The organism is Paraburkholderia kirstenboschensis, from assembly GCF_904848585.1.
Lineage (GTDB): Bacteria > Pseudomonadota > Gammaproteobacteria > Burkholderiales > Burkholderiaceae > Paraburkholderia > Paraburkholderia kirstenboschensis.
Map to the genome: position 1 here is coordinate 57,189 of NZ_CAJHCR010000022.1, position 57,228 is coordinate 114,416.

At 63.4% G+C, this 57,228-nt stretch carries 52 protein-coding genes; 34 read left to right on the forward strand and 18 right to left on the reverse strand.

The genetic code is table 11. The annotated features are described in order from the left end of the window. Positions 1 to 367 precede the first annotated feature (367 nt). The 4 genes from JMY24_RS33540 to JMY24_RS33555 all read left to right on the forward strand — a co-directional run bounded on the left by JMY24_RS33540 (position 368) and on the right by JMY24_RS33555 (position 6,328). Entirely contained in the window at positions 368 to 3,370 is a 3,003-nt protein-coding gene (locus JMY24_RS33540; RefSeq protein WP_128595855.1) for a ribonucleoside-diphosphate reductase subunit alpha, read from the forward strand. A gap of 638 nt (positions 3,371 to 4,008) precedes the next feature. Beyond that, positions 4,009 to 5,241, forward strand: a complete 1,233-nt coding sequence (locus JMY24_RS33545) for a ribonucleotide-diphosphate reductase subunit beta (RefSeq protein ID WP_128589270.1) — start codon at positions 4,009 to 4,011, stop codon at positions 5,239 to 5,241. 85 nt (positions 5,242 to 5,326) lie between these two features. After that, entirely contained in the window at positions 5,327 to 5,653 is a 327-nt protein-coding gene (locus tag JMY24_RS33550) for a hypothetical protein (protein WP_020071258.1), read from the forward strand. Positions 5,654 to 5,683: 30 nt separating this feature from the next. Then, complete coding sequence (locus JMY24_RS33555) at positions 5,684 to 6,328, forward strand: histone H1-like DNA-binding protein (protein ID WP_128595854.1); 645 nt, start codon at positions 5,684 to 5,686, stop codon at positions 6,326 to 6,328. 305 nt (positions 6,329 to 6,633) lie between these two features. Here the strand turns inward: JMY24_RS33555 and JMY24_RS33560 are convergent, their stop codons facing one another. The 10 genes from JMY24_RS33560 to JMY24_RS33605 form a co-directional block, all read right to left on the reverse strand. After that, positions 6,634 to 7,110: an outer membrane lipoprotein gene (locus tag JMY24_RS33560; protein ID WP_128595853.1), complete on the reverse strand. Its 477-nt coding sequence runs from the start codon at positions 7,108 to 7,110 to the stop codon at positions 6,634 to 6,636. A 24-nt stretch (positions 7,111 to 7,134) separates the two neighbouring features. After that, complete coding sequence (locus JMY24_RS33565; protein ID WP_128589276.1) at positions 7,135 to 8,073, reverse strand: carbohydrate kinase family protein; 939 nt, start codon at positions 8,071 to 8,073, stop codon at positions 7,135 to 7,137. Between the two features lie 97 nt (positions 8,074 to 8,170). Then, positions 8,171 to 8,671: a thiol peroxidase gene (gene tpx, locus JMY24_RS33570; RefSeq protein ID WP_128595852.1), complete on the reverse strand. Its 501-nt coding sequence runs from the start codon at positions 8,669 to 8,671 to the stop codon at positions 8,171 to 8,173. Positions 8,672 to 8,744: 73 nt separating this feature from the next. Continuing rightward, positions 8,745 to 10,043 carry a DUF3426 domain-containing protein gene (locus JMY24_RS33575; RefSeq protein ID WP_201703682.1) on the reverse strand — a complete coding sequence of 433 codons (1,299 nt, stop codon included), beginning with the start codon at positions 10,041 to 10,043 and terminating at the stop codon, positions 8,745 to 8,747. Between the two features lie 48 nt (positions 10,044 to 10,091). Next, positions 10,092 to 10,994 carry a 50S ribosomal protein L11 methyltransferase gene (gene prmA, locus JMY24_RS33580; protein ID WP_201703684.1) on the reverse strand — a complete coding sequence of 301 codons (903 nt, stop codon included), beginning with the start codon at positions 10,992 to 10,994 and terminating at the stop codon, positions 10,092 to 10,094. Positions 10,995 to 10,997: 3 nt separating this feature from the next. After that, positions 10,998 to 12,365 (reverse strand): acetyl-CoA carboxylase biotin carboxylase subunit, encoded by a 1,368-nt coding sequence (gene accC / locus JMY24_RS33585; RefSeq protein WP_020071265.1) that lies wholly within the window; start codon positions 12,363 to 12,365, stop codon positions 10,998 to 11,000. A 130-nt stretch (positions 12,366 to 12,495) separates the two neighbouring features. Continuing rightward, the gene (accB, locus tag JMY24_RS33590) at positions 12,496 to 12,969 is read right to left on the reverse strand and encodes an acetyl-CoA carboxylase biotin carboxyl carrier protein (RefSeq protein WP_201703686.1); all 474 of its coding nucleotides are present in this window, start codon (positions 12,967 to 12,969) and stop codon (positions 12,496 to 12,498) included. Positions 12,970 to 13,041: 72 nt separating this feature from the next. Continuing rightward, positions 13,042 to 13,497, reverse strand: coding sequence for a type II 3-dehydroquinate dehydratase (gene aroQ, locus JMY24_RS33595; RefSeq protein ID WP_006051861.1), 456 nt, complete (start codon positions 13,495 to 13,497; stop codon positions 13,042 to 13,044). A gap of 194 nt (positions 13,498 to 13,691) precedes the next feature. Further along, on the reverse strand, positions 13,692 to 14,249 hold the full coding sequence (locus JMY24_RS33600) for a TlpA family protein disulfide reductase (protein WP_128595848.1): 558 nt from the start codon (positions 14,247 to 14,249) through the stop codon (positions 13,692 to 13,694). Between the two features lie 9 nt (positions 14,250 to 14,258). Next, positions 14,259 to 14,912 carry a UDP-N-acetylmuramate--alanine ligase gene (locus JMY24_RS33605; RefSeq protein WP_128595847.1) on the reverse strand — a complete coding sequence of 218 codons (654 nt, stop codon included), beginning with the start codon at positions 14,910 to 14,912 and terminating at the stop codon, positions 14,259 to 14,261. Positions 14,913 to 15,188: 276 nt separating this feature from the next. Between JMY24_RS33605 and mpl the strand changes: the two genes are divergently transcribed. The 16 genes from mpl (at position 15,189) to pyrF (ending at position 33,951) form a co-directional block, all read left to right on the forward strand. After that, a complete protein-coding gene (gene mpl / locus JMY24_RS33610; protein WP_020071270.1) occupies positions 15,189 to 16,583 on the forward strand; it encodes a UDP-N-acetylmuramate:L-alanyl-gamma-D-glutamyl-meso-diaminopimelate ligase in 1,395 nt (464 codons plus the stop codon). Further along, a complete protein-coding gene (locus tag JMY24_RS33615; RefSeq protein ID WP_128595846.1) occupies positions 16,580 to 17,182 on the forward strand; it encodes a YqiA/YcfP family alpha/beta fold hydrolase in 603 nt (200 codons plus the stop codon). Before mpl ends, JMY24_RS33615 begins: the two co-directional genes overlap by 4 nt. 309 nt (positions 17,183 to 17,491) lie before the next feature. Beyond that, on the forward strand, positions 17,492 to 19,630 hold the full coding sequence (locus JMY24_RS33620; protein WP_201703688.1) for a ribonuclease catalytic domain-containing protein: 2,139 nt from the start codon (positions 17,492 to 17,494) through the stop codon (positions 19,628 to 19,630). Next, positions 19,627 to 20,490, forward strand: coding sequence for a shikimate dehydrogenase (aroE, locus tag JMY24_RS33625; RefSeq protein ID WP_201703690.1), 864 nt, complete (start codon positions 19,627 to 19,629; stop codon positions 20,488 to 20,490). Before JMY24_RS33620 ends, aroE begins: the two co-directional genes overlap by 4 nt. Before the next feature lie 45 nt (positions 20,491 to 20,535). Next, positions 20,536 to 21,258, forward strand: a complete 723-nt coding sequence (mtgA, locus tag JMY24_RS33630; RefSeq protein WP_128595845.1) for a monofunctional biosynthetic peptidoglycan transglycosylase — start codon at positions 20,536 to 20,538, stop codon at positions 21,256 to 21,258. Positions 21,259 to 22,441: 1,183 nt separating this feature from the next. Then, positions 22,442 to 23,419 (forward strand): IclR family transcriptional regulator, encoded by a 978-nt coding sequence (locus tag JMY24_RS33635; protein ID WP_128592566.1) that lies wholly within the window; start codon positions 22,442 to 22,444, stop codon positions 23,417 to 23,419. After that, the gene (locus tag JMY24_RS33640) at positions 23,416 to 24,492 is read left to right on the forward strand and encodes a 2-dehydro-3-deoxygalactonokinase (RefSeq protein WP_201703692.1); all 1,077 of its coding nucleotides are present in this window, start codon (positions 23,416 to 23,418) and stop codon (positions 24,490 to 24,492) included. Before JMY24_RS33635 ends, JMY24_RS33640 begins: the two co-directional genes overlap by 4 nt. Before the next feature lie 36 nt (positions 24,493 to 24,528). Then, complete coding sequence (locus JMY24_RS33645; protein WP_128595844.1) at positions 24,529 to 25,209, forward strand: 2-dehydro-3-deoxy-6-phosphogalactonate aldolase; 681 nt, start codon at positions 24,529 to 24,531, stop codon at positions 25,207 to 25,209. Beyond that, positions 25,206 to 25,982, forward strand: a complete 777-nt coding sequence (locus JMY24_RS33650; protein WP_027779672.1) for an SDR family oxidoreductase — start codon at positions 25,206 to 25,208, stop codon at positions 25,980 to 25,982. The genes JMY24_RS33645 and JMY24_RS33650 overlap by 4 nt, the downstream gene beginning before the upstream one ends. Before the next feature lie 175 nt (positions 25,983 to 26,157). Further along, positions 26,158 to 27,156, forward strand: coding sequence for an arabinose ABC transporter substrate-binding protein (locus tag JMY24_RS33655; RefSeq protein WP_128588189.1), 999 nt, complete (start codon positions 26,158 to 26,160; stop codon positions 27,154 to 27,156). Between the two features lie 153 nt (positions 27,157 to 27,309). Continuing rightward, entirely contained in the window at positions 27,310 to 28,848 is a 1,539-nt protein-coding gene (araG, locus tag JMY24_RS33660; RefSeq protein ID WP_128588191.1) for an L-arabinose ABC transporter ATP-binding protein AraG, read from the forward strand. 53 nt (positions 28,849 to 28,901) lie between these two features. Next, the gene (gene araH / locus JMY24_RS33665) at positions 28,902 to 29,918 is read left to right on the forward strand and encodes an L-arabinose ABC transporter permease AraH (protein WP_128595843.1); all 1,017 of its coding nucleotides are present in this window, start codon (positions 28,902 to 28,904) and stop codon (positions 29,916 to 29,918) included. 38 nt (positions 29,919 to 29,956) lie between these two features. Next, entirely contained in the window at positions 29,957 to 30,757 is an 801-nt protein-coding gene (locus JMY24_RS33670; protein WP_128595842.1) for an SDR family NAD(P)-dependent oxidoreductase, read from the forward strand. Further along, positions 30,754 to 31,677: an SMP-30/gluconolactonase/LRE family protein gene (locus tag JMY24_RS33675; RefSeq protein WP_128595841.1), complete on the forward strand. Its 924-nt coding sequence runs from the start codon at positions 30,754 to 30,756 to the stop codon at positions 31,675 to 31,677. Before JMY24_RS33670 ends, JMY24_RS33675 begins: the two co-directional genes overlap by 4 nt. 220 nt (positions 31,678 to 31,897) lie before the next feature. Then, positions 31,898 to 32,968 (forward strand): aldose 1-epimerase, encoded by a 1,071-nt coding sequence (locus JMY24_RS33680; RefSeq protein ID WP_128595840.1) that lies wholly within the window; start codon positions 31,898 to 31,900, stop codon positions 32,966 to 32,968. A 167-nt stretch (positions 32,969 to 33,135) separates the two neighbouring features. After that, positions 33,136 to 33,951: an orotidine-5'-phosphate decarboxylase gene (gene pyrF / locus JMY24_RS33685; RefSeq protein ID WP_128595839.1), complete on the forward strand. Its 816-nt coding sequence runs from the start codon at positions 33,136 to 33,138 to the stop codon at positions 33,949 to 33,951. A gap of 30 nt (positions 33,952 to 33,981) precedes the next feature. On the opposite strand, the gene JMY24_RS33690 is transcribed toward pyrF, so the two are convergent. Genes JMY24_RS33690 through thiL form a run of 4 tightly spaced genes read right to left on the reverse strand, consistent with a single transcriptional unit; the run spans position 33,982 to position 36,592 of the window. Then, positions 33,982 to 34,494, reverse strand: coding sequence for a cupin domain-containing protein (locus JMY24_RS33690; protein WP_128595838.1), 513 nt, complete (start codon positions 34,492 to 34,494; stop codon positions 33,982 to 33,984). 23 nt (positions 34,495 to 34,517) lie between these two features. Further along, the gene (locus tag JMY24_RS33695; RefSeq protein WP_128588202.1) at positions 34,518 to 35,018 is read right to left on the reverse strand and encodes a CinA family protein; all 501 of its coding nucleotides are present in this window, start codon (positions 35,016 to 35,018) and stop codon (positions 34,518 to 34,520) included. A gap of 28 nt (positions 35,019 to 35,046) precedes the next feature. Then, on the reverse strand, positions 35,047 to 35,604 hold the full coding sequence (locus tag JMY24_RS33700) for a phosphatidylglycerophosphatase A family protein (protein ID WP_201703694.1): 558 nt from the start codon (positions 35,602 to 35,604) through the stop codon (positions 35,047 to 35,049). Continuing rightward, entirely contained in the window at positions 35,594 to 36,592 is a 999-nt protein-coding gene (gene thiL, locus JMY24_RS33705; RefSeq protein ID WP_201703696.1) for a thiamine-phosphate kinase, read from the reverse strand. The genes JMY24_RS33700 and thiL overlap by 11 nt, the downstream gene beginning before the upstream one ends. A 96-nt stretch (positions 36,593 to 36,688) precedes the next feature. Here thiL and JMY24_RS33710 point away from each other — a divergent pair, with 96 nt between their 5' ends. The 3 genes from JMY24_RS33710 to JMY24_RS33720 all read left to right on the forward strand — a co-directional run bounded on the left by JMY24_RS33710 (position 36,689) and on the right by JMY24_RS33720 (position 40,445). Beyond that, a complete protein-coding gene (locus JMY24_RS33710; protein ID WP_201703698.1) occupies positions 36,689 to 39,028 on the forward strand; it encodes an NADP-dependent malic enzyme in 2,340 nt (779 codons plus the stop codon). 423 nt (positions 39,029 to 39,451) lie between these two features. After that, on the forward strand, positions 39,452 to 39,868 hold the full coding sequence (locus JMY24_RS33715; protein WP_128589227.1) for a ribonuclease: 417 nt from the start codon (positions 39,452 to 39,454) through the stop codon (positions 39,866 to 39,868). Between the two features lie 7 nt (positions 39,869 to 39,875). Beyond that, a complete protein-coding gene (locus JMY24_RS33720) occupies positions 39,876 to 40,445 on the forward strand; it encodes a barstar family protein (protein ID WP_020071292.1) in 570 nt (189 codons plus the stop codon). A 134-nt stretch (positions 40,446 to 40,579) separates the two neighbouring features. On the opposite strand, the gene JMY24_RS33725 is transcribed toward JMY24_RS33720, so the two are convergent. The 3 genes from JMY24_RS33725 to speE form a co-directional block, all read right to left on the reverse strand. Further along, a complete protein-coding gene (locus JMY24_RS33725; RefSeq protein ID WP_128589225.1) occupies positions 40,580 to 41,320 on the reverse strand; it encodes a 16S rRNA (uracil(1498)-N(3))-methyltransferase in 741 nt (246 codons plus the stop codon). Positions 41,321 to 41,339: 19 nt separating this feature from the next. Further along, positions 41,340 to 41,753, reverse strand: coding sequence for a VOC family protein (locus JMY24_RS33730; protein ID WP_128595837.1), 414 nt, complete (start codon positions 41,751 to 41,753; stop codon positions 41,340 to 41,342). Between the two features lie 110 nt (positions 41,754 to 41,863). After that, positions 41,864 to 42,745 carry a polyamine aminopropyltransferase gene (gene speE / locus JMY24_RS33735; protein ID WP_128595836.1) on the reverse strand — a complete coding sequence of 294 codons (882 nt, stop codon included), beginning with the start codon at positions 42,743 to 42,745 and terminating at the stop codon, positions 41,864 to 41,866. Between the two features lie 314 nt (positions 42,746 to 43,059). On the opposite strand from speE, the gene tkt reads away from it, so the two are divergent. Both tkt and gap read left to right on the forward strand, forming a co-directional pair. Then, on the forward strand, positions 43,060 to 45,081 hold the full coding sequence (gene tkt / locus JMY24_RS33740; RefSeq protein WP_128595835.1) for a transketolase: 2,022 nt from the start codon (positions 43,060 to 43,062) through the stop codon (positions 45,079 to 45,081). A 107-nt stretch (positions 45,082 to 45,188) separates the two neighbouring features. Beyond that, positions 45,189 to 46,199 (forward strand): type I glyceraldehyde-3-phosphate dehydrogenase, encoded by a 1,011-nt coding sequence (gene gap, locus JMY24_RS33745; RefSeq protein WP_006051892.1) that lies wholly within the window; start codon positions 45,189 to 45,191, stop codon positions 46,197 to 46,199. A gap of 371 nt (positions 46,200 to 46,570) precedes the next feature. On the opposite strand, the gene fur is transcribed toward gap, so the two are convergent. Beyond that, positions 46,571 to 46,999: a ferric iron uptake transcriptional regulator gene (gene fur / locus JMY24_RS33750; protein ID WP_012434340.1), complete on the reverse strand. Its 429-nt coding sequence runs from the start codon at positions 46,997 to 46,999 to the stop codon at positions 46,571 to 46,573. A gap of 158 nt (positions 47,000 to 47,157) precedes the next feature. Between fur and JMY24_RS33755 the strand changes: the two genes are divergently transcribed. From JMY24_RS33755 to JMY24_RS33795, 9 genes are all read left to right on the forward strand, one after another. Continuing rightward, positions 47,158 to 47,982, forward strand: a complete 825-nt coding sequence (locus JMY24_RS33755) for an outer membrane protein assembly factor BamE (protein ID WP_201703709.1) — start codon at positions 47,158 to 47,160, stop codon at positions 47,980 to 47,982. A 190-nt stretch (positions 47,983 to 48,172) separates the two neighbouring features. Then, positions 48,173 to 48,970, forward strand: coding sequence for a 4-hydroxy-tetrahydrodipicolinate reductase (gene dapB, locus JMY24_RS33760; RefSeq protein ID WP_128595834.1), 798 nt, complete (start codon positions 48,173 to 48,175; stop codon positions 48,968 to 48,970). Between the two features lie 57 nt (positions 48,971 to 49,027). Continuing rightward, the gene (locus JMY24_RS33765; RefSeq protein ID WP_201703700.1) at positions 49,028 to 49,738 is read left to right on the forward strand and encodes a MotA/TolQ/ExbB proton channel family protein; all 711 of its coding nucleotides are present in this window, start codon (positions 49,028 to 49,030) and stop codon (positions 49,736 to 49,738) included. Between the two features lie 74 nt (positions 49,739 to 49,812). Further along, positions 49,813 to 50,244 (forward strand): ExbD/TolR family protein, encoded by a 432-nt coding sequence (locus JMY24_RS33770; protein ID WP_128590328.1) that lies wholly within the window; start codon positions 49,813 to 49,815, stop codon positions 50,242 to 50,244. A gap of 147 nt (positions 50,245 to 50,391) precedes the next feature. Then, entirely contained in the window at positions 50,392 to 52,983 is a 2,592-nt protein-coding gene (gene leuS / locus JMY24_RS33775) for a leucine--tRNA ligase (protein WP_128595831.1), read from the forward strand. 91 nt (positions 52,984 to 53,074) lie between these two features. After that, entirely contained in the window at positions 53,075 to 53,629 is a 555-nt protein-coding gene (locus tag JMY24_RS33780; protein WP_128590323.1) for an LPS-assembly lipoprotein LptE, read from the forward strand. Positions 53,630 to 53,665: 36 nt separating this feature from the next. Beyond that, a complete protein-coding gene (gene holA / locus JMY24_RS33785; RefSeq protein ID WP_201703702.1) occupies positions 53,666 to 54,784 on the forward strand; it encodes a DNA polymerase III subunit delta in 1,119 nt (372 codons plus the stop codon). Positions 54,785 to 55,059: 275 nt separating this feature from the next. Further along, a complete protein-coding gene (locus tag JMY24_RS33790) occupies positions 55,060 to 56,331 on the forward strand; it encodes a glutamate-5-semialdehyde dehydrogenase (protein WP_201703703.1) in 1,272 nt (423 codons plus the stop codon). 209 nt (positions 56,332 to 56,540) lie between these two features. Next, positions 56,541 to 56,957: a CopD family protein gene (locus JMY24_RS33795; protein WP_128586328.1), complete on the forward strand. Its 417-nt coding sequence runs from the start codon at positions 56,541 to 56,543 to the stop codon at positions 56,955 to 56,957. Positions 56,958 to 57,228: the final 271 nt, after the last annotated feature.

Here is a 57,228-nt window from a genome sequence, read left to right on the forward strand (position 1 = left end):
AGATATTGTGTGTCCTGTGTATAACTGTGTGAATAACCGAGTGCATAACTAAGTGCACAAGTCGCGGCGCCCCGCTCTCCGAGCACGGCGCCGCAAGCATTCCAGGCAGCGAAAAATAATTCCTGCAGCGCAGCCGGACCTGACCAGCCGGCGGCAATCATAAGCATCAGGAAAGGGGCTGAGAGTGATCGCGACATATACGACGAAGACCGTTTTCAATTCGAATCAGGCTTCATCGCAGTCGCATCCCGCCAGCCGCCCAGGCCGGTCTTTTTCCTGCACCTCCTCGCTTGCGCACGCGGCGGCGCAGCGTTCGTTTTAATCCGCGGCACTCGCCGCAACATTTCCAGGACCAGGAGCTTTGCACATGCAAACCACCGACAACGTGACGACCCGGTATGAGGGATCACCGACTGGCCAGGCCTTCGGCCAGGCACAAGGCACTCAAGCGCTCGCGCCGCAAGCGACGTACGCCGACTACAAGGTGATCCGTCGTAATGGCAGCGTGGTGTCGTTCGAACCGTCGAAGATCGCCATCGCCGTGACGAAGGCATTCCTCGCCGTCAACGGTGGTCAAGGCGCGGCGTCGGCGCGTGTGCGTGAGCTGGTCGAGCAACTGACGCAGAACGTGGTGCGCGCGCTGCTGCGCAGCCGTCCGAACGGCGGCACGTTCCATATCGAAGACATTCAGGATCAGGTCGAACTCGCGCTGATGCGCGGCGGCGAGCACAACGTCGCACGTGCCTACGTGCTGTATCGCGAGAAGCGCACGCAGGCGCGCGCTCATGACGATCACGCTGCCGCCGGCACGCCGGGCCTCACGGTCACGGACAACGGCGTGACGCATCCGCTCGACCTCGCTGCACTGCGCGGCATTATCGAGTCCGCTTGCGCGAACCTGGGTGACGCGGTGAGCGCGGAGCCGATCGTCGCGGAAACGGTGAAGAATCTGTACGACGGCGTGCCGATGAGCCAGGTCTACGACTCGGCGATTCTGGCTGCCCGTACGATGATCGAAAAAGATCCGGCCTACAGCCAGGTCACCGCTCGCATCCTGCTGCACACCATCCGCCGCGAGATCCTCGAAGAAGAAGTCACGCAAGCCGAAATGGGCGAGCGTTATGCCGAATACTTCCCGCAGTTCATCAAGCGCGGCGTGCAAGCCGAGCTGCTCGACGACAAGCTGCTGCAGTTCGACTTGAAGCGCCTGGGTGCCGCGCTCGACAACAACCGCGACCTGCAATTCGGCTACCTCGGTCTGCAGACGCTGTATGACCGTTACTTCCTGCACCACGACGGCGTGCGTATCGAAATGCCCCAGGCATTCTTTATGCGTGTCGCAATGGGCCTGTCGCTGAACGAGATCGACCGCGAAGCGCGCGCGATCGAGTTTTACAACGTGCTGTCGAGCTTCGACTTCATGTCGTCCACGCCGACGCTGTTCAACTCGGGCACGCGCCGCTCGCAACTGTCGTCGTGCTATCTCACCACAGTCGACGACGACCTGGACGGCATCTACGAAGCGCTGAAGGAAAACGCGCTGCTCTCGAAGTTTGCCGGCGGTCTCGGCAACGACTGGACGCGTGTGCGTGCGCTCGGCTCGCACATCAAGGGCACCAATGGCAAGTCGCAAGGCGTCGTGCCGTTCCTGAAGGTCGTCAACGACACGGCAGTCGCCGTGAACCAGGGCGGCAAGCGCAAGGGCGCGGTGTGCGCGTACCTCGAAACGTGGCACCTGGATATTGAAGAATTCCTCGAGCTGCGCAAGAACACCGGCGACGACCGTCGTCGCACGCACGACATGAACACGGCGAACTGGATTCCCGACCTGTTCATGAAGCGCGTGATGGAAGGCGGCGACTGGACGCTGTTCTCGCCGTCCACCTGCCCGGATCTGCACGACAAGTTCGGCGCCGAGTTCGAAGCGGCTTACACGGCTTACGAAGACAAGGTCGCGCGCGGCGAGATCAAGCTGTTCAAGAAGGTGCCCGCGGCGCAACTGTGGCGCAAGATGCTCGGCATGCTGTTCGAAACCGGCCACCCGTGGATCACGTTCAAGGACCCGTGCAATGTGCGCTCGCCGCAACAGCACGTCGGCGTCGTCCACTCGTCGAACCTGTGCACGGAAATCACGCTGAACACGAGCGACTCAGAGATCGCGGTCTGCAACCTGGGCTCCGTGAACCTCGTCGCGCATCTGAAGGAACAGGCCGACGGCACGCTCGTGCTCGACCACGACAAGCTCAAGCGCACGGTCAGCGTCGCGATGCGCATGCTCGACAACGTGATCGACATCAACTATTACGCAGTCGCCAAGGCGCGTAACTCGAACCTGAAGCACCGTCCGGTCGGCATGGGCATCATGGGCTTCCAGGACTGCCTGCATCTGCTGCGCACGCCGTACGCGTCGGAAGAAGCGGTCAAGTTCGCCGACACGTCCATGGAAGCGGTTTGCTATTACGCTTACTACGCGTCGACCGAACTGGCGCAAGAACGCGGCCGTTACTCCAGCTACCGCGGCTCGCTGTGGGATCGCGGCATCCTCCCGCAAGACTCGGTCAAGCTGCTGGCCGACGCGCGCGGCGGCTATGTCGAAGTCGATTCGAGCGAGTCGATGGACTGGACGGAACTGCGTGAGCGCATCGCCACTTACGGCATGCGCAACTCGAACTGCATCGCGATCGCGCCGACGGCGACGATCTCGAACATCATCGGCGTGTCGGCTTGCATCGAGCCGACGTTCCAGAACCTGTATGTGAAGTCGAACCTGTCGGGCGAGTTCACGGTGGTCAACGACTACCTGGTGCGCGACCTGAAGGCGCGCGGCCTGTGGGACGAGGTGATGGTCGCCGACCTGAAGTACTTCGACGGCACGCTCTCGCGCATCGACCGTATTCCGGCCGACCTGCGCGCGATCTACGCGACCGCGTTCGAAGTCGATCCGAAGTGGCTCGTCGAAGCGGCGTCGCGCCGTCAGAAGTGGATCGACCAGGCGCAGTCGCTGAACATCTACATGGGCGGCGCATCGGGTAAGAAGCTCGACGAGATCTACAAGCTCGCATGGGTGCGCGGTCTGAAGACCACGTACTACCTCCGCACGATGGCGGCAACGCACGTCGAGAAGTCGACGGTCGCTCACGGCGCGCTCAACGCAGTGAGTTGGGGCGGCGGTGAAGGCACGGGTGGTGTCGGCGGCGGCGCGGCAGGCGGCTTTGGCGCGAGCGGCGGTGCACTGGGCAATGCAGGCGGCCTCCAGGCAGCAGCGGCAGCGCCGGCAGTCGCAGTGGAAGACGCGCCCGAAGCGGACGGTCCCGTGTGCATGATGCGTCCGGGCGACCCTGGCTTCGACGAATGCGAGGCTTGCCAGTAAGCGTCGAGCAGCAAGCGGGTTCGTTGCTTGCTGACGGGTTCCAGGTAAAGACCCGCATGCAGCGATCAACGAACCTGATAGAGATGAAGCAGATATAAACCGACGAGCGGCGCGGCGAGCAGGATAGACGAAGTCAGCAAGGCCGCACCGCTCATCGACAGCAACGAAGCGAAGCACCGAAGCGACGAAGCGACAAGCGCAACGAAGCAACGAGTCGGCACTCCACGAAGCGCGCGAGACAACACCCGAGTGCAAGACCCGGCGCTTCACCAACGCTTCGACCGATGGAGCGAACAACGCAGTCGGCCACATGCATCGCTCGACATTGCATTGAACTTCATCTCGCTAGCGCGGACGAACCGGCAACGCGCAGAGAAGTGCAAGACACAGCAAACGCACTCCGCAATACAGATAGATAGAGCAGCGAAACGACGCTTCAACACGTTGCTCTTCGAGCTCGCGAAGCACCTCGACGACACACGTTCAACTCGCTTCGTACGAGGCAACGTACACAGTCTGTTGAACAAAGTGTTGTATGAACGTAGCAACGCGAATCGAAAACAGGATTTTTCGCGAGCGGACTCTTTTATCGCTCGTGAAAAGATGGTACAAACCGTTCTAAATTGATGGTGACATTTATGCTCAACTGGGATGACGAGATCACTGCCGTAACTCCCTCGAGCGCTACGCAACAGAACGTGTTGCGCAACGCTGCGGGACCGGCTGTCGGTTCGCAAGTCGGAACGCGTTCCGCTCCTCATGCTCCCTCGGCTCAAGACATCTTCGCGAACGACATCGCTGTCGCTCCCGCTGCTACCGTTGCTCATGCTGCTGGAACCGCTGCGGTTTCGGAAGCGCGAGTGAATGTCGCCGACAAGCGCATCATCAACGGCCAGACTGACGTGAATCAGTTGGTGCCGTTCAAGTACAAGTGGGCTTGGGAAAAGTATCTGGCTGGTTGCGCCAACCACTGGATGCCGCAAGAAGTGAACATGTCGCGCGACATCGCCCTCTGGAAAGACCCGAACGGGCTGACCGAAGACGAGCGCCGCATCGTCAAGCGCAACCTGGGCTTCTTCGTCACGGCCGACTCCCTCGCCGCCAACAACATCGTGCTGGGCACCTACCGCCACATCACGGCTCCCGAATGCCGCCAGTTCCTGCTGCGCCAGGCGTTCGAAGAAGCGATCCACACACACGCCTACCAGTACATCGTCGAATCGCTGGGCCTCGACGAGGGCGAAATCTTCAACGCGTATCACGAGGTCTCCTCGATCCGCGCGAAAGACGAATTCCTCATTCCGTACATCAACGTGCTGACCGATCCGGGTTTCCAGACCGGCACGCTCGAGACTGACCAGACGCTGCTGCGCTCCCTGATCGTGTTCGCCTGCGTGATGGAAGGCTTGTTCTTCTACGTCGGCTTTACGCAAATCCTGGCGCTCGGCCGTCAGAACAAGATGACCGGCGCCGCGGAACAGTACCAGTACATCCTGCGCGACGAGTCGATGCACTGCAACTTCGGCATCGACCTCATCAACCAGATCAAACTTGAAAACCCGCAACTCTGGACGGCTGAGTTCCGCGCGGAAATCCGCGAGATCTTCCAGCAAGCGGTCGAACTTGAATATCGTTACGCAGAAGACACGATGCCGCGCGGGGTGCTCGGCCTCAATGCGTCGATGTTCAAGAGCTATCTCCGCTTCATCTGCAACCGCCGTTGCCAGCAGATCGGTCTCGATCCGCTGTACCCGAACGAGGAAAACCCGTTCCCGTGGATGAGCGAGATGATCGACCTGAAGAAGGAGCGCAACTTCTTCGAGACGCGTGTGATCGAATATCAGACTGGCGGCGCGCTGACCTGGGAGTGATCCGGGTCGTGCCGTAGATGCATTCATCGATGGGGATGCCGTGGGCCTCGGCCGCGGCAATTATGTTTAGGAGCTGAACCGCCTGATGCAAAGCGTGCCCGGTGCGCCGCGTGCCTTCGCGGCCCACAAACATGACAGGCACTTTGCGAACCCTTCAGTGGGATGGGCAAACTTCCCCCCGGAAAAAGTCGCCGGCGTTATCGCCGGTGGCTCGATCAAGCAATTGCCGGTGTTGAAACCCAACACCGATGACATTTGGCGCGCGGTGCCTTCGGGCACGGCGCGCCTTACCGCATTCATTAGCGTAAGCGCGCGGCACCTGCGTACGCCGATGAATAGCCCGCTTCGTAGCGCGCGCCCTGAGAAGCGTCCGCGGGAAGCGGGTTTTGACGAAGGGTGTAGTTTGAACTGACTCTCATCTGAAAACCTGAAGGAGAAAATGATGGCAACTGCAAAGAAAGCCGCCGCTAAGAAGCCTGCAGCAAAGAAGGTCGCAGCAAAGAAGGCAGCTCCGGCGAAGAAGGCAGCACCGGCAAAGAAAGTAGCAGCGAAGAAGGCAGCGCCGGCCAAGAAGGTCGCGGCAAAGAAAGCAGCACCGGCTAAGAAGGTAGCAGCGAAGAAGGCTGCACCGGCTAAGAAGGTTGCAGCCAAGAAAGCCGCACCGGCGAAGAAGGTAGCCGCGAAGAAGGCAGTGCCGGCGAAGAAGGCCGCAGCGAAGAAGGCAGCACCGGCCAAGAAGGCGGCTGCGAAGAAGGCCGCACCGGCTAAGAAGGCCGCAGCCAAGAAGGCCGCGCCTGCGAAGAAGGCTGCTGCGAAGAAAGCCGCGCCTGCGAAAAAGGCTGCTGCCAAGAAGGCTGCGCCTGCGAAAAAGGCTGCTGCTAAAAAGGCTGCGCCTGCCAAGAAGGCTGCTCCTGCGAAGAAGGCCGCTGCTCCTGCGAAGAAGGCTGCGCCTGCCAAGAAGGCTGTCGCCAAGAAGGCTGCGCCTGCACCCGCTGCGACTTCTGTTTCGAGCGCACCGGCGGCGACGGTGAAGACCGCGCTGAACCCGGCAGCGGCATGGCCGTTCCCGACGGGCAGCCGTCCGTAAGCAGCTCAGTAAGCAGGTCAGTAAGCAGGTCAGTAAGCAGTAGAAGTGCTTCGACGCATCGCTCGATGCGTCCAATGATCGAGTGGCGCTTAACGTAGCTTCGCGAGCGCTACTCGGTCAGGGTCCCGTTGCCGGTTTCCGGCGACGGGATTTTTTTCGTCGGTGCAAAACGTGGAGCGTCGACGCGCGGATGCAGTCACGCACGCACGAGCTGCGCGCAGGCGAAAAAAAACGCATGCACAGGGGAGGGCATGCGTGTGAGGTCGACGCGGCCGCGTAATGCCTGGCCGTTCGAGAGGGGAACCTTAGTGCGTGACGCGCGTAACGCCGCCGCTAGAAAGAAGCCGAACACGGTCGCCGGCGCGGAAGATCTCGCCGGTTGAGCTTTGCGTAATTGCGCGGATGTCGCCGTTGTCGAGCCGCACGGTAACCTCCAGACCGTCGCGCACGGCCACGCTGTTCTCGACCGTGTTGCCGGCCACCGCACCCGCCAGACCGCCAATAATTCCGGTGATGATCGAGCCGGTGCCGCCGCCGATCCTGCTGCCCGCCACTGCACCGAGAGCGCCGCCGCCGACTGCGCCAATGCCGCTCGGCTGACCGTTGTTCGAACTGATCTTGACTGCGCGCACACTGTCGACCGTGCCCATGCGGACCGTTTCTTCGCGCTGTGCCTGCGACGCCGTGTAAACGTCGGCAGAGCTGCTGTTGTATGCGCACCCCGACATGCCCAGCGAACCGGCGATCAAGGTGGCCACTATCAGGCGACTCGTTATTCTCATTCCCTAACTCCAATAGCTTCGGTATTACGGCAGGTCGTACCCGAACGCCTGCTTGAACCGTTCGTTGATCTGCGCCCGGGTCGGCGCATAGTTTTGCGGACCCTGATGCTCGATCTTCAGCGCGCCCATCAGGCTCGCGAGACGGCCGGTGGTCGCCCAGCCGAGCTTGTTCTCGATGCCGTACAGCAAGCCGCCACGGAACGCGTCGCCGCATCCTGTCGGGTCGAGCACCTGCTGTGCCTTGACGGCCGGAATCTCTTCGACCCCGCCCGCGTGATGAATCTGCGCACCGTGTTCGCCGAGCGTGACGATGAGCGCTTCTACCTTGCCGGCGATCTCTTCGATCGACCAGCCAGTCTTGTTGCTCACGAGTTTGGCTTCGTAATCGTTGACAGCTACGTAAGTCGCAAGTTCAATCATGCGCCGCAGTGCAGCACCCTCGAAGAGCGGCAAACCTTGACCTGGATCGAAGATGAACGGCACGCCCGCCGCTGCCAGGTGTTCCGAATGCTGGACCATGCCGTCGTAGCCGTCGGGCGCGACGATGCCGAGTGTGATGCCTCTCGCTTCGTCCGCGCGGTTCAGGTGCGACTGCATCATCGCGCCCGGATGGAACGCGGTGATCTGGTTGTTCTCGAGGTCGGTGGTGATCATGGCCTGCGCCGAATAGGTGCCCGGCACGACCAGCACGTTTTCCGTCGACAGCCCGAGTTGAGCGAACCGGTCCATGTACAACTGGGCGTCGACCGCGCCGAGCGTGCCCATGATGCGCGCGTCGCCGCCAAGCAGGTTCAGCGAATACGCGATGTTGCCCGCGCAGCCGCCGAACTCGCGGCGCATTGTCGGCACGAGAAAACTCACGTTCAGGATGTGGACCTGCTCCGGCAGGATGTGCTCCCGGAAGCGGCCTTCGAAGGTCATGATGTTGTCGTAGGCGAGCGAGCCGCAAATCAGCGTAGCCAAGGCGAGCGTCCTGTAAAAAAGAATGAAGAAATAGCTAGTGACGATGTGACAGCGCCGCGCGTGAAGCGCGGCGCCGGAGTCTTCGTGCGGTGAAGTTTTACTTCAGCGCGGCAAGTGCTGCGTCGTAGTTCGGTTCGTTCTTGATTTCGCCGACCAGTTCCGCATGAACCACCTTGTCGTTCTCGTCGATCACGACAACCGCGCGCGCCGTGAGACCCGCAAGCGGACCGCTCGTCACGTCGACGCCGTACGCCTGCGCAAATTCATGGCCGCGGAAGGTCGAGGCCGTCACGACGTTCTCGATGCCTTCCGTCGTGCAAAAGCGCGAGGCGGCGAACGGCAGGTCGCCCGATACGACGATCACAGCCGTGTTGCTCAGCTTCGCAGCGGCTTCGTTGAACTTGCGGGTCGAGGTCGCGCACGTCGGCGTGTCGAGGCTCGGGACAATGTTCAACACCTTGCGCTTGCCGGCGAAATCGGCGAGCGACAGCGGCTTCAGATCCTTGCCGACCAGCGAGAAAGCGGGAGCGCTCTGGCCCACCGACGGGAAGGTGCCGGCTACATCGATCGGGTTACCACCCAGCGTGACTTGACTCATGTTGTTGTGCTCCGAAAGTTCGTCTGTGATGACGGTGAACGCGCCCGCTCGACGCGAGGCGCGCAGGGATGCGTTACGGATAGAAGATCTGTACGCGGAAATTGGAGGCGACCGCGTTGCCGGTATCCAAGTGCACGATCATGGTTTGCGTCATGTGCGGCGGCAGACCCGCTGCGATCGGCGTACCCGGAGCAACGTAGTCTTGCGGAAACAGCACGCGGCGCAACGCCACGTTGTTCTGATCGTCCAGAAGTGTGAGTTCGATCGCCGGATAGGCTAGCGCGACGTTAAAGCGGTTGCGCAGCGGCATTCGCAGTTCGAGCTTGTGCGGCCCGTCGATTTGCCGCAAATCAGACGGCTCCACCTGCAAGCCGTCGATATCGTGCGGCGCCGTGAGCTGACAGCCGAGGTGCGCGCAAACCTTCGCGTACAGCGTCTGGGTGCCCGGCAGATAGACGAGTACGGTTTCGCGCTGCCACCACGCGAGTTGCGCAAGCAATGCGATGACGAGCAAGACCGCCGCCACCGATCCGCCGACGATCCATGCAAGGCGCCGCGGTTCGGCGGCACGCGTTTCTCGCACTACCGCAAACGGATCCATGTCGTCGCTGATCGGCGGCTGCACCGAGAACGGCTCACCGCTCGGCGTGGCAGCCGCGCGAGTCGGCCCGCGCAGATCGGGATCGGCCGGATCGCCCGGATCGGCGGAATACGGATGCGGGTGAGTTGCGCCGAGGCCGGCCGCGCCTACGCCGGTCGTTCCGAAATGCGGTTCGTTGTCCGAGAATCCATGGAACGAAGCCGACTCGTTGAGCACCGGTTCGTCGATCGGAAAGTCGGAAGGGCGTTCGGTCTTGTGCCACACGTGCGGCGCTTCTTCGGCGGGCGGCTCGGCTTCATAGGCGAAGGGTTCGAGCGGCGCGTCCGCGAGCAGCGGTTCGTGGTCGGCTGGTGTCGCCGCGCTGGGTGCGCTGGGTGCGCCGGGAGGCAACGTGGGCTCCGTCGCGGCATGGCCGGGTGCGCCAGAGGTGCTTGCGCCGGTGTAGCCGGGCTGGGCCGAGACGCTCTGTGCGTTATGGCGGAAGCGTTCCTCGAAGAGCGGCGTGGGCCGCGGCGCCCAGGGATCCCACGCGGCGGGGCTGAAGTCTGCGCCGCTCGGGCGCACGCCGGAGAGTGCCTCTATCGCCGCGGCTGCGGAGACCTGTCTGGCGGTGGAGAAGTCGCCCCCCTCGCTTATGTCGAAGAGGCTGCCGGATGCGTCGAATACTTCGTGGCATTGCCCGCAACGCACGAGGCCGCGGCGCAGCGCCAACTGCGTCGGTTGCAGACGGAAGACGGTTTCACAGAAGGGACAGCGCGTCGCCAGAAGCATATTGAGCCGGTTAGCCGAGGGGCCGTTGGTTGGACAATACGCCTTATTCTAATGGCTTTCGCGGCGTGTTCCCGTTAGACATACCCAGCCTTCGTGTTCGCGCCATACGCCGATGTCGATCCATCGAGCGTACACCTGCGCGACTTCGTCAGCCTGGCGCGCCAGAATGCCCGACAGTGCGATGCGGCCGCCCGGCTTGACCTTCGACGAGAGCATCGAAGCCATCAGCTTGAGCGGATTGGACAGGATATTGGCAACGACGATATCGAATTCGCCGGCAGGGCATTCGTTGGGCAGACCGTAGATGACTTCAGCGCGGTTGCGCTCGCTGTTATGACGCGCCGACTCGACCGCTTGCGGATCGATGTCGATGCCGTACACAGGATCGGCGCCGCATTTTTTTGCGAGAATCGCGAGAATGCCGGAGCCGCAACCGTAGTCGAGCACGGATTGCCCAGGCTTCACCGATTGCTCGAGCCACTCCATGCACAGGCGCGTGGTGGGATGGCTGCCGGTGCCGAACGCGAGGCCCGGATCCAGTTCGAGCACCAGCGCGTTCGGGTCCGGCGCGTCGTGCCACGAAGGCACGACCCAGATGCGCTCGCCGATCGGAATCGGATCGAACTGCGATTGCGTGAGCCGCACCCAATCCTGTTCTTCAACTTCACGCACGGTGAACGACGGCGTCACAGCAAGGCCGACCTCGTTCGCCGCGGCGGCGAGCAGCACCGCCGGTTCGTGTTCCGCTGCGAGCAGCGCGATCACGCGCGAACGCTGCCAGGCCGTGCGGTCGGGCGTGAGACCGGGCTCGCCGAAAAGCGGCTGCTCGTCGGGCGTATCGGCGTCCGCATCTTCGACCGATACGGACAGTGCGCCCAACTCGAGCAGCGCGTCGGAAAACTCCTCTGCATGCTCGCGTGCCAATTCGGCGACCAGTTCCCGGTAACTCATGACTTACGCTTCTTCCGGCGCGGCCTGCAGCTTCGCGGCCAACCGGTTTTCGAGGTAGTGAATGCTCGTGCCGCCTTCGACGAACTTTGCGTCCAGCATCAGCTCGCGATGCAACGGGATGTTCGTCTGGATTCCTTCGACGACCATTTCCGACAGAGCGATGCGCATCCGCTTGATTGCCTGCTCGCGCGTGGCGCCGTAAGCGATCAGCTTGCCGATCATCGAATCATAGTTCGGCGGCACGAAATAGCCATTGTAGGCATGCGAATCAACGCGGATGCCAGGACCGCCCGGCATGTGCCACGACGTGAGGCGTCCCGGCGACGGAATGAACTTGAACGGATCTTCAGCATTGATCCGGCATTCGATCGCATGGCCCTTGAACACGATGTCGCGCTGACGGAACGCGAGCTTTTCGCCGGCCGCAATGCGGATCTGTTCCTGGACGATGTCGACGCCCGTGATCAGTTCGGTCACCGGGTGCTCGACCTGCACGCGCGTGTTCATTTCAATGAAGTAGAACTCGCCGTTTTCGTACAGGAACTCGAACGTACCGGCGCCAAGGTAGCCCATCTTCTTGCACGCATCCGCGCAACGATCGCCGATGCGGTCGATCAGACGGCGCGCAATGCCGGGCGCCGGCGCTTCTTCGATCACTTTCTGGTGACGGCGCTGCATCGAGCAATCGCGCTCGCCGAGCCAGACCGCGTTCTTGAACGAATCGGACAGCACCTGAATTTCGATGTGCCGCGGGTTCTCCAGGAATTTTTCCATGTAGACCTGCGGGTTGCCGAACGCACGGCCGGCTTCTTCGCGCGTCATGTTGACCGCGTTGACGAGCGCCGCTTCGGTGTGGACGACGCGCATGCCGCGGCCGCCGCCGCCGCCGGCGGCCTTGATGATGACCGGATAGCCGACTTGCCGCGCAATCTTCACGATCTCTTTCGGATCTTCCGGCAATGCGCCTTCAGAACCCGGCACGCAAGGCACGCCGGTCTTGATCATGGTCTGCTTGGCAGTGACCTTGTCGCCCATCATCCGGATGGTTTCCGGACGCGGACCGATGAAGGTGAAGCCGGATTGCTCGACACGTTCGGCGAAGTCGGCGTTTTCCGACAGGAAGCCGTAACCGGGGTGGATCGCCTCGGCGTCCGTGACTTCCGCGGCGCTGATCAGCGCCGGCATATTCAGGTAGCTCAGATTGGAAGGTGCAGGGCCGATGCAGACGGCTTCGTCGGCAAGCTTGACGTACTTGGCTTCCTTGTCGGCTTCGGAATAGACGACGACCGTCTTGACGCCCAGTTCGCGGCAGGCGCGCTGGATGCGAAGCGCGATCTCGCCACGATTGGCAATGAGGATTTTTTCAAACATAGCGGGTTTTTCGACTCATCAATGGGCGCCGGGTTGCTGAGAACACCGGCTGCCTCAGAGGATCGGGCGCGCGCCGTGTGCAACGGGCGCGCGGGCGGCATGCGCACAGCGAGGCGCAATGCGCGCCGCGTTAGCCGACCACGAACAGCGGTTGGCCGTATTCGACCGCCTGGCCGTTTTCGACGAGAATTTCTTTCACGACGCCGGACTTGTCCGACTCGATTTCGTTGAGCAGCTTCATCGCTTCGATGATGCAGATCGTCTGGCCTTCCTTGACCGTGTCACCGACCTGAACGAACGGATCGGCGCCCGGCGAAGGCGCGCGGTAGAACGTGCCGACCATCGGCGAGGTCACGACATGGCCTTGCGGCGCGGCGGCTGCCGGCGTGGCCGGCGCACCTGCTGCCGTCACGGCGGGCACTTCGCCCCCTGCCATCGGGACCGGCTGCGAGTACTGCGGCGCGTACGAAGCGGACGGTTGCACGTAAACCGGCGGCGCATTCTTGACGATGCGAACCTTGCCCTCGCCCTCGGTCACTTCGAGTTCCGAGATGCCGGACTCCGACACGAGGTCGATCAGAGTTTTCAGTTTGCGTAGATCCATCAGGAAGCCCCTTTTCAATGCGTGGAGTGCCGGCGCGCGTGCGGCCGGCGCAAATTAGACGTGTTTGGAATTTCAGCCTCGCGACGAACCGGCGGCCAGCCGGTCGAGCGCGAATTCGAGCGCGTACAGATAACCCTTCCAGCCGAGGCCGCAGATCACGCCCTCAGCCTGGTCGGAAAAATACGAGTGATGCCGGAACGGTTCACGACGATGCACGTTCGACAGATGAATCTCGACGAACGGAATGCCGACGCCCGCGAGAGCGTCCCGGATAGCGACACTCGTGTGCGTGTACGCGGCCGGATTGATCAGGATGAAATCGGTTTTTTCTGTCCGGGCGGATTGGATGCGATCAACCAGAGCGCCTTCATGGTTGCTCTGGAACGACGCGAGTTCTACGCCGGCGTCGGCGGCGCGGTCGGCTAGCGCCTGGTCGATCTGCGGCAGGGTCACGCGGCCATAAACCTCGGGTTCCCGCGTGCCGAGAAGGTTGAGGTTGGGGCCGTGCAGTACCAGCAGTCGCGTCATGGTCGCTTCTTTTTCCGTGGAATTGGGCGCACTTTAGCGCTGATTAGAGAAACTTGTCTAGTTTCCTGCACGGACGAGGCGTTCAGACGCGGTTTGTAGCCACGCGCCGGTCGTTCATTTTCTCGCAATTCCGGTCGAATTTCGCCTAATTTTGCGCCTTTCGTCGCAAAACCACCGTCAAAAGATTGCGAAATTTACAGCGCGTCGAGGGTTTGTTTCAGGGCGATCGGATCGATCTGTCCTAATTTTGTCGAGCGGATATTGCCTTTTGCATCGATCACCACGGTGAACGGCAGGCCGCCCGCCGTATTTCCGAATGAGCGCGCGAGGTCAGCGCCGCCGAAGCCCGTCACGTAGATCGGGTAAGCCACCTTCACTTTTTGCAGGAAGGCCTGCACGTTTTTCTCCGAATCGACGCCAAGTCCTACGAACTGGACGCCTTTCTTCGCGTAGTCGCGTTGAAGCTGCGACAGCGCGGGCATTTCCTCGACGCACGGCCCGCACCAGGAAGCCCAGAAATTGACGACGATCGGGCGTCCTTTCAACACAGATAGGGAGCCCGGCTTGCCATCTGCGGTAGTGACCGGCGCCGCCCAAAGTTGGGCAACAGCGCTTTCCTTCGATGCCGAACCGGCCGCGTGGGCGGTCGCAGTCAAACCGTCGTCGCCATTCAGCCAGTGGTTGGCGAGCACGCCGCTTCCGGCCGCGACGCCGGCGACGAGCGCCCCCAGCAGAATCCTTCTGGTGTTCATCATGCGTGTCTAGTTGGTTGAAGGCGCTACGCCGCTTGCGGCAAGCAGCGACTGGACGGTCTGGAGATTCGCGCGCGCCGTGCGCCCGCGGGCGTCCGCTTTGACCGCGCCGCGCAGGTCGTCCGCCTCATACAGCGCGACGTGAACGCCCACCGGGTCCGAGTCGCGCCCTTCGCTAGCCGGCCGCCACAGGAAGCTTAGCGTCTCCACGTAACCGCGGCCCGCGAAGTGGCGCGTTTCCGAGACGTCGTATTGGATGTTCGCGTTGAGGAAGTAGATGGCGACTTCCTTCGGGTTGTCGCAGAACACCTGAAGATGAATATCCGAGTGCTCGCCGGCCGTGCCGCCTAGCACTGCGCCCGTCAGATATGGGTTAAAAGGTGCGAGCCGTTCCATCCATTCGACGGCGATGCCGCGCAGGCGCCGCAGAAGCGCCGGCTGGCTGTCGCCCTGGAACAGCGACTGATACTCGCGGATTTCTTCTTCGATCTGATCGTTATCAGGCAGCCATTCGCCGGCAACCCGGCTTTCCCCAATGACTTGCCGGGCCGCTTTGCGCTTGGCCGTTGCATAGTCGAGGCCGTCTTCGGCGATCAGGCGCGCAGCCGCAATGGCGATTTCCTCGCGCACGCGCTGCGGATCAAAATGTGATTTGCGAACCATCCGTCAATCATACTAGAGATTGATGACAGCCCTTTCTGGCGGCTCTGGCGGGCTGCCGGGCGCAGCGGAAGCGGGCGAGTGCGCTTAGGCGTTCGGGAGGCGTCGGTTACAATGGCGTCCTTTGCGGACGGCTCTTTTGGCCGTTCGCCGCTCTCCCATCCCTCTCAGGAAAACGCCGGGCCGCCCCACAAGTTTTCTTGCCCCTTCGGGGGCCAGGCACGAGGCGCCAGGTAAGGGTCTTTCCAGGAAAAAACGCCCGCGCGGCACGACAGGCTTATGCATATCCACATCCTCGGTATCTGCGGCACGTTCATGGGCGGTCTCGCGGTCCTCGCGCGCGGCGCGGGCCACACGGTGACGGGCTGCGACGCCGGCGTCTATCCGCCAATGAGCACGCAGCTCGAGGCGCAAGGCATCCGTCTGATCGAGGGCTACGACGCGGACCAGTTGAATGGTCTGAACGCCGACCTGTTCGTGATCGGCAACGTGGTTTCGCGCGGTAACCCGCTGATGGAAGCTATTCTCGACCGTGGCCTGCCGTATGTGTCCGGCCCGCAATGGCTCGGCGAGCACGTGCTGAACGGCAAATGGGTGCTCGCAGTGGCCGGCACGCACGGCAAGACGACCACCAGTTCCATGCTTACATGGCTGCTCGAAGATGCGGGTCTCAATCCGGGTTTTCTGATTGGCGGTGTGCCGCTGAATTTCGGCGTGTCCGCGCGGCTCACCGATTCCAGCTTCTTCGTGATCGAAGCGGACGAGTACGACACGGCCTTCTTCGACAAGCGTTCCAAGTTCGTTCACTACCGGCCCAAGACCGCGGTTCTGAACAACCTCGAATTTGATCACGCGGACATCTTCCCCGATCTGGCGGCTATCGAGACGCAGTTCCATCATCTGATCCGCACGGTGCCGCGCATTGGCCGTGTTGTGACGAACGGCCGCGAAGACCCGCTCGAACGCGTGCTGACGCGCGGCTGCTGGAGCGAGGTCGAGCGCTTCGGTGTGCAAGGCGGCTGGGAAACCCTGCCCGCGGAAGACGGCGTGCCCGTCGACGAACGTTTTGCGGTGTATCACAACGCCGAGCGCGTCGGCGTGGTCGAGTGGCAGGTGCAGGGTGAGCACAACCGGATGAACGCGCTCGCCGCGATTGCCGCCGCGCGCCATGTCGGCGTGCCGCCGGCGCAGGCCGCAAAGTCGCTGTCGAGCTTTCGCAACGTGAAGCGGCGCATGGAAGTGCGCGGCAGCGTAGACGGCGTGACGGTGTACGACGACTTCGCTCATCACCCGACCGCGATCGACACCACGGTGGCGGGCCTGCGGGCGCGCGTCGGCCGCGACAATACGCGGATTCTCGCCGTGCTGGAGCCGCGCTCGAACACGATGAAGCTCGGTGTGATGAAGGCGCAACTGCCGGCAAGTCTCGCGGACGCGGATCTCGTGTTCGGCTACGGCGCACCGAGCGGCCGCGACGCGCTCGGCTGGAACCTTGGCGAGGCGCTGGCGCCTCTCGGCGGCAAGGCGCAAGCGTTCGACAACCTCGACGCGCTCGTCAAAGCCGTAGTCCACGCGGCGCGCCCGGGCGATCAGATCCTGGTAATGAGCAACGGCGGCTTCGGCGGCGTGCATCAGAAGTTGCTCGACGCCCTGTCCGCGAGAGGCGCTTCGTGATTCTTTATCTGCACGGCTTTCGTTCTTCGCCAAACTCGTTCAAGGCGCGCGTGCTGGCGGCGCGGCTCGTGGAACTCGGCCGCAGCGACGAATGGTGCTGCCCGATGCTGCCCGTCTCGCCGTTCGAGACGGTCGCGCTCGCGGAAGCGCTCGTGGCCGCGGCCGGCACGAACCGCGTGACGGTGATAGGCAGTTCGCTTGGCGGCTACTTCGCCACTTATCTGGCGGAAAAGCACGGCTGGCCGGCTGTGCTGCTGAATCCGGCGGTCGTGCCGCAGCGCGACCTGAGCGCATATCTCGGCGAGCAGCCGTTGTGGCACGGCGGGGGCAGCATCGTCGTCGAACCGCATCATCTTGACGAACTGCGCGCGCTGAGTGTGACGTCCATCACGCGCCCCGAACGTTATTATTTGCTGGCGGCGACGGGCGACGAAGTGCTCGACTACCGTGAAATGCTCGCGCACTATCCCGGCGCGCGCACTACGCTGATCGAAGGAAGCGACCACGCGATCAGCGAGTTCGCCGACTATGTCGACGATGTACTGGCGTTTTGCGATGCAGAAGACATCGAGCCGCCGGCGCCACGCGAGGCTGCCTGACGGGCAGCCGGGCGTGGGAGAGGCGGGGCTTGAAACTGGGCCCTGAGGGCGGCTTGTGAGCGGGCTTGGAAAGCGCGCCGGGAAGCCGGGAGAAGCGGGCTTCCAACCCGCCTTGGGACCGGGAAGAACCGGGAAGCACCGGACCGGACCTGAAAGCCGGCCACGAAATGGCACCGCCTTGGCAGCAAGAGCGCAGCCGACTATCAGATTCATGCCGCTAGCGCGCGCCTCGCGCGCAGCGGATCCATTATCACGAACACGTTGCCGTGCCGTGCACGCCGGCGGATGCAAGTCAGACGAGAGTATTGAGTGAACGTTTTCTTCGAGGAATCGGGCAGTTTCAAGGCAGGCAGCGTGCTGTCGCGCCAGGGCGATGCGTTTCAGGTCGAGTTGCCGGGCGGCCGGCGCGCGAAGGTGCGCGCGAAGGACGTGCTGATCGAATTCGAAAAGCCGGGCGCGGCCGAACTGATGCAGCAGGCCGACGCCGTTGCGCAGGACATCGATCTGGACTTCCTGTGGGAATGCGCGCCCGACGACGAGTTTCCGTTCGCCACCCTCGGCGCGGAATATTTCGGCGAGCACTTCGGGCCGGTCGAACGCGCGGCGCTGGTGCTGCGCATGCACGGTGCGCCGGTGTATTTCCGCCGCAAGGGCCGCGGCATGTATCAACGCGCGCCGCAGGAGCAGCTGAAAATGGCGCTCGCGGGCCTGGAGCGCAAGCGTCAGCAGGCGCTCGTGCAGCAAGGCTACGAAGAGGAACTGAAGGCCGGCCGCTTGCCTGAAGCGTTCACCGGCAAGACGGCACTCGCGCTGCTCACCAAGCCCGACAAGAACACGATCGAATACAAGGCGCTCGAAGCGGCCGCGGCCGCGCGCGGCATTTCGCAAGCGCGTCTCATGCTCGAATGCGGCGCGATTCCGTCGGCGCGCGCTTTGCACGAGGCCAGGTTCCTCTCGGAATTTTTTCCGCACGGCACCGGCTTTCCGCCTGTCACGCCCGGCAGCGTGCCCGAGGATCTGCCCGAAGCCAACGTGCAAGCGTTCTCCATCGACGACATTACGACCACTGAGATCGACGACGCGTTTTCCGTCGAGCATCTCGCGGACGGCCGCGTGCGGATCGGCGTGCACATCGCGGCGCCGGCGCTCGGCATTCAACGTGGCGACGAGGTGGACGCCATCGCGCGCACGCGTTTGTCGACCGTCTACATGCCGGGCGACAAGATCACGATGCTGCCCGATAGCGTCGTCGACGCGTTCACGCTCGCCGAAGGCGGCTTGCGTCCCGCGCTTTCACTGTATGTGATCGTCAATCGTGAGACGCAGGAGATCGTCGCGAGCGAAACGCGCGCGGAGCGTGTGTTCGTGAAGAACAATCTGCGGCACAACACGCTCGACGAACTGGTCACCGAAGAGGCGCTCGCCGCGGGCACGGGCGACTATCCGCACAAGGAAGATATCGCCGTTTTGTGGCCGTTCGCGCAGGCGCTGTTCGAAAAGCGTCAGGCTGCGCGCGCGGGTTACGGTCTGCGCCGCGAGGTGCAACGCAATACCGACTTCAACTTTTACGTCGAGGGCGAGCACATCACGATTACGCCGCGCCGGCGCGGTTCGCCGCTCGACACGATCGTCGCCGAACTGGCGATCCTGGCTAATTCGTCGTGGGGCGCGTTTCTGCACGACCACGGCGTGCCGGGCATCTATCGCACGCAGCGGGCGTTCGGCGCACCCACCGGCCCGAAGCGCACGCGCATGCAGACGAACGCCGCGCCGCACGAAGGGCTCGGTGTCACGCAATATGCGTGGAGCACGTCGCCGCTGCGCCGTTACGTCGACCTGGTGAACCAGTGGCAGTTGCTCGCCTGCGTGCAGCACGGCGTGACAGCGAAACTGGCCGCCCCGTTCAAGCCCAAGGATGCCGATCTGTTCGCCGTCGTGCAAGGTTTCGACGACACGTACAGCGCGTACGCCGATCATCAGCGTCGCATGGAATATTTCTGGTGTCTGCGCTGGCTGAAGCAGGAGAACCGCAAGCAGGTGGTGGCGTCCGTCGTGAAGGGCGACCTCGTGCGGCTCGAAGAGATTCCGTTGTTGCTGCACGTGCCGGGGCTCGGCGTGCATGCGCGCGGCACGCGTCTTCAGATGGAGGTGATGTCGATCGACGAACTGACCGTCGAGGCGTCCGTGCGTCTTCTGCATGTGCTCGACGCGCCGACCGTCACGAGCGGCACCGAAGCTGACGAGGCCGATGAGGCAGACGAAGCGGAAGAAGGCGAAGAGGAAATCGTCGAAGCGTCCGACGAAAGCGCCGAAAGCGAAGCCGAGGCGCAAGCGGAAGCCGATCTCGACGGCGCGGCAGGCGGCGCAACCTCGACGGACAGCGCGGATAACGACAATGGCGCAAGTGATGCCGCCGCCGAGCAGCGCATCACGGAACCGGGTCGATGAGCGGGGCGGAAATGAAAGACCGTTATGCGGTGATCGGAAATCCGGTCGGCCATAGCAAATCGCCGTTTATTCACAGCCGCTTTGCCGCGCAGACGGGCGAGCCGGTCGAGTACGGCGCGTTGCTCGCGCCGGTGGACGCTTTCGTGCCGAACGTGCGCGCCTTTATCGAAGCGGGCGGGCGGGGGCTGAACGTGACCGTGCCGTTCAAGCTCGACGCGCACGCATTCGCCGACAGCCTGTCGCCGCGCGCGGCGGCTGCTGGGGCGGTGAATACCTTGCGCGTCGATCCCAACGGCGTCTATGGCGACAATACCGACGGCTTCGGGCTCGTGCGCGACATCGAGGTGAATCTCGGCATGTCGTTGAACGCGGCGCGAATTCTATTGCTCGGCGCGGGCGGCGCCGCGCGCGGCGTGGTGCTGCCCATGCTGGAGCGCGCGCCGCATACGCTCACCATCGTCAACCGGACGGCCGGGAAGGCCGAGGCGCTGGTCGATCAGTTTGCGCAAGCCGCGAGCGACGTGGCATGCCGTCTGAGCGGCGGCAACGCGCGAGCGATAGAGCCGGGCGCATACGACGTGATCGTGAATGCAACCGCAGGCAGTCTGGAGGCGTCATTGCCGGAGTGCGACGACGGCGCATTCGGCAGCGGCACGCTTGCTTACGACATGATGTACGGCGCGCATCCGACGGTGTTCATGGAGCACGCGCAGAAGCTCGGAGCACGCGGCGCTGACGGCCTCGGCATGCTGGTCGAGCAGGCGGCTGAATCGTTTTACGTGTGGCGCGGCGTGCGGCCCGACGGCGCGCCTGTGCTGGCCGAATTGCGCGCGTTGCTGACGGCGCCGTCGCACGCTTGAACCGGCGTTCATCAGACGCCCGCGAACTCGAGGACCGACACCACGATGACAGCCACGCGACGCACGAGCCGGCCAGGTCCGGCGCGATGGATCGTTTATCTTGTCGCCGTGCTCGTCTTTGCGTGGCTCACGACGCAGGTCTTTTACTTTGCGCAGATTGCGGTGTGGAACTATGTCAATCCGCGCTCGACGGCTTACATGCGCTCCGACGCGTGGCGCTTGTCGCAGGAGAAACCTGGCCTTTCGATGCAGCACACATGGGTGCCGTACGACCAGATTTCGCGCAATTTGAAGCGGGCGATCATTGCGTCCGAAGATGCGAACTTCGTCAACAACAACGGCTACGAAACCGACGCGATCCTGCAGGCGTGGGAGCGCAACAAGGCGAAGGGCAAAATCGTTCGAGGCGGCTCGACGATCACGCAGCAACTTGCGCGCAATCTCTTTCTGTCGCGTGAAAAGAGTTATATCCGCAAGGGGCAGGAACTGATCATCACGTGGATGCTGGACACCTTGATGGACAAGGAGCGCATCTTCGAGATTTACCTGAACTCAGTTGAGTGGGCCAATGGCGTTTATGGCGCCGAGGCGGCGGCTCGTTATTACTACAAGACGCCGGCGAGCGGGCTGACCGCGGCGCAGTCGGCGCGGCTCGCGGTCATGCTGCAGCAGCCGAAGTATTACGACGAGCATCGTGGGTCGGCGTATCTCGCGCAGAGGTCGCGGGTGATTGCCCGAAGGATGGGGGCGGCTGAATTGCCCGAGTAGGTTTGTTTGTCTTTGGGTTTTTTGTCTCTGGTTTTTTGACCCCCTTGGCCTTTCCTTGAATTCGCGGTGGTCTATAAGCGTTGCCCCTGTGCGGGGCGGCACTTACTTTCTTTGCATGCCGCAAAGAAAGTAAGCAAAGAAAGCGGCTTCACACCGCTAGCTCATAAGTGGGTCCCCTGGCTTGGAGGGGGCAGTGGTGCATCTGGAATCTGTTCTCCCGCACACTCCGCGTTCGTGACAAGGCAGTCATTCTTCCGGCGACGCTGCGCGCGCCGTGGCGGTCGTTCTTCAAACCGCTGGCCGTTCGCTCTTCCTTTCCGCGTTCCCGATCTTTCGGTCTGTTATACGCATGACACTGCCTGCGCTAGGCGAGGGCGCGGCACGTCGCAGATTTTCTCGCTTCTGTCATACGGCTGATCTGCGGTTAAACCATCGCTTACCGGCGGCGCGACGTCCTATCCCCGTGTGATGCGTCACGGCGTACGCCGTTCCGACCACTCGCGTTGGTGCGGGAGGCGATGCGAGCGAGCATTTGCGCTCCAGTTACAGCGGACCACCACGCAAATCCAATCACCGCATCGCCGAGGCGAAGCCGACGGCCCCCGCCGCGCGAATCGCGAGCCGCGCTGAAAGCAGACCTTTCCGGCGAGCACGAAGTGCGAGGCGGGAGGTATGACTGCCTTGTCACTGGCGCGGAGTGTGCGGGAGCACAGATTCCAGACGCACCACTGCCCGTTCCAAGCCAGGGGACCCACTTATGAGCTAGCGGTGTGAGCCGCTTTCTTTGCTTACTTTCTTTGCGGCCGCAAAGAAAGTGAGTGCCGCCCCGCACAGGGGCAACGCTTATAGACCACCGTGAAATCAAGGAAAGGCCAAAGGTCCCAACGCCAGACCAACGCCAAACCGCCAAACCAACACCTCACCCCAAAGCCCACGGCAACCAAAATCCCATTATCTGACCACACAAATCACATATTGGAGCTTTCTCAAAAACCCCCCTACAATCCACTCCAACAGCAGAAACCCAAAAAATTCTGCGACAGCGAAAAAAACCGGAGACAAGCCAGACCATGCCTACGACAGCCCTCAGGCAGCACCCCCGCGCCCACGACGCCGCGAACCTCCAAGGCCCGCTCTCCGGCCCCGCGCTGTAAGCGCAGAAACCACCGAAAAGCGAATCGCCATGAACAAAGCGATGCCGAATCACCCCGAAAGCGCAGCCGAAGCCGAACTGGCGCCACGTGCCGACCATGATGCGTCTAGCGCCACGCCGCGCACGGCGCCCGCCGCCAAAGCGCCGCGCGCCACGCCTCAGCCTGCCGAGGTCAACGGAATCGCGTTGCCCAGCACGCTGCTCGACATCACGCCGCAACAAGCCGGCACGCAGACGCTTCTGCGCGGTCTCGCGATTCTCGAAGCGGCCGCCGCCGGCGTGCGCGATCTGCGCACCTTCGGCGCCGCGCTCGGCACGACGCGCAGCACCACGCATCGGCTGGTGAGCAGCCTCGTGCAGGCGCGCTACCTGCGCCAAGTGCAAGGCGGTTATCTGCTCGGCCCCAAGCTGATCGAACTCGGCACCATCGCGCTCGAACAGATGCCGCTCACCGCGGTCGCTCGTCCGCATCTCGAATCGCTCGCGGAACAGACGCTCGACACGATTCACCTCGGCGTGCGCGATGGCGACGACGTGCTCTACATCGACAAGATTCCCGGCACGCGCGGACTCGAAATGCGCTCACGCGTCGGTCACCGGATGCCGCTTGCGTCGACCGGCATCGGCAAGGCCATGATGCTCGACCTCACGCCGGAGCTCTGGCAGTCGCTTTTCGATGCATCGCGGCGCGCGCTCGCCAGCGTCAGCTTCAAGCCCGACAACCGTCCCGACGCGCAGACCTTCATGCAGCGCATGACGAACTACGCCGCAGGCGGTTACACGTTCGACCTCGAGGAAAACGAAGCGTCGATTCGCTGCGTCGCGGCCCCGGTGCGCGATGCGTCGGGCGCGATTGTCGCGGCGCTGTCGGTGGCGAGCACGATTCCGTATATGTCGCTCGAACGCATGGACGAACTGATCCCGGTCGTGCAGCGCGAAGCGCGCGCAATTTCGGAAGAACTCGGCTGGCGTGCCCCGCAACCCACAACCCGCAGGATCAAGCGATGAAACACGCGGGTTCTCCCACCCCGTCGGACGCGCAAGCCGCGGTCGGCGCCGCCAAAGCCAGCGCACAAGCGAACGCCGAGGCCAACAGCCAGGCGGTGCTGATTGCGCTCGACTGGGGCACCACGTCGTTGCGCGCGTATCTGTACGACGCGTCCGGCAAGGTGCTGGCGACGCGGGCATCGACGGCCGGCATCATGAACCTGCCGCGCAGCGCCGAGCAGGGCGGCTTCGACGCCGCGTTCGAAGACGCCTGCGGCGCGTGGCTCGACGCCGCGCCCGGCACACCCGTCATCGCTGCGGGCATGGTCGGCAGCGCGCAAGGCTGGCTGGAAGCGCCCTATGTCGATGCGCCCGCGAGTGCGGATGCGCTCGCAGCAGGCATCGTCCGCTTGAAGGCGGCTTGCGGCGCGACACTGCATATCATCCCCGGCGTGCTGCAACGCGGTGAGCTACCCAACGTGATGCGCGGCGAAGAAACACAGATCTTCGGCGCGTTAAGCGAGGATTCCAGCGACGCGGACAACAGCCAGCGCGCGCTGATCGGCTTGCCCGGCACGCACGCGAAGTGGGCAGTGGTGCAGGCCGGACGTATCGAACGTTTTCATACGTTCATGACCGGCGAAGTATTCGGCGCATTGCGCGAACACACGATTCTCGGCCGCACGATGGTCACGCCCGACCGTCCGGATTCCGAGACGTTTCTGCGCGGCGTGAACATCGCGCGCGACAAGGGACAGGCGGGCGTGCTCGCGACGGTCTTCAGCTCGCGCACGCTCGGTCTCACGGGACAACTTTCGCGCGAGCAGCAGCCGGACTATCTATCGGGTCTGCTGATCGGACATGAACTGGCAGGCCTCGAAACCGTGCTTAAGCAGCAGCAAAGCTCGCTCGCGGGACAGAGCCCGCGCCTGATCGGCAACGAAGCGTTGTGCGAGCGCTATCGGGTCGCGCTCGCACAGTTCGGCTGCACGCAGGCCGAGCTCGTCAAGCATGCGACCGAGCGCGGCTTGTGGCGCGTCGCTTCACAGGCAGGGCTCGTCAACCCGGCCGCCCACGCGGCGCAGGCCGGTTAGCCGGGCGTGCCGCCATCCACGAAACAAGGAACCGACATGCAACCTCACATCAATCTGCCCGCTCCGTACATGCCGCACGCGGGTTTGATCGCGGCGTTCGAGGCATGTCCGCTGATCGCGATCATGCGCGGCGTGACGCCCGCCGATGCGGCCGAGCACGGTCAGGCGCTGTACGAAGCCGGCTTTCGCATCGTCGAAGTGCCGTTGAATTCGCCGCAGCCGTTCGACAGCATTGCGGCAATCCGCAAGGCGCTACCCGCCGATGCGATCGTCGGTGCGGGTACGGTGCTGCATCCGAGTTTCGTCAAGGACGTGAAGTCGGCCGGCGGTGAACTGATCGTGATGCCGCACAGCGACCCGGAAGTGGTCATTGCCGCAAAAGCGCAAGGCATGGCCTGCGCGCCCGGCGTCGCGACGCCGACCGAAGCGTTCATCGCGCTGAAAAACGGCGCCGACGTATTGAAGATGTTCCCGGCCGAACAACTCGGCTGCCAGGTGGTGAAGGCCTGGCGCGCGGTGATCGCGGCGCAGGTGCCGCTCGTGCCGGTCGGCGGCATCGCACCTGACAACATGGGACCGTTTCTGAGCGCCGGGGCGAACGGCTTCGGTCTCGGCTCCGCGCTCTATAAGCCGGGCCAGAGCGCGGCGGTGACCGCTTCGCACGCGAAGGCCTTTATCAACGGATTGCGCGTTGCGCGCGCGGGTGTGAAGAAATGACACGGTTGGCTGGCAAAGTCGCATTAGTCACCGGCGCCGGGCGCGGCATCGGCGCGGCGATCGCCCTCGCGTTTGCGCGCGAAGGCGCAGCGGTTGCGCTCGCCGAACTCGACATCGATACGGCGCGGCAGACGGCGCAGCAGATCAGCTCGGAAACCGGTGCGCGCGTGTTGGCGGTGCACACCGACGTCACGCAATCGGCTTCGGTCCAGCACGCGGTGAGCGAAGCGGAAAAAGCGCTCGGACCGCTCGACGTGCTGGTGAACAACGCGGGCATCAATGTGTTTTGCGACCCGCTGACCATGACCGACGACGACTGGCGCCGCTGCTTCGCGGTCGATCTCGACGGTGTCTGGAACGGCTGCCGCGCGGTGCTGCCGGGGATGGTCGAACGCGGCGCGGGCAGCATCCTGAACATCGCGTCGACGCATGCGTTCAAGATCATTCCAGGCTGTTTTCCGTACCCGGTTGCGAAGCACGGCGTGATTGGCCTCACGCGCGCGCTCGGCATCGAGTACGCGCCGCGCAATGTGCGCGTCAACGCAATCGCGCCTGGCTACATCGAAACTCAGTTGACGCATGACTGGTGGAACGAACAGCCAGACCCCGCCGCGGCACGGCAGGCGACGATCGATTTGCAGCCGATGAAACGCATCGGCCGCCCGGAAGAAGTGGCGATGACGGCGGTGTTTCTCGCATCGGATGAAGCGCCGTTTATCAACGCCACGTGTATCACCGTCGACGGCGGCCGCTCCGTGCTCTATCACGACTGAGCCGGCGACCGGGGCAGCAACCGGCCAGAAAAGCAGAAAAGAAGTGCGGTACAAAGCGAACCAGAAAAACGAAGCACCGTTTCACCGGACGACGCGCTGGCCGCGTGTGTCATAACCGGTACAAGAAGACGCGGCCGATACCTTCTCGTTATCAATTAGTCAGGAGACACGCAACATGAAACGTAGAATTTTCCTCACGCTGGCAGCAGCGGCGGCGGGTGTGGTCTTCAACGCACCGGTCGCGCAAGCCGCCGATCCGGTCAAGATCGGTTTCCTCGTCAAGCAGCCGGAGGAACCGTGGTTCCAGGACGAGTGGAAGTTCGCCGAAGTTGCCGCCAAGGAAAAGGGCTTCACGCTGGTGAAGATCGGCGCGCCGTCGGGCGAAAAAGTGATGAGCGCGATCGACAACCTGTCGGCGCAAAAGGCGCAAGGCTTCGTGATCTGCACGCCTGACGTCAAGCTCGGACCGGGCATCGTCGCCAAGGCGAAAGCCGACGGCCTGAAGATGATGACGGTAGACGACCGCCTGGTCGACGGCGCGGGCAAGCCGATCGCGTCGGTGCCGCACATGGGCATCTCGGCGTACAACATCGGCAAGCAGGTCGGCGACGGTCTGGCCGCCGAAATCAAGAAGCGCGGCTGGGACATGAAGGACGTGGGCGCGATCGACGTGACCTACGAACAACTGCCGACCGCGCATGACCGCACGAGCGGCGCAACCGACGCGCTGATCGCCGCCGGCTTCCCGAAAGCGAACGTGATCGCCGCGCCGCAAGCGAAGACCGACACGGAAAACGCGTTCAACGCCGCCAACATCGCGCTGACGAAGAACCCGCAGTTCAAGCACTGGGTCGCGTACGCGCTGAACGACGAAGGCGTGCTCGGCGCGGTGCGCGCAGCGGAAGGCCGGGGCTTCAAGGCCGACAACATGATCGGCATCGGCATCGGCGGTTCGGATTCGGCGTTGAACGAGTTCAAGAAGCCGAACCCGACGGGCTTCTTCGGCACGGTCATCATCAGCCCGAAGCGTCACGGCGAGGAAACTGCGACGCTGATGTACGACTGGATCACGCAAGGCAAGGCGCCGCCCCCGCTCACGTTGACGACCGGCATGCTGGCCACGCGTGAGAACGTCGGCGAAGTGCGCGAGAAGATGGGGCTTGCTTCGAAGTAACGCGCGGTGCAATGAAGGAATTGCCGGCGTGTCGCAAGCGACGCGCCGGCAACCGGAATAGAACATGAGCAGTAGGACATAGGCCATGCGTTCCAGGCGTCGAACTACGACGCCAGGCGAGGCGCGGTCGAGATGAAACAGCGAGGAGGCGAAGTGTCAGCGACGCTACGTTTTGACAATATCGGCAAAGTCTTTCCAGGCGTGCGCGCGCTCGACGGTGTGTCCTTCGACGTCAACGTCGGCCAGGTGCACGGCCTGATGGGCGAAAACGGCGCAGGGAAATCGACCCTGCTGAAGATACTCGGCGGTGAATATCAGCCGGACTCCGGCCGCGTGATGATCGACGGAAAAGAAGTGCGCTTTACGAGCGCGGCTTCGTCGATCGCGGCAGGTATCGCGGTGATTCACCAGGAACTGCAATACGTGCCCGATCTGACCGTCGCGGAGAATCTGCTGCTCGGCCAGTTGCCGAATTCGTTCGGTTGGGTCAACAAAGGCGATGCAAAGCGCTTCGTGCGCGAGCGTCTCGAAGCAATGGGCGTCGCGCTCGATCCGAACGCGAAGCTGCGCAAGCTCTCCATCGCGCAACGGCAGATGGTGGAAATCTGCAAGGCCTTGCTGCGCAACGCCCGTGTGATTGCTCTCGATGAACCGACCAGTTCGCTGTCGCATCGCGAAACGGAAGTGCTGTTCAAGCTGGTACGCGATCTGCGCGCCGACAACCGCGCGATGATTTACATCTCGCATCGCATGGACGAAATATACGAACTCTGCGACGCGTGCACGATTTTCCGTGACGGCCGCAAGATCGCTTCGCATCCGACGCTCGAAGGCGTGTCGCGCGACACCATCGTCAGCGAAATGGTCGGGCGTGAAATCTCGGACATCTACAACTATTCGGAGCGGCCGCTCGGCGAAGTGCGCTTCGCGGCGAAGGCGATCGAAGGCCATGCGCTCTCGCAGCCGGCCAGCTTCGAAGTGCGGCGCGGCGAAATTGTCGGCTTCTTTGGCCTCGTGGGCGCGGGCCGCAGCGAACTGATGCATCTGGTGTACGGCACGGAGCATAAGAAGGGCGGCGAACTGGTGCTCGACGGCAAGACGATCAGAGTGAAAAGCGCCGGCGAAGCGATTCGCCACGGCATCGTGCTGTGCCCGGAAGACCGCAAGGAAGAAGGCATTGTCGCGATGGCGACGGTGTCGGAGAACATCAACATCAGTTGCCGCCGTCACTATCTGCGTGCGGGCATTTTCCTCGATCGCAAGAAGGAAGCGGAAACTGCGGACCGCTTCATCAAGCTGCTGAAGATCAAGACGCCGAGCCGTCGCCAGAAGATCCGCTTTCTGTCGGGTGGCAATCAGCAGAAGGCGATTCTGTCGCGCTGGCTCGCCGAACCCGATCTGAAAGTCGTGATTCTCGACGAACCGACTCGCGGCATCGACGTGGGCGCGAAGCACGAAATCTATAACGTGATTTACCAGCTTGCCGAGCGCGGCTGCGCAATCGTGATGATCTCGTCGGAACTGCCCGAAGTGCTGGGTGTGTCCGACCGCATCGTCGTGATGCGCCAGGGCCGCATTGCCGGCGAACTGTCGCGCAAGGATGCAACGGAACAAGCGGTGCTGAGCCTCGCGTTGCCGCAAAGCTCGACCGCACTGCCCGCAACCGGAACTGCCGCTCAACAGGCGGCCTGAACATCATTGGACGAAAGTCCGGCAACCCGTGGGGAACGGGAGGAGTCTTCATCATGCAAGCTAGAGAAAACCTCGCGCAACAGGCCGCCAAGAGCGCTGCCGAAGCGCTGATTCCGCAGACGAGCGACAAGGCGAAGTGGTGGCAGCAAATCACCGAGTACAGCCTGATCCTGATCTTCGTGGTGATGTTCGTGACGATGTCGCTGACAGTCGACCACTTCTTCTCGATCGAGAACATGCTCGGCCTCGCGCTGTCCATTTCGCAGATCGGCATGGTCGCGTGCACGATGATGTTCTGTCTCGCGTCGCGCGATTTCGACTTGTCGATCGGATCGACCGTCGCGTTTGCCGGCGTGTTGTGCGCGATGGTGCTCAACGCGACCGACAATACGTTTATCGCGATCGTTGCCGCAGTGGCGGCCGGCGCGGTGATCGGCTTCGTCAACGGCGCGGTGATCGCGTATTTGCGCATCAACGCACTGATCACCACGCTCGCAACGATGGAAATCGTGCGCGGCCTCGGCTTTATCGTGTCGCACGGTCAGGCGGTGGGTGTGTCGTCGGATACGTTCATTGCGCTGGGCGGCTTGAGCTTTTTCGGCGTGTCGCTGCCGATCTGGGTCACGCTGCTGTGCTTCATCGTGTTCGGCGTGATGCTCAATCAGACCGTGTACGGCCGCAATACGCTCGCCATCGGCGGCAATCCGGAAGCGTCGCGTCTCGCGGGTATCAACGTCGAACGCACGCGCGTGTACATCTTCCTGATTCAGGGCGCCGTCACCGCGCTCGCAGGTGTGATCCTGGCGTCGCGGATTACGTCGGGCCAGCCGAATGCCGCGCAAGGCTTCGAACTGAACGTGATCTCGGCGTGCGTGCTCGGCGGCGTGTCGCTGCTCGGCGGCCGTGCGACGATCTCCGGCGTCGTGATTGGCGTGCTGATCATGGGCACCGTCGAGAACGTGATGAACCTGATGAACATCGACGCGTTCTATCAGTACCTCGTGCGTGGCGCGATCCTGCTCGCAGCCGTGCTGCTCGACCAGATGAAGAACCGCGGTTCGCGCGACTAATCCCGGCTTAATCATCTCGCTCTAAAAGGAATCGAACGATGTCGTCTCCGGCCAATGCAAACGAGCGTCTCGCGAACAACGCATTCGCGCGCTACCCGAGTCTTGTCGACCGCACGGTGCTCATTACGGGCGGCGCGACCGGTATCGGCGCATCGTTTGTCGAGCATTTCGCGGCGCAGGGCGCGCGCGTTGCGTTCTTCGATATAGACGCAACCGCGGGCGAAGCGCTCGCGGACGAACTCGGCGACTCGAAGCACAAGCCGCTTTTCCTGCCCTGCGATCTGACCGGCGTCGACGCGCTGCAAAAAGCGATCGCCGATGTGAAAGGCGCGCTCGGCCCGATCCAGGCGCTCGTGAACAATGCAGCGAACGACAAGCGTCACACGATCGGCGAAGTCACGCGCGAGTCTTTCGACGCGGGCATCGCGGTGAACATCCGTCATCAGTTCTTTGCCGCGCAGGCAGTGATGGAAGACATGAAAGCCGCGAATAGCGGCTCGATCATCAATCTCGGCTCGATTAGCTGGATGTTGAAGAACGGCGGTTATCCGGTGTACGTGATGTCGAAATCGGCGGTGCAGGGTTTGACGCGCGGTCTCGCACGCGACCTGGGGCACTTCAACATTCGCGTGAACACGCTGGTGCCGGGCTGGGTGATGACGGAAAAGCAGAAACGTCTGTGGCTCGACGACGCGGGCCGCCGTGCGATCAAGGAAGGGCAGTGCATCGACGCGGAACTCATGCCGGCCGACCTCGCCCGCATGGCGCTTTTCCTCGCCGCCGACGACAGCAGAATGATCACCGCGCAGGACATCGTCGTGGACGGAGGCTGGGCATGACGGCGAGCGCGCGCCCACACGCCGGTGCGCAACCAGTGAAAAGCGCGGCGCTGCTGCTCGACACCAAGTGCACGTTAGGCGAAGGCGCGACATGGTGCGCGAGAACCGGCCGCTTCTACTGGACGGATATCGAAGGCGCGCGTTTGTGGCGCTACGACCCGAGCGACGGCCGCAGCACTTTCTGGCCGATGCCCGAGCGTCTAGCAACGTTCGCGCTGTGTGCCGATCCGCATTACCTGTTGCTTGGCCTTGCCTCCCACCTGGCCTTCTTCGACATTGCGACGGGAGAGACGCGGCGCATCGTCGATGTGGAAGCGGGTATGAATACGCGCGTGAACGACGGCCGCTGCGACCGTCAGGGGCGTTTCGTGTTCGGCACGAAAGACGAAGGCTCGCCGTTGCAGGGGATCGGCGGGTTCTATCGGCTCAATCATGACCTGTCGCTCGAGCGCCTGCCGCTGCCCGCGCCGGCCATTTCCAACAGCATCGCGTTCAGTCCCGACGGCGCGACGATGTATTACTGCGACTCGCCGACGCGTGAGATCCGCGCGTGCGACTATCGTGCGGACGGCGGCATCGCCAACGACCGGCTGTTCGTGCGCCTCACCGACGCCACTGGGGAGCCTGATGGCTCGACCGTCGATGGCGACGGCGGCTTGTGGAACGCGCAATGGGGCGGCAAACGCGTCGTGCGTTATGGCGCCGACGGTGTCGAAACGGAGCGCGTGGAAGTGCCAACGGCGCAGCCAAGTTGCGTCGCGCTCGGCGGCGCGCAACTGGGCACGCTGTACATCACGAGTGCGCGCGTCGGTCTCGACGCAGCGGCGCTTGCCGGCGATTCGCGGGCGGGCGGCGTGTTCATCGCGACGCCTGCGCGGCGCGGTTTGCCCGAGCCGGTATTCCAGGGCGCGCCAGCGTAGCGCAGAATGACGCTGCTTCGCGGTCGATGCAGCAACCGGAAGAGCGGGGCGGCGGTGACGTGCCGCGCTTGACAGAAACCAGCAGCACCCTTGCAACACCCCAGCAATCCGCACAAATCGGCAGCAAGCAGTTCGGACCAGAGGCGACCTGTTCAAGAAAATCGCCCGACAACACCCGTCAGCCACGACGGCAACGTCCCAGCCTCTCGAAGGAGCAGATATGACTGTTGCGAATCCTGTTTCCGCCTCGTCCCAAACTTCCCAAAGCGCTCAGAGCCGGCGCTCGCGACTCGCGGCGGCGGCCAATCCGGTGTTGCCGGGGCCTAGCACGTCGGCGGTAGCAGTCGGCGAGACCTCGGCCGGCGACGTCGCGTGCATCACGCTCGCCAACGCGCATTTGCGTCTCGACGTCGCGCCGACGCTGGGTGGCGGAATCACGCGCTTCGACTGGCGCGACGACGGCGCGCTCACGCCGATTTTCCGTCGCTGCCGCCATGTCGCCGCCGACACGCAACCGAACGAACTCGCCTGTTATCCGCTGCTGCCGTATTCGAACCGTATCGGCGGCGGGTATTTCAATTTCGCTGGGCGGCGCGTCGACGTGGCATGCAATCGCGCCGACGAGCCGTTTCCGATTCACGGCGACGGCTGGCAGTCCGCGTGGCATGTCGTCGATTCAGACCGGGAGAATGTGCGGCTGACGCTCGATCGCCGTGACGGCAAGCCCTACGCGTTTCGCGCGGCGCAGACCTACAAGCTGGACGGCCCGTCGCTCGTCATTACGCTCGAAATCGAGAACGCGGGCCGCGAGGCTTTGCCGTTTGGGCTCGGCGTGCATCCGTTTTTCGTACGCGACGCCGACACCGAGCTGTCGGCTGCGGCAGGCGGTCTATGGCTTGCCGGCGATGACTGGCTGCCGGTCCGTCACGTGCAGGCGCCGCCCGCGTGGCAGTTCGGCGTCGCCTATCCGCTGCCGGAAACCATCGTCAATCATGCGTTCACTGGCTGGAGCGGGCAGGCGGCCGTGGTGTGGCCCAAGCGCCGGCTGTCGCTGAACATCGCCGCCGACACCGATTACTACGTGCTGTACACGCCTCCCGGCAAGGATTTCTTTTGCTTCGAGCCCGTCGATCATCCGATCAACGCGATGAATCTTGCCGGCGGCGCATGCGAAAACGGCATGACGCTGCTTGGGCGCGGCGAGCAACTCGTGCGGACGTTCCGCTTCACCGTTGAACGTACCGGTTTGCGTTCGATGCCCGGCGCGCCAGGATCGCGGCGTCGGCAATAGTGCGCGGTCTTCAGTGGCTTGGGGGGGCAGGGTCACCCACGGTGACTCGCGGCGCGTCGAAGGACTCGCGCTGGTCCGGCTGATCCAGAGCGACCCGCGCCGTCCGCCCACGCCGGACAGGTAAAATACGCGCCTCTTCCGATTACCGGCTCGCCGCGAGACCCACCATGTCCAACTTCATCCAGACACTCAACGACGCCTGGCAGCGCACCAACTCGCTGCTGTGCGTCGGCCTCGATCCGGAGCCCAGCAAGTTTCCGGGCGCGCTCGCCGGCCGCGCCGACGCGATCTTCGACTTCTGCCGCGAGATCGTCGACGCGACTGCACCGTACGCGTCGTCGTTCAAGCCACAAATCGCCTACTTCGCGGCGCATCGCGCGGAAGACCAGCTCGAGCAGCTGATCGCGCACATCCATGCCCATCATCCGGGATTGCCGGTCATTCTCGACGCAAAGCGCGGCGACATCGGCAGCACTGCGGAGCAATACGCGCGCGAGGCGTTCGAACGCTACCAGGCGGACGCGGTGACGGTGAACCCGTACATGGGCTTCGATTCGATCGAGCCGTATTTGCAGCACGAAGGCAAAGGCGTGATCGTTCTGTGCCGCACATCGAACCCGGGCGGCTCCGACCTGCAATTCCTGGAAACGGGAGGCCGTCCGCTGTATCAGGTCGTCGCGCAACTCGCGGCGGAAAAGTGGAATGCGAGCGGCCAGTTGGCTCTGGTGGTCGGCGCGACTTTCCCGAAGGAAATCGAAGTGGTGCGCGGGATTGTCGGCGATATGCCGCTGCTGATTCCCGGCATCGGCGCGCAAGGCGGCGACGTGCAGGCAACCGTCAGCGCAGGCCGCACCGCGAACGGCACGGGCATGCTGATCAACTCGTCGCGCGCGATCATCTATGCAAGCAAGGGCGAGGATTTCGCTCAGGCTGCAGCGAAGGCAGCCATGGAAACGCGCGACCGGATCAACGCATTCCGTTGAATCGCGTAGTGAGTTGGTGGAGGGGCGGGCTCAGTCGGCCGGCCCGAGCCGCTCGATGTGCGCGGCATGCTGCGGGTATTGCGCTATCAACGCGTCCACATCCGCAAGCTCGAATTCACTGAACTCGAAACCGGGCGCCACTGTGCAGCCCACGAGCGCGAACGTTGCCGGATCCGCACATTCGGCGGCAAACCACGAACCGGCCGGCACCACGGCCTGGAATACCGTACCGGAATGAGTCAACGCGTTGCCGAGCCGATGCGTAACAAGCGCGCCGGACTCGTCCAGCACGTGAACATTCAGCGGTTCGCCTGCATAGAAATGCCAGAGCTCGTCGGACTTGATGCGGTGCCACGCCGAATGCGCGCCGTCGCATAACAAGTAGTAGATCGCCGTGGACGCCGAACGCGTTTCGGCTGAGCCGCCCGCGCGGCTCACGCGCTCCGCCGACCGGTAAGTCTCGCTGAAAAATCCGCCTTCCGGATGCGGCTTCAGGTCGAAGCGGCGGATCAACTCGTCTTTGGCTGCGTGCGAATCAGGCATCGGGTTCCCGCCTTCAACGAAAGTCAGTGTTCGCGCTCGTCGAGCAGCGCGAGCACGCCGCGCAGCGCGTGCGCTGCGGCCTGCACGCGGATCTGTTCGCGGTCGCCCTTGAAAATCTTCGTTTCAACCGATGTATGCAGCCGGTTGCTCCAGCCGAACGACACCATGCCGACCGGCTTGGTCTCCGTGCCGCCGCCAGGGCCCGCGACGCCCGTGATCGACAGCGAAACCTGCGCGCGGCTGTTGCGCAGCGCGCCTTCCGCCATAGCGCGTGCCACCTGCTCGCTGACCGCGCCGTGCTTTTCGATCATGTCCGCGGGCACGCCGATCATTTCGCTCTTCGCCTGATTCGAGTAGGTGACGAAGCCGCGCTCGAACCAGCCGCTGCTGCCGGAGATGTCGGTGATCGCGGTCGCGACCATGCCGCCCGTGCACGATTCGGCGGTGACGAGCATCAGGCGCTCGTCGCGCAGGCGGTTGCTCACGCGGATCGCGAGCTGGTGAACGACGGAATCGGTAGGCATGGCGTCAATCCGGAACGGGGCGCGGCGGTTAAACGGACATGCGCCAGAGCGCAATCACGAGCAAGGTGAAAAACGCGGCAACGAGGTCGTCGAACATGATGCCAAAACCGCCTTTCAGCCGGCGATCGAAATAGCTAATGGGCGGCGGCTTCACCATGTCGAAAAAGCGGAACACGATGAACGCCCAGAACTGGCCCGTCAGCGTGACCGGCGTGACCATCAGCAGCACGAGCCAGAAGGCGACGATTTCGTCCCACACGACGGGCGATGGGTCGTCGGTGCCGAGCTTCTTCGCGGTAAAGCCGCAAATCGCGATGCCGCCCACAAAGCCGACGCCGATCAGCACGCCCCACTCGATCACGGTGAGGTAGCGGCTGAACGCGGCGAACGAGGCCCACGCGAACAGCGTGCCGATCGTGCCGGGCGCGATCGGCGACAAGCCGCTGCCGAAACCGAGCGACAGAATGTGCAGCGGGTGCGACAGCATGAAGCGCGCGGTCGCGCGGCGCGGCTGAGGGCGCTGCGGCTTGGGCGGCTGGCTGCCGACGAGATTGTCGGCGGGCCTGAGCGGGCGATCAGTCTGCATGAAAGTGGTCGAAGCCTTGCAACGTCAGGGAGAGCGGCGCGCCGGCGGCATCGCGCCAGTCGATCGCCGGGCGGTCGGCCGCCGTTTGGAGAGCGCTTATTGTACCGATGCGCGTGACGGGCACGCCCTCCTCGTGGCCGGCGGCTTGAACGGCGTCGCGCGCGGCCGGCGGTGCGGTGAAGCACAACTCGTAGTCGTCGCCGCCCGCGAGCGTGCAGCGCCGCTGCGTATCGAGCGGCAGATTGCGCAGTGCGGCCGAACGCGGCACCGCGTCGGCGTCGACGGTGGCCCGCATATTCGAGCGATCGAGAATGTGCTTCAGGTCGCCCGCGAGCCCATCCGATATATCCAGCGCCGCATGGGCGACGCCGCGCAGCGCCAATCCGAGCGCGACGCGCGGCTCCGGGCGTTCGAGCGCGCGGCGAAACTCAGTGGCGTCGCCGGCATCGGCAGTCCACTCGCCGCGCTGGATGCCGAGGCTTGCGCGCGCGTCGCCGAGCGTCCCCGACACCCAGATGTCGTCCCCCGCTCGTGCGGCGTCGCGGCGCAGCGCGGCTTGCGGCGGCACGCTGCCGAACACGGTGATGCACAGGTTCAGCGGACCGCCGGTCGTGTCGCCGCCGATCAGCGTGCAGCCATGCCGTTCGGCGAGCGCGAAAAGCCCTTCGCTAAATGCGGTGAGCCACGTTTCATCGGCTCTGGGCAAGGAGAACGCGAGCGTGAACGCCTGCGGTTGCGCGCCCATCGCGGCGAGATCCGACAGATTGACGGCGAGCGCCTTGTGACCGAGCGCCTCGGGATCGACGTCCGCGAAGAAGTGGCGGCCTTCCACCAGCATGTCTGTGGAAATCGCCAGCATTTCGCCCGCGCGCGGCGCGAGCAGCGCGCAGTCGTCGCCGATGCCGAGCGAACCGCTCGGGGCCGCCGACGCCAGGCCCGCCGCGCGGCGCGCAAAGAAACGTTCGATCAGCGAAAACTCAGAGAGCATTGTGAGGAAAAGTGAAGGGACGACCGCCTTTCGCTACGTTTCAGTCTCGGCAGTTGTACCAGTATTGAAGGAATCGGGCCGGCAATTGGGGCTACAATGCCGTCGAACGTCTATTCTAATCCGCACTTCCAAGCCCGCCTTATGTCGACTCCCGTCAATAGCAAACTCCGCGAAGCCGCACTCGATTACCACGAATTCCCGACCCCCGGGAAGATCGCGATCGCCCCCACCAAGCAGATGATCAACCAGCGCGACCTCGCGCTGGCGTACTCGCCGGGTGTCGCGTTCGCGTGTGAAGAGATCGTCGAGAACCCGCTGAATGCCGCGCGCTTCACGGCGCGCAGCAACCTGGTCGGCGTCGTGACGAACGGCACGGCGGTGCTCGGCCTGGGCAATATCGGCCCGCTCGCATCCAAGCCGGTCATGGAAGGCAAGGCGGTGCTGTTCAAGAAGTTCGCCGGCATCGACGTGTTCGATATCGAGTTGAACGAGTCAGACCCGCACAAGCTTGTCGACGTGATCGCGGCGCTCGAGCCGACTTTCGGCGGCATCAATCTCGAAGACATCAAGGCGCCGGACTGCTTCATCGTCGAGCGCGAATGTCGCAAGCGCATGAAGATTCCGGTCTTCCACGACGACCAGCACGGCACGGCGATCGTCGTCGCGGCGGCGATCACGAACGGTTTGAAGGTGGTCGGCAAGGACATCAAGGACGTCAAGCTGGTTTCCTCCGGCGCGGGCGCGGCGGCGCTGGCCTGTCTGGATCTGCTGGTCGATATCGGGCTGCCGCTCGAAAACATCACCGTCACCGATCTGGCCGGCGTGGTCTATAAGGGCCGCGTCGAACTGATGGACCCGGACAAGGAGCGCTTCGCGCGTGAAACCGACGCCCGCACGCTCGCGGAGGCGATTGGCGGCGCGGACGTTTTCCTGGGCCTGTCGGCGGGCGGCGTGCTCAAGCAGGACATGGTCAAGCAGATGGCGGACAAGCCGCTGATTCTGGCGCTCGCTAACCCGACGCCGGAAATCCTGCCGGAACTGGCGCTGGAAGTGCGTCCGGACGCCGTGCTGTGTACGGGCCGCACCGACTACCCGAACCAGGTGAACAACGTGCTGGTGTTCCCGTTCCTGTTTCGCGGCGCGCTGGACGCAGGCGCGACCACAGTCACGCGGGAAATGGAAATCGCCGCGGTCAATGCGATCGCCGAACTGGCGCGCCAGGAGCAGAGCGATATCGTGGCGACGGCCTACGGCATTCAGGACCTCTCGTTCGGTCCGGAATATCTGATTCCAAAGCCGTTCGACCCGCGTCTGATCGTCAAGGTCGCGCCCGCAGTGGCGAAGGCCGCGATGGATTCGGGCGTCGCCGAGCGTCCGATCGAGGACATGGACGCGTACGAACAACATTTGCAGCAGTTCGTGTATCACAGCGGCACGACGATGAAGCCGATCTTCCAGCTGGCGCGCGGCGTCGAGCCGGAGAAAAAGCGCATTGTGTTCGCGGAAGGCGAAGAAGAGCGCGTGTTGCGCGCCATGCAGATCATCGTCGACGAAAAGCTGGCCAAGCCGATCCTGATTGGCCGTCCGGCCGTGATCGAGCAGCGCATTGCCCGCTACGGTCTGCGTCTGGTCGCGGGTCAGGACTACACGGTCGTCAATACGGACCACGACGAGCGCTATCGCGACTTCTGGCAGGAATATTACAAGATGATGTCCCGCAAGGGCATCACGCAGCAGATGGCCAAGCTTGAAATGCGCCGCCGCACCACGCTGATCGGCGCGATGCTGGTCAAAAAGGGCGAGGCGGACGGCATGATCTGCGGCACGATCAGCACGACGCACCGTCACCTGCACTTCATCGACCAGGTGATCGGCAAGCGCGAAGGTTGCGCCGTCTACGCCGCGATGAACGCGCTGGTGCTGCCGAATCGCCAGATTTTCCTGGTCGATACGCACGTGAACCTGGACCCGACGCCGGAGCAGCTGGCCGAAATCACGATCATGGCCGCCGAGGAAGTGCGCCGTTTCGGTATCGAGCCGAAGGTCGCGCTGGTGTCGCACTCGAACTTCGGTTCGAGCAATGCGCCGACCGCGCAGAAAATGCGCGATACGCTTGCGATCCTGCGCGAACGCGCGCCAGAGTTGCAGGTCGACGGCGAAATGCACGGCGACGTCGCGCTCGACGCCAATCTGCGCCGCGAAGTGCCGCCCGACTCGACGCTGGAGGGCGATGCAAACCTGCTGGTGCTGCCGAACATCGACGCCGCCAATATCTCGTACAACCTGCTGAAGACGGCGGCGGGCAACAACATCGCCATCGGCCCGATGCTGCTGGGCGCGGCGCAGCCCGTGCACGTACTGACGGCTTCCGCGACGGTTCGACGCATCGTCAACATGACAGCGCTGCTGGTTGCGGATGTGATCGCGGCCCGCTGACCGCTCGTCCGCGCTGACCGGCGCCGGCTCCCGTCGGCGCATTTGGCGCAGTAACTTGCCGGCGGCTCCTGCCGGCCTCGTCCAACGAAAAAAGAGGCGTGCCCGCAACGGGCACGCCTTAGGGCGAACAGGGGATAGCCGCCCCAAAACGGCAAACAACAGACTTCCGTTGCAAGAACTCAGCGCCCGGTATTCCCCGTGGAAAAACCGGCGCCACTGCGTCTTTTGCTTGGTTGAGCTAATGTTAGCGCGCCCTGGATAAATTTTGTGTCAAAAGTCGTCAAAGCGCTGCTGGTGGGGCTTTCGCGTCGAATCGGGCCGTTTTGCGGCTCCGGCGAACGTTGATTCCGGGGACCATTAGCGATACCCTTACGACTTTCATGGTCGTTAAACTCGTGATCTAACAGCCGGGAAACTTGGTAAATGGCACGCAGATGGCAGCGCATCAAGGGCGTGCTGATCGGTGCTGTTGCGCTGTGCGTTTTCTGCGGCCCCGTGCCTCACGCCTTCGCGCGCAATTACACGGCACCCACCGGCACGGATGCACAGGGCCAGGGCACCATTGCGGCGGCGCAGTTGCCCCGTGAGGCGGTCAATACATTGAACTTGATTGCCGCGGGCGGGCCTTACCCGTATGAAAAGGACGGCGTCGTGTTCGGCAACCGCGAACGGTTGCTGCCGCCCAACCGGCGCGGCTTTTACCACGAATACACCGTTCCCACGCCTCGTTCACGTAATCGCGGGGCGCGTCGCATCGTCTGCGGAGGTCCGCTGAAGCGAACCGACAATTGTTACTACTCGGACGACCACTACACCAGTTTTAATCGTATTGTTGAATGACATCGGGATGAACGGCATGAGCGACAACGTCTACGCGCACGACACCGGAGTCGCGACGGATCTTTTCGCGGCCGGCGACGGCAATCTTTTCCAGCGCGTCATGAAGATGCGCGCCGGCGAGCAGGGCCGTGAGAACCGGAGCGAAGCTGACAGTGTGGTTTCATCGAACGAGGAGCCCATGAGTCTTTTCAAGACCGTACGACCGAACATCGTACAGTCGATCCGCGCGTTCCGCGTTCAGGATCTCGCCGACGAGGCGAATCGACTCGGACAGCACTTTCTCTACGCGTACTGTGCGAACGCGCAGTCCAAGCAGGAGGTTCTGGAAACCATCGCAACATCGTTCCTGTTTCCGAAGCATTTCGGCAAGAATTATGACGCGCTCTACGATTGCCTGACCGACCTGGTCCACAAGGCCGGTGCCCAGCCTGGCTTCGTGATCGTGCTCGAGCAATTGCCCGTCGCGCAGAAATTCGACAAGGAAGGGCGAGAGACGCTGCTCGACGTGTTCCGCGAAGCAGCCGAATTCTGGGCCGAGCGCAAGGTTGCGTTCCGCGTCTTTTATTCGTTCGCCTGAATGCTTTGAGCCGGGCTTCTTAGCTCGATTACAGCCGGAATCGCAAAGGCCCGCCAACTGGCGGGCCTTTGTTTTTGGCGGGTCTGGATTGGAGCCACCGCCACCGCCACCCAGGCACACGCGCAATCAGTCCCTTACCAGCCGCCCCACCCAGCCGCGAGTGCGGACAGAACCGCCATGCCGGCGGTTTCCGTGCGCAGCACGCGCGGTCCGAGCCCGACCGCCTGAAATCCGTGGTCCGTCGCGGCGGCTTCTTCCGCGGCGGAAAAGCCGCCTTCAGGGCCGACCAGCACGGTGACGGGGCCCTTCGGCGGTGTCGCCGGCAGCGCCGAAAAATGGATGCTCGCGCGTGGTGACAACAGGATGCGCAGTTCGTCTTCGGCGGGAACGCGTGGCATTGCGGCGAGCCAGGTGGCGATTTCACGTACCGGCGTGACTGTCGGCAGACGATTGCGTCCGCACTGCTCACACGACGCCCGCACGATGCCCTCCCAGTGCGCATGCCGCCGAAGCGCGCGATCACCGTTCAGACGCACGACGCTGCGCGTGGTGGTCAACGGCACGAAGCTCGACGCGCCGAGTTCGACGGCTTTTTCGATCAGCCAGTCCATCTTGTCGCCGCTTGCGATGCCCTGCGCGAGCGTGAGCCGATACGGCGGCTCGACTTCGATGTCGCGGAATTCGCCGACCTTCACGGTGACCGTGCGGCGTTCGATCGCGACGAGTTCGGCGCTGTATTCACCGCCCTCACCGTTGAAAAGCACAATGGAGTCACCGGTCTGCAAGCGCAGCACGAGGACGTGCCGTACGACGTCATCGGGAAGTTGCATGATGTCGTCGGGCGAAAGAGGCGTACCGACGAAGAAGCGAGGCATCAGAAAAATACTCATTAGTTCACGAAAGGTGGCGAGCGAGCGCCCAACGGTAGCCGTCCAGATCCTCGACCTGGGCGAAGCGGTCGCCCCAGAACTGGTCCTGCGGCTCGCTCAACGATTTGGCGCCGGCGGCAAGCGCCCGGGCGTAAATCGTGTCGACATCGTCGACGTAGACATAAAACGATTGCGGTGCGATCGCGCCCGCGCTTCGGGGTGTTTTCGCGGCGGAGCCGAACGCGCCTTCGGGCGCGAACATCACGATCAACTGACCTTGATAGGTCATCTCGACATGCATGACGACGCCGTCGTCCTGCACGCTGTCCCGCAATTCGAAGCCGAACGCAGCGGTGTAGAAGGCAGTAGCGGCTCGCGCGTCCCGTACCGTCAGATACGGGGTCAACCAGGGCACACCGGCTGGGCGGGAGGCGGTCATGGGGTTCTCCAGATCTAGGGTTATTGGGCGCGTGCTGGGCCGCCGGCAACGGGTTGCGTATCGGCGAGGAGATAGCGCGCTCCGGCGAAGGCGTGCATTTTGCCCGTGCGTCAGCTTGACGGCTTTAAGAATTGACCTAGTTTATCTTGCACCGACGGTGATGCCGTCAAGAGTCCGGCATGCACGGCAGGGCTATAGTGCTTTCGTGCGTCGATTCGACGCGCGAGGAGGCGCTCCGCCACGATATCAGCGGTTAATGCGGCAGGATCGAGCGTGTCGCTGGCGGTCGCCATCATCCACAACGAGCCGTACAGCGGGACGAACGTGTTCATGGTGCGCACGACTGCGAACACGCCGCGCAGATCGCCAAGCAGGCCGGCAATGCGCTCGGCGTGGAAATAGGGCGACCCAAGGTGGACGGACAACACGGCGTTCGCGCTCATCACCCGCTTGAGCTGATGGTAGAAGGCGGTCGTGTACAGGCCGGCCGCCGGCGAGTCGGGCGGCGTCAAATCGAATACGATCAGATCGAACTGCGCGGACCGTGCCTGCGCGGCCGCGGCCACGAAATGCGCCGCATCGCCGATCACGAGTTCGACGCGCGGATCGTCGAATGCGCCGCCGTGTACTTCGGGCATGTGCTCGCGGGTCAGGCGAACCACCTGTTCGTCGAGCTCGGCGACCACGATCCTTTCGATGCCCGGATGCGCAAGCAGTTGCCGGGCGGCGCCGCCGTCGCCTCCACCTAGTACCAGCGCGGCTTTCGGTGCCGGATGCGCCAGCGCCGCCGGATGCACCATGCACTCGTGATAGATGAACTCGTCGCCGGTCGACGTCATCGGACGGCCGTCCAGCGTGAAGATCCGGCCGAGCTGGCGCGTGTCCCACACCTCGATGCGCTGATACGGCGAATCGACGCGTGCGATCAGCGACGCGTTCGGAAATCCGTAGACAGCGTCGGGACTAGGGTGGAACAGCAAAGTAGCGCTCAAGATAGTTGGCCCAGTGTGAATGGGTTGGTTTCCGCTGCCAGATTGTAAAGGGGGACGCGCGGCGCGGTCTCGCGCGCGCCCGGCTGTGCGGGACGAATCCGCGGCTCTCTGGAGGCACCGGGCCGCGCCCGCCATGCGGCTTTGCGCACAGGGAGCGAGGCAACGTTCTGTTAGAATGGCACGCTTTCAGCCTTGTCCGTTTGCTCTGCCCGTTTCGCGTCTTCCGGCGCCGCACCGTGCGCCGAAGCGGACTGGCCGCCGAGCTTCCGGGCCTCAAGCGCGCACCGCTTTTTGACTCTGTCTCCGGACTCGACATGACGACCCCGTCTCCCGCACCCACTTCCTTGATGGCCAACGCAATTCGCGCGCTGTCCATGGACGCCGTTCAACAAGCGAATTCCGGGCACCCCGGCATGCCAATGGGCATGGCCGAAATCGGCGTGGCCTTGTGGTCGCGCCATCTGCGCCACAATCCGAAGAACCCGCAATGGGCCGACCGCGACCGTTTCGTTCTGTCGAACGGTCACGGTTCGATGCTGCTGTACTCGCTGCTGCACCTGACCGGCTACGACCTGCCGATCAGCGAACTGAAGAACTTCCGCCAGATGCATTCCAAGACGCCGGGCCACCCGGAATACGGCATTACGCCGGGCGTCGAAACGACCACCGGCCCGCTTGGCCAAGGTCTGGCGAACGCGGTCGGCATGGCGCTCGCGGAGTCGCTGCTCGCCACCGAATTCAACAAGCCCGACGCGAAGATCGTCGACCACCACACGTATGTGTTCGTCGGCGACGGCTGCCTGATGGAAGGCATTTCGCATGAAGCCTGTTCGCTCGCGGGCGTGCTGAAGCTGAACAAGCTGATCGCGTTCTACGACGACAACGGCATCTCCATCGACGGCGAAGTGGTGCACTGGTTCCACGACGACACGCCGAAGCGCTTCGAAGCGTACGGCTGGAACGTGATTCCGAACGTGGTCGGCCACGATGTCGACGCAGTCGACGCCGCGATCAAAAAGGCCAAGCAATCGGACAAACCCACGCTGATCTGCTGCAAGACCGTGATTGGTGAAGGCGCGCCGACCAAGGCCGGCAGCCACGACTCGCACGGCGCCCCGCTCGGCGACAAGGAAATCGCCGCCACGCGTGAGGCCATCGGCTGGAAGTGGGAGCCGTTTGTGATTCCGCAGGAAGTCTACGCAGCGTGGGACGCGAAGGAAGCGGGCGCGCGTTTCGAATCCGACTGGGACAAGGCGTTTGCGGCTTACGCGGCGAAATATCCGCAAGAAGCGGCTGAATTCAAGCGTCGTACGGGCAAGCAACTGCCGGCCGACTGGAAGGAAAAGGCGAAGGAGATCATCGCCGGCGCGAACGAGCGTGCCGAAACGGTTGCGACGCGCAAAGCGTCGCAGCAGGCCATCGAGGCATTGTCGGCAGTGCTGCCGGAACTGCTCGGCGGCTCGGCCGACCTGACCGGTTCGAACCTGACCAACTGGAAGGCCGCGAAGCCGGTCCGCGTGAACGGCGAAGGCCGCGCGGCGGGCAATTACGTCAACTACGGCGTGCGCGAATTCGGCATGAGCGCCGCGATCAACGGCATTGCGCTGCACGGCGGCTTCAAGGCTTTCGGCGGCACGTTCCTGACGTTCTCCGACTACAGCCGCAACGCGCTACGCGTTGCGGCGCTGATGAAGGCGCCGTCCATTTTCGTGTTCACGCACGACTCGATCGGTCTCGGCGAAGACGGCCCGACTCACCAGTCGGTCGAACACGTAGCAAGCTTGCGGCTGATTCCGCATCTGCAGGTGTGGCGTCCCGCGGATACCGTCGAAACGGCGGTGGCGTGGACTCACGCGGTCGAACATCATGGCCCGTCGTGCCTGATTTTCAGCCGTCAGAACCTGCAGTTCTCGGAGCGCACGGACGCCCAGATCGCCAACATCGACAAGGGCGGTTATGTGCTGCGCGACTGGAACGACGAGATCGTTGCGCGCAAAATCATCCTGATGGCCACCGGTTCGGAAGTCGAACTGGCGCTGAAGGCTGTCGAGCCGCTGGCGCGTGAGGGCATCGCGGCGCGCGTCGTCTCCATGCCGTCCACCACGGTGTTCGACAAGCAGGATGCCGAGTACCGCGAACGCGTGCTGCCGCAAGGCGTGCGCCGTGTCGCGATCGAAGCGGGTGTGACGGATTTCTGGCGCAAGTATGTGGGTCTGGAAGGCGGCGTGGTCGGCATCGACACGTTCGGCGAATCGGCCCCGGCTGGCGTGCTGTTCAAGCATTTCGGCTTCACCGTCGAGCACGTGGTAGAGACGGCAAAAGCCGCACTCGGCTGATCTGAAGCAAAGCGTTGCCGCGCGCGTGAAGCACGAGCATGAACGCGCGGCAACGCAGCCGGTCAGACGAACATCGACGTATTTTTTTAGTCATCAGGAGATAGATCATGACGATTCGCGTTGCAATCAACGGCTACGGCCGGATCGGCCGCAACACGCTGCGCGCCTTCTATGAAAACGGCAAGAAGCACGATATCGAAATCGTCGCCATCAACGATCTCGGCGATGCCAAGACCAATGCTCACCTGACGCAATACGACACCGCGCACGGCAAGTTCCCGGGCGAAGTGTCGGTGGACGGCGACTACCTGGTTGTCAACGGCGACAAGATCCGCGTGCTGGCCAACCGCAACCCGGCTGAATTGCCGTGGGGCGAGCTGAACGTCGACGTCGTGATGGAATGCACGGGCTTTTTCACGACCAAGGAAAAGGCGAGCGCGCACATCAAGGGCGGCGCGAAGAAGGTCATCATTTCGGCGCCGGGCGGTAAGGACGTCGACGCAACGATCGTCTACGGCGTGAACCACAACGTGTTGAAGGCATCGGACACGGTGATCTCGAACGCATCGTGCACGACGAACTGCCTCGCGCCGCTCGTCAAGCCGCTGAACGACAAGATCGGCCTCGTGAACGGCCTGATGACGACGATTCACGCGTACACGAACGACCAGGTTCTGACGGACGTGTACCACGAAGACCTGCGCCGCGCGCGCTCGGCCACGCACAGCCAGATCCCGACCAAGACGGGCGCTGCGTCGGCTGTCGGCCTGGTGCTGCCGGAACTGAACGGCAAGCTGGACGGCTATGCGATTCGCGTCCCGACCATCAACGTGTCGGTGGTCGATCTGTCGTTCATCGCCGCACGCGACACGACGGTCGAAGAAGTCAACGCGATCATGAAGGAAGCGTCGCAAGGCGCGCTGAAGGGCATCCTCGGCTATAACGACGCGCCGCTGGTCTCGATCGACTTCAACCACAACCCGGCTTCGTCGACGTTCGACGCAACGCTGACCAAGGTGTCGGGCCGCCTCGTGAAGGTGTCGAGCTGGTATGACAACGAGTGGGGCTTCTCGAACCGCATGCTGGACACGGCCGTGGCGCTCGCCAACGCGAAGTAAGCCGCGTATTCGCTTTCCCGGCCGCCGCCGCCGTTGCAACGCCGGCGGTTCGGTTAAGCGCGGTTCGGCAAGCAAGCCGCTCCTCGGAGCGGCTTTTTTACGCCTGCAGAGCGCCGAAATAGACGCTGCCGCGCCGAGGCTTTTCCGATAAGGGTTCTCCCGCCTCTGTCAGCCGCAGCGAAGTCTCGCGGTGCTCCGCGTACGCGGACAGCAGAAACTCACGCAGCTAAGGCAGCACGCGTTGCATGAAGGCGTTCTCTCCCAAATGCGCCCGACGAAAAAAATGGCCCGGCCGATTCAACCGGGCCGGGCCACCTTTTCTGCTCATTTCTAACCGTTCGACCGCGCCCCCCGACACGGCCGGCACCGCGTCAATGCTTGCGATGCGGGCAGTTCTCCTTGGTGCAGGCACCGTAGAGCGCCAGTGCGTGTTCCTGCAGCTTGAAGCCGCGTTCCTTCGCGATGGACTGCTGACGACTCTCGATTTCCGAGTCGAAGAATTCTTCGACGAGCCCGCAATCGAGGCACACCAGGTGGTCGTGATGCGAGCCTTCGTTCAGTTCGAACACCGCCTTGCCCGATTCGAAATTGCTGCGCGACAGCAGGCCCGCCTGCTCGAATTGCGTCAGCACACGATAGACGGTGGCAAGACCGATATCGAGTTCCTCGTGCAGGAGGTTGCGGTATACGTCTTCGGCCGTCAGGTGACGCACCGGGCTGTGCTGAAAAATCTCGAGGATTTTGAGGCGCGGAAGGGTCGCCTTGAGCCCGATGTTCTTGAGATCGGTTGGATTGGTCATGACAAGGGATCCCTAGAGTACAATGCTGGGCTCTCATAGTAATGTGTTTTTGCCGTTCTGGTCATCTTCGATGGAATGAAACTCGCGCGGCTCGTCAGCGGGCCCGCACGGTGAGTGAAATGATTTCAAAATCTCAACTGATCTACCGGGGGAGCCGCATGCGGGGTACCTTGACCGCTGTTGCGGCTGTCGCGATTCTTGCAGGATGTTCCACGTACGACAGCCTCACGCAGCGAGTTGCTCAAAGCATCACGCCGTACCGGATTACCGTTGTGCAAGGCAACTTCGTTTCGAAAGAAGCCGCCGCGCAAATGCAGGTCGGTCTGTCGCGCGCACAGGTGCGTCAGTTGCTGGGCACGCCGCTCCTCGCCGACATGTTCCACGCAGATCGCTGGGACTACGTGTTCTATTTCAAGCGCGGCTCGACCAACGTCGTGCAGCAGCGCGACTTCGTGGTCATCTTCGCGGGCGATCGCGTCGCCAGCTGGAGCGGCGGTGAAGACCTGCCGTCCAACCTCGAATTGCTCGCCGAGATCGACGGTGACAAGCGCGGTAAGAAGGCCGCCGCGGCGAACGTAGCGAGCAGCACGGGCGCGGCAAGCGCGCCGGTAGCCACGGCGCCGGTCACGGTCGACACCGCGCGTTCGCCGTCCGTCGAAGGTGCAGCCGCAGCGGCCGCGCCGTCCACCGACGCGAACGCTGAAGCCGCCCAAGCCGCGAATCGTGCGACGAATGCGGTGCAAGCGCCGTCGCGCAATACACGGTCGTCGGTGCGCTCAACGGCTCCGACCGCGAATGCCGGCGGCATACCGCCGCAAGGCCCGACGTCCGGTGGTCAGCCGCAGTTCCAGTTCCACCGTCCGCCGCCGCCGCAATCGCCGTCGTCGCAAGACAATCCGGTTGGACCGACGGGCTCGCAAAGCGGCGGCCCGACGCCGAACGCGCCGCTTGGCGCGTCGTCCACTTCGGGAACGAGCCAGTAATAACGCTGTCCTTGTTTTAAGACGGCCGCTGCGCAATCGCCCGCCTTGAAGTGCGACTGCAAAGTCGCTTCGGCTTCGCGCGGCGCCGTCCGATTCTCTGTTGTTCCAGTCGCGCGCGGTGCGAGGGCGTGCTGCCCGCCGCCGCTTTTGCCCGCTTCTGCCGGGCTGTGTCTTTCGAACCCTCGTAGCCATGAAAATTGCGATTGCTGGCGCATCGGGCCGTATGGGCCGCATGCTCATCGAAACCGTTCTTAACGATTCCGACGCCACGCTGTCGGGCGCGCTCGACCGTGCGGGTTCGCCGCAACTCAGTCAGGACGCCGGCGCCTTTCTCGGCAAACAGACGGGCGTGATGCTGACCGACGACATCGAACGTGTGTTCGCCGAATCGGACTACCTGATCGACTTCACGCGCCCTGAGGGCACGCTGGTGCACCTGGAAGCCGCGCAGCGTCACAACGTGAAAATGGTGATCGGCACGACCGGCTTCGACAACGAGCAGAAGGCGCAACTGCGCGCCGCGGCGGACAACATCGCGATCATGTTCGCGTCGAATATGAGCGTGGGCGTGAACGTCACGCTCAAGCTGCTCGAGTACGCCGCGAAGCATTTCGCGACCGGCTACGACATCGAGATCATCGAGGCGCATCACCGTCACAAGGTCGATGCGCCGTCGGGCACCGCGCTTACGATGGGCGAAGTGATCGCCAATGCTCTGGGACGCAATCTCGACGACTGCGCGGTCTATAGCCGTGAAGGCGTGACCGGCGAACGCGATCCGTCCACGATCGGCTTTTCGGCGATTCGCGGCGGCGATATCGTCGGCGACCATACGGTGCTGTTCGCGGGCATCGGCGAGCGCATCGAAATCACGCACAAATCGGCGAGCCGCCTGTCGTATGCGCAGGGCGCGCTGCGTGCCGTGCGTTTCCTCGAAGGCCATCAGACCGGTTTCTTCGACATGCAAGACGTGCTCGGCCTGCGCTAAACGCGACGCGCAAGGCTTACTTACCCGCGCGAACTCACTTCTCCCCGGCGAAATCAGATGGCAGGCGGCAGCGGCATCATCCATTACCTGCAAACGAGCGACGCGATCACGCATGGCGTCGCCTATGTGCTGCTGGCGATGTCGATTGCGAGCTGGTGCTTTCTGATCGTCAAGACCTGGGTGCTGGTGCGCGCCAAACGTCAGGCGACGCGCGCTGTCGCGCGCTTCTGGCAGGCGCCGACCTTGGCGGAAGGCGTCGCCGCATTGAAGCGCGCCGACCGCGAGCGCGTTTTCGCGCCGCTGGCAGAAGCGGCGCTCCATGCAGCCGAAGTCGACATTCCCGGCGCGCTGCTTGCGCGCGTCGAGCGCGGCGAGCGTGTGGTCCGGGCGCTGCGTCAGGCCCTCAATGCGTCGCAGCGGCGGCTCGAATTCGGTCAGGTGCTGCTGGCTTCGGTGGGCAGCACGGCGCCTTTCGTCGGCCTGCTCGGTACCGTTTGGGGCATTTATCACGCGCTCGGCAGCATTGCGGCGAGCGGTCAGGCGCAAATCGAGAACGTCGCCGGCCCGGTCGGCGAGGCGCTCATCATGACGGCCTTCGGTCTCGTGGTCGCGATTCCCGCAGTGCTCGCCTACAACGTGCTGGGGCGCCTCGTGCGGCAGCTGTCGGAGGAACTCGACGGTTTCGCGCACGACCTGCATGCATACGTGTGCGCGCCCGTGGGCCAGCCGCAAGCGCCGGTGCGCGGTCCGCAGGCCACGACTCACTAAGGGCAACACAAGGGCACTAAGGGCAATAAGCGCACTAGGAGCACTGAGCGCGCGTCACGACGTAAGGAGGCGACATGGCATTCGGCGGACTCGAAAAAAAGCAGACGGCCGCGCCGATGGCCGATATCAACATGACGCCGCTGATCGACGTGATGCTCGTGCTGCTGGTGATTTTTATCATTACCGCGCCTTTATTCACGCACGCGATTCGTCTCGACCTGCCGAAGGTCGCGTCTGCGCCGGCACGCGAAACGGCGCAAACCATTTCGCTTTCAATCGATGCCGCAGGCAAGCTGTATTGGGACGGCAGCGTCATCACGCTGGAGCAGATGCGCGGGCGCTTTGCGCAAGCCGGCAAGCAGGCCGACCAGCCGGAAATCCATCTGCACGCCGAGCGCAATACGCGCTACGAGGTGATCGCGCAGGTCATGGGCGCCGCGCAGCAGGCCGGTCTCGAGCGAATCGGCTTTGTGACCGAGCCGCCCCCACCGGGCGCGCAGCAGTAGGCAAGCGGGCGCTCGCCAAGCGGCGCAGCCGTCCGCGAACGGTATAATCAGCCCTTTCCCCGCAGTACGGGGAACGACGCCATTTCATCCAGCAAAAGCACCAAGCGGCCGGTGCGGAAGCACCGAACCCAGCGATCCCATCACACCATGCACGAAAAATACGTTCCCTCCGACGTCGAATCCGCCGCGCAAGGGCAATGGCGCGCCATCGACGCGTACAAGACATCGGAAACCACCGACAAGCCCAAGTTCTACTGCGTCTCGATGCTGCCGTATCCGTCGGGCAAGCTGCACATGGGGCACGTGCGCAACTACACGATCAACGACGTGATGTACCGCTATCAGCGGATGAACGGCTACAACGCGCTGATGCCGATGGGTTGGGACGCGTTCGGCATGCCGGCGGAAAACGCCGCGATGGCCAACAACGTGCCGCCGGCAAAGTGGACCTACGACAACATCGCTTACATGAAAAAGCAGATGCAGTCGATGGGACTCGCCATCGACTGGTCGCGCGAAGTCGCCACCTGCAGCCCTGACTACTACAAGTGGAACCAGTGGCTCTTCCTGAAGATGCTGGAAAAGGGCATCGCGTACAAGAAAACCGGCACCGTCAACTGGGACCCGGTCGATCAAACGGTGCTCGCGAACGAGCAGGTGATCGACGGTCGCGGCTGGCGCTCGGGCGCGCTCGTCGAAAAGCGCGAAATCCCGATGTACTACATGCGCATCACGCAGTACGCCGACGAGTTGCTGAACGATCTGGAAGGCCTCGGCTGGCCCGAGCGCGTGAAGATCATGCAGCAGAACTGGATCGGCAAGAGCTTCGGTGTGAACTTCGGTTTCCCGTATGAAATCGACGGCGAACAGAAGCTGTTGCGTGTATTCACTACGCGCGCCGACACGATCATGGGCGTGACCTTCTGCGCGGTGGCGGCCGAGCATCCGCTCGCCACGCGTCTCGCGCGAGACAAGCCGGAACTGCAGGCTTTCATCGACGAATGCAAGCGCGGCGGCGTGGCCGAAGCCGACGTCGCAACGATGGAAAAGAAGGGCATGGCCACCGGCTTTTTCGTCAAGCATCCGCTCACGCAGGAGCAGGTCGAAGTGTGGATCGGCAACTACGTGCTGATGACTTATGGCGAAGGCGCGGTGATGGGTGTGCCGGCGCACGACGAGCGCGATTTCGCGTTCGCAAAGAAATACGGTCTGCCGATCAAGCAGGTGGTGGCGGTCGAAGGCAAGGAATTTTCCACGCAGGCTTGGGCAGATTGGTACGGCGAGAAGAGCGGTACGCTCGTCAACAGCGGCAAGTACGACGGCCTGAACTACGAACAGGCAGTGGACGCGATCGCCGCCGACCTGAAGGCGCTGGGCTTGGGCGACAAGCAGATCACGTGGCGTCTGCGTGACTGGGGCGTGTCGCGCCAGCGTTACTGGGGCACGCCGATTCCGATCATCCACTGCCCGAAGTGCGGGGACGTGCCGGTGCCGGAAAAAGACCTGCCCGTCGTGCTGCCCGAGGACCTCGTGCCGGACGGCACGGGCAACCCCCTTGCGAAGTCCGAAGCGTTCGTGAACTGCACCTGCCCGACCTGTGGCAGCGCGGCCAAGCGCGAGACGGACACGATGGACACGTTCGTCGATTCGTCGTGGTACTTCTACCGCTACGCATCGCCGGACGCAAAGACCATGGTCGACGAGCGCACCGACTACTGGGCGCCGATGGACCAGTACATCGGCGGCATCGAGCACGCGATTCTGCACCTGTTGTACTCGCGCTTCTGGGCGAAGGTGATGCGCGACCTCGGTCTCGTCAAATTCGGTGAGCCGGCGAAAAACCTGCTCACGCAGGGCATGGTGCTCAACGAAACCTACTATCGCGAAGACGCTACGGGCAAGAAAACCTGGTACAACCCGGTCGACGTCACAGTTTCGTTCGACGACAAGGGCCGCCCGGTCGGTGCCGTGCTGAACTCGGACGGCCAGCCGGTCGTGCTGGGCGGCGTCGAGAAGATGTCGAAGTCGAAGAACAACGGCGTCGATCCGCAATCGCTGATCGACCAGCACGGCGCGGACACCGCGCGTCTGTTCGTCATGTTCGCCGCACCGCCCGAGCAGCAACTGGAGTGGTCGGGCTCGGGCGTGGAAGGCGCGAGCCGCTTCCTGCGTCGCGTGTGGAGCTTCGGTCACGCGAACGAAGCCGCGCTGCGCGCGGGCGGCCAGTTCGACGCCGCGCAACTCGCCGACGCCGACAAACTGCTGCGCCGCGAAATCTACAGCGTGCTCAAGCAGGCCGACTTCGACTACCAGCGCTTGCAGTACAACACGGTCGTGTCGGCCGCGATGAAAATGCTCAACGCGCTCGACAGCGCAAAGGGCGCGCAGCCGGCTGTGTTGCGCGAAACTTATGGTGTGATGCTGCGCGTGCTGTATCCGGTCGTGCCGCACCTCACGTTCCAGTTGTGGCAGGAACTCGGTTACGCCGACGAGTTCGGTTCGCTGCTCGACGCGCCGTGGCCGAAGGTCGACGAGAAAGCGCTCGAGCAATCGGAGATCGAGCTCGTGCTGCAGGTGAATGGCAAGGTGCGCGGCGCGCTGACGGTGGCGAAAGACGCGTCGCGCGAATCGATCGAGCAGTTGGCGGCCGCGCACGAAATGGTCGCGAAGTTCAGCGAAGGCAAGGCGCCCAAGAAGATTGTCGTGGTGCCGGGCCGCCTCGTGAACGTGGTCGTTTGACGATCCAGCAGCATCTGTCAACAGGCATGGCGCTGTCGCGTGCGGCGGCGCGTGTCTCTCGCCGGGAACCCACTGCGAACCAGGAGCCAATGTGACTCGCAGATCGTTTTTTTTGACGCTCGCATGCAGCGTATTGATGTTGTCCGCGTGCGGCTTCCAGTTGCGCGGCCAGCAGGACTATGCATTCAAGCGCCTGTTCGTGGCAGGCGGATCGCCATCGGCGAATGCGCGGCTCGCGCGCATGGTGCAAGGCGGCAGCGACACGGTGGTGGTCAACTCGGTGACCAGCGCGGACGCTACCTTGCAGATTACCGAAGGCCGCGGCTACAGCACGCTGACGCTGAACTCACTGGGCGTCGTCGAAGAGTATCAATTGAATCTCTCCATGAACTACTCGCTGATCGGCAAGGACGGCACGGTGCTGATTCCGCCGAGCGTGATCGCACTGAACCGCGCGATGACCTATAGCGACAAGTACTCGCAAGCGAAAGCCGCGGAGTCGGACATCCTCTTCGCCGATATGGAAAACGACGCGGTCGACCAGCTCACGCGCCGTCTTTCGAGCGTGCGTTCGTTGCATCCGGCGCCGGGCCAGCAAGTGCCGGCCATCGTGCCGCGCGCGCCTTTGCCGCCGCCGCCGCTGTGAGCGTCGGCGTCGACGGGATCTGAGGTAGACATAGCCATGCAACTGCGACTTGACGCGCTCGAAGCGCATCTCGCCAAGGGACTCGCCGGACTGTACGTCGTGTACGGCGACGAGCACCTGCTCGCGCAGGAAGCGTGCGACCGGATTCGCGGGGCGGCCCGCGCGGCGGGCTTCACGGATCGCTCGGTGTTCACCGTGGAGCGCGGTTTCGACTGGAGTTCGCTGTTGGGCGCGAGTCAGTCGATGTCGCTGTTCGGTGACCGTCAACTGGTCGAACTGCGCATTCCGTCGGGCAAGCCCGGCAAGGAAGGCGCGGATGCGCTGAAAGCGCTTGCGGCTGCCGTCAATGACGACGTGTTGACCATGGTCACGCTGCCGCGGCTCGACGCGGCCACGCAGAAATCCGCTTGGTTCACGGCCCTTGCCGACGCGGGCGTCGCGCTGAAAATCGATCCGGTCGAGCGCGCGCAGTTGCCGAACTGGGTGGGCCAGCGGCTCGCGGCGCAAGGTCAGCGGGTTGCGGCCGGAGAAGAAGGGCGTCGCGCGCTCGCGTTTATCGCTGAGCGTGTCGAAGGCAACCTGCTCGCGGCGCATCAGGAAATCCAGAAGCTGGGCTTGCTGTATCCAGCCGGCTCGTTGAGCTTCGAGCAGATTCACGACGCGGTGCTCAACGTCGCGCGTTACGACGTGTTCAAGCTGAACGAGGCGATGCTCGCGGGCGACGTGGGCCGTCTGTCGCGCATGCTCGACGGGCTGCGCGGCGAAGGCGAGGCCACTGTGCTCGTGTTGTGGGCGGTCGTTGAAGAATTGCGTACGCTTTTGCGTATCAAGCGCGGCGTCGCGGCCGGCAAGCCGCTCGCCGTGCTGGTGCGCGAAAACCGCGTGTGGGGGCCGCGCGAGCGGTTGATCGGGCCGGCGTTGTCGCGTGTCACCGAGGCGGCGCTGGAGAAGTCGCTGGCGCTCGCGGCGCGGCTCGACAGACAGGTGAAGGGGCTGTCGGGCGGCACGCCGGGCAATCATCGCAACGATCCGCCGCCTGATCCGTGGGACGGCCTGTTCGAACTGGCGATGTCGGTGGCTTCGCCGAAAACGCCGGCGGCTCCTGTGCCTCGACCTCGGGCCGGAGCCGCTGCCGGGGCGCGAAGGCCAGCGTGATCCGGCAACCCAGCCTGGCTGACGGTCTGGTGGGCATGGGGCCAACGCGGAACCATAGGCGCCAGCGCTCAGGTGAATGAGCAAGCCGCGCTGATCGCGAGTTCGCCTGAAAGCCTGCGGGGCTTAGCGGGTTCAAGCATCGGCTGCATCGGCGCGATATATAGCGCCGTCCGCGGTGGCAAGCAGAGCGCCGGGGCCCGACTTACAATCTTTGAATCTTTCGCTAATCAGCCTGACCGTCGCACGCCGACGTGCGCGACACCACGAGAATCACCATGGATATCGACCAGTACATGACCGACCTCGGCCGCCGCGCCCGCCAGGCATCGCGTGCGATGGCGCGGGCGTCGACGGCCGCGAAGAATGCCGCGCTCGCGGCGGTGGCCGAAGGCATCGAGCGCGACGCCGCGTTGCTCAAGGAAGCCAATGCGCGCGACCTCGCGCGCGCTCGCGAAAAAGGTCACGACGCGGCTTTCATCGACCGGCTGACCTTGTCGGACAAAGCGCTCAAAACGATGGTCGAAGGCTTGCGCCAGGTCGCGGCGCTTGCGGACCCGATCGGCGAGATCAGCAACTTGAAGTACCGGCCAAGCGGCATTCAGGTCGGGCAGATGCGCGTGCCGCTCGGCGTGATCGGCATCATCTACGAATCGCGTCCCAACGTGACGATCGACGCCGCCGCGCTCTGCCTGAAGTCGGGCAACGCCACGATCCTGCGCGGCGGTTCCGAAGCGCTTGAATGCAACACGGCGCTCGCGAAGCTGATCGGCGAAGGCCTCGAGGCCGCCGGTTTGCCGCAGGACGCCGTGCAGGTGGTGGCGACCTCGGACCGCGCGGCCGTCGGCAAACTGATCACAATGACCGAATATGTCGACGTGATCGTGCCGCGCGGCGGCAAGAGCCTGATCGAGCGGCTGATGAACGAAGCGCGCGTGCCGATGATCAAGCACCTCGACGGCATCTGCCACGTGTACGTGGACGATCGCGCGGATCTGACGAAGGCGCTGACCGTGTGCGATAACGCCAAAACGCACCGCTACGGCACGTGCAACACGATGGAGACGCTGCTGGTCGCGCGCGGCATTGCAGCGGAAGTGTTGCCGCCGCTTGGCAAGCTGTATCGCGAAAAGGAAGTCGAATTGCGCGTGGACGCGGCGGCGCGTGCCGTGCTGGCCGACGCGGGCGTGGGACCGCTCGTCGATGCAACGGAAGAAGACTGGCGCACCGAATACCTCGCGCCGGTGCTCGCGATCAAAGTGGTCGACGATCTGGACGCGGCGATCGAGCACATCAACACGTACAGCTCGCAACATACCGACGCGATCGTCACGGAAGACCACGACCGCGCCATGCGCTTTTTGCGCGAGGTCGATTCGGCAAGCGTGATGGTGAATGCGTCAACCCGTTTCGCCGATGGCTTCGAGTTCGGACTCGGCGCAGAAATCGGCATCTCCAACGACAAGCTTCATGCGCGCGGCCCGGTTGGATTGGAAGGGCTGACGTCGCTGAAATATGTCGTGCTCGGGCATGGCGAAGGGCGCCAATAGCGCGAATCCGATGGAATACGTGGCCGTGCAACGCGGCCACGTACGACTGCCTGTGTTGGCCTTCCTGTTTCTTCACGTCTTTTTGTTGCTGCGGCGACCGGTCACTTTGCGTTGCGGTGCATGACCGCCATGATTGCCGCCGCTCGTCACAATGCGCGTTCTGCAAGACGCGCTTTATAAAAATCAACCCGCACCGCAAGGACTCTCCGATGCTCTGGATCAAGACGTTTCATATCGTTCTGGTCGCTTCCTGGTTCGCCGGCCTGTTCTATTTGCCGCGCATCTTCGTCAACCTGGCAATGGAAACCGAGCCGGCCGCAGTCAAGCGTCTCCTGCTCATGGCGCGCAAGCTGTTCCGCTTCATGTCGTTCATCGCGGTGCCGGCGCTGATTTGCGGGCTGTGGCTTTGGCTCGTCGTCGGAATCGGACAAGGGCAGGGGTGGATTCACGCGAAGGTCGGCGTCGTCGTGCTGCTGGTGATTTATCACGCTTACTGTGGCGTGCTGCTGCGAACGTTCGAGCGCGGAGAAAATCGCCGCACGCACAAGTGGTATCGGATGTTCAACGAACTGCCCGTGCTCGGGATGCTGGCTGCCGTGGCGTTGGTGGTGATCAAGCCGTTTTGATGTTTTGATACACGTGAAGCGTTCGGATGACTAATCATTCGGGCGCTTTGCAACGTGACGCGGCGCCGCGTTTCGTGTGACGACCACGTAGTTGCTTCACTTTCAAAGACGCGGCATTCCCCGCCGCGCAGATGCAAGTGTGAGTGCCACGGAGCTTGAACGCTTCCAGTGCATTCGCTGACTTTGCAGAGCTCTCAAATTTCCAGTCGCTTCCGTGTCACGCCGATTCGAGGCGACGCGCGCCGGTGCTTTGTCGATTAAGACTACTCTG

Bases quoted from the DNA above. Each gene is read 5' to 3' on its own strand.
- JMY24_RS33540 (WP_128595855.1), top strand. From the start codon at position 368: ATGCAAACCACCGACAACGTGACGACCCGGTATGAGGGATCACCGACT.
- JMY24_RS33545 (WP_128589270.1), top strand. From the start codon at position 4,009: ATGCTCAACTGGGATGACGAGATCACTGCCGTAACTCCCTCGAGCGCT.
- JMY24_RS33550 (WP_020071258.1), top strand. From the start codon at position 5,327: ATGCAAAGCGTGCCCGGTGCGCCGCGTGCCTTCGCGGCCCACAAACAT.
- JMY24_RS33555 (WP_128595854.1), top strand. From the start codon at position 5,684: ATGGCAACTGCAAAGAAAGCCGCCGCTAAGAAGCCTGCAGCAAAGAAG.
- JMY24_RS33560 (WP_128595853.1), bottom strand. From the start codon at position 7,110: ATGAGAATAACGAGTCGCCTGATAGTGGCCACCTTGATCGCCGGTTCG.
- tpx (WP_128595852.1), bottom strand. From the start codon at position 8,671: ATGAGTCAAGTCACGCTGGGTGGTAACCCGATCGATGTAGCCGGCACC.
- JMY24_RS33575 (WP_201703682.1), bottom strand. From the start codon at position 10,043: ATGCTTCTGGCGACGCGCTGTCCCTTCTGTGAAACCGTCTTCCGTCTG.
- prmA (WP_201703684.1), bottom strand. From the start codon at position 10,994: ATGAGTTACCGGGAACTGGTCGCCGAATTGGCACGCGAGCATGCAGAG.
- accC (WP_020071265.1), bottom strand. From the start codon at position 12,365: ATGTTTGAAAAAATCCTCATTGCCAATCGTGGCGAGATCGCGCTTCGC.
- accB (WP_201703686.1), bottom strand. From the start codon at position 12,969: ATGGATCTACGCAAACTGAAAACTCTGATCGACCTCGTGTCGGAGTCC.
- aroQ (WP_006051861.1), bottom strand. From the start codon at position 13,497: ATGACGCGACTGCTGGTACTGCACGGCCCCAACCTCAACCTTCTCGGC.
- JMY24_RS33600 (WP_128595848.1), bottom strand. From the start codon at position 14,249: ATGAACACCAGAAGGATTCTGCTGGGGGCGCTCGTCGCCGGCGTCGCG.
- JMY24_RS33605 (WP_128595847.1), bottom strand. From the start codon at position 14,912: ATGGTTCGCAAATCACATTTTGATCCGCAGCGCGTGCGCGAGGAAATC.
- mpl (WP_020071270.1), top strand. From the start codon at position 15,189: ATGCATATCCACATCCTCGGTATCTGCGGCACGTTCATGGGCGGTCTC.
- aroE (WP_201703690.1), top strand. From the start codon at position 19,627: ATGAGCGGGGCGGAAATGAAAGACCGTTATGCGGTGATCGGAAATCCG.
- mtgA (WP_128595845.1), top strand. From the start codon at position 20,536: ATGACAGCCACGCGACGCACGAGCCGGCCAGGTCCGGCGCGATGGATC.
- JMY24_RS33635 (WP_128592566.1), top strand. From the start codon at position 22,442: ATGAACAAAGCGATGCCGAATCACCCCGAAAGCGCAGCCGAAGCCGAA.
- JMY24_RS33640 (WP_201703692.1), top strand. From the start codon at position 23,416: ATGAAACACGCGGGTTCTCCCACCCCGTCGGACGCGCAAGCCGCGGTC.
- JMY24_RS33645 (WP_128595844.1), top strand. From the start codon at position 24,529: ATGCAACCTCACATCAATCTGCCCGCTCCGTACATGCCGCACGCGGGT.
- JMY24_RS33650 (WP_027779672.1), top strand. From the start codon at position 25,206: ATGACACGGTTGGCTGGCAAAGTCGCATTAGTCACCGGCGCCGGGCGC.
- JMY24_RS33655 (WP_128588189.1), top strand. From the start codon at position 26,158: ATGAAACGTAGAATTTTCCTCACGCTGGCAGCAGCGGCGGCGGGTGTG.
- araH (WP_128595843.1), top strand. From the start codon at position 28,902: ATGCAAGCTAGAGAAAACCTCGCGCAACAGGCCGCCAAGAGCGCTGCC.
- JMY24_RS33670 (WP_128595842.1), top strand. From the start codon at position 29,957: ATGTCGTCTCCGGCCAATGCAAACGAGCGTCTCGCGAACAACGCATTC.
- JMY24_RS33675 (WP_128595841.1), top strand. From the start codon at position 30,754: ATGACGGCGAGCGCGCGCCCACACGCCGGTGCGCAACCAGTGAAAAGC.
- JMY24_RS33680 (WP_128595840.1), top strand. From the start codon at position 31,898: ATGACTGTTGCGAATCCTGTTTCCGCCTCGTCCCAAACTTCCCAAAGC.
- pyrF (WP_128595839.1), top strand. From the start codon at position 33,136: ATGTCCAACTTCATCCAGACACTCAACGACGCCTGGCAGCGCACCAAC.
- JMY24_RS33690 (WP_128595838.1), bottom strand. From the start codon at position 34,494: ATGCCTGATTCGCACGCAGCCAAAGACGAGTTGATCCGCCGCTTCGAC.
- JMY24_RS33695 (WP_128588202.1), bottom strand. From the start codon at position 35,018: ATGCCTACCGATTCCGTCGTTCACCAGCTCGCGATCCGCGTGAGCAAC.
- JMY24_RS33700 (WP_201703694.1), bottom strand. From the start codon at position 35,604: ATGCAGACTGATCGCCCGCTCAGGCCCGCCGACAATCTCGTCGGCAGC.
- thiL (WP_201703696.1), bottom strand. From the start codon at position 36,592: ATGCTCTCTGAGTTTTCGCTGATCGAACGTTTCTTTGCGCGCCGCGCG.
- JMY24_RS33710 (WP_201703698.1), top strand. From the start codon at position 36,689: ATGCCGTCGAACGTCTATTCTAATCCGCACTTCCAAGCCCGCCTTATG.
- JMY24_RS33715 (WP_128589227.1), top strand. From the start codon at position 39,452: ATGGCACGCAGATGGCAGCGCATCAAGGGCGTGCTGATCGGTGCTGTT.
- JMY24_RS33720 (WP_020071292.1), top strand. From the start codon at position 39,876: ATGAACGGCATGAGCGACAACGTCTACGCGCACGACACCGGAGTCGCG.
- JMY24_RS33725 (WP_128589225.1), bottom strand. From the start codon at position 41,320: ATGCCTCGCTTCTTCGTCGGTACGCCTCTTTCGCCCGACGACATCATG.
- JMY24_RS33730 (WP_128595837.1), bottom strand. From the start codon at position 41,753: ATGACCGCCTCCCGCCCAGCCGGTGTGCCCTGGTTGACCCCGTATCTG.
- tkt (WP_128595835.1), top strand. From the start codon at position 43,060: ATGACGACCCCGTCTCCCGCACCCACTTCCTTGATGGCCAACGCAATT.
- gap (WP_006051892.1), top strand. From the start codon at position 45,189: ATGACGATTCGCGTTGCAATCAACGGCTACGGCCGGATCGGCCGCAAC.
- fur (WP_012434340.1), bottom strand. From the start codon at position 46,999: ATGACCAATCCAACCGATCTCAAGAACATCGGGCTCAAGGCGACCCTT.
- JMY24_RS33755 (WP_201703709.1), top strand. From the start codon at position 47,158: ATGCGGGGTACCTTGACCGCTGTTGCGGCTGTCGCGATTCTTGCAGGA.
- dapB (WP_128595834.1), top strand. From the start codon at position 48,173: ATGAAAATTGCGATTGCTGGCGCATCGGGCCGTATGGGCCGCATGCTC.
- JMY24_RS33765 (WP_201703700.1), top strand. From the start codon at position 49,028: ATGGCAGGCGGCAGCGGCATCATCCATTACCTGCAAACGAGCGACGCG.
- JMY24_RS33770 (WP_128590328.1), top strand. From the start codon at position 49,813: ATGGCATTCGGCGGACTCGAAAAAAAGCAGACGGCCGCGCCGATGGCC.
- leuS (WP_128595831.1), top strand. From the start codon at position 50,392: ATGCACGAAAAATACGTTCCCTCCGACGTCGAATCCGCCGCGCAAGGG.
- holA (WP_201703702.1), top strand. From the start codon at position 53,666: ATGCAACTGCGACTTGACGCGCTCGAAGCGCATCTCGCCAAGGGACTC.
- JMY24_RS33790 (WP_201703703.1), top strand. From the start codon at position 55,060: ATGGATATCGACCAGTACATGACCGACCTCGGCCGCCGCGCCCGCCAG.
- JMY24_RS33795 (WP_128586328.1), top strand. From the start codon at position 56,541: ATGCTCTGGATCAAGACGTTTCATATCGTTCTGGTCGCTTCCTGGTTC.